This window comes from Curtobacterium sp. MCSS17_008, assembly GCF_003234185.1.
Lineage (GTDB): Bacteria > Actinomycetota > Actinomycetes > Actinomycetales > Microbacteriaceae > Curtobacterium.
On record NZ_QKSM01000019.1, the window covers coordinates 1 to 41,340 of the forward strand.

General features: G+C 72.4%; 39 protein-coding genes and 1 tRNA gene. 11 read left to right on the forward strand and 29 right to left on the reverse strand.

Annotated elements, in window-relative coordinates; all coding sequences use genetic code 11:
• Nucleotides 1-514 precede the first annotated feature (514 nt).
• The 15 genes from tyrS to infC all read right to left on the reverse strand — a co-directional run bounded on the left by tyrS (nt 515) and on the right by infC (nt 16,842).
• Nucleotides 515-1,828: a tyrosine--tRNA ligase gene (tyrS, locus tag DEJ23_RS14090; RefSeq protein ID WP_111240869.1), complete on the reverse strand. Its 1,314-nt coding sequence runs from the start codon at nt 1,826-1,828 to the stop codon at nt 515-517.
• Between the two features lie 41 nt (nt 1,829-1,869).
• Complete coding sequence (locus tag DEJ23_RS14095; protein WP_111240870.1) at nt 1,870-2,574, reverse strand: DNA-3-methyladenine glycosylase; 705 nt, start codon at nt 2,572-2,574, stop codon at nt 1,870-1,872.
• A complete protein-coding gene (argH, locus tag DEJ23_RS14100) occupies nt 2,571-4,019 on the reverse strand; it encodes an argininosuccinate lyase (RefSeq protein ID WP_111240871.1) in 1,449 nt (482 codons plus the stop codon). Before argH ends, DEJ23_RS14095 begins: the two co-directional genes overlap by 4 nt.
• Before the next feature lie 139 nt (nt 4,020-4,158).
• Nucleotides 4,159-5,256, reverse strand: coding sequence for an argininosuccinate synthase domain-containing protein (locus DEJ23_RS14105; protein WP_111240872.1), 1,098 nt, complete (start codon nt 5,254-5,256; stop codon nt 4,159-4,161).
• A gap of 20 nt (nt 5,257-5,276) precedes the next feature.
• Entirely contained in the window at nt 5,277-6,239 is a 963-nt protein-coding gene (argF, locus tag DEJ23_RS14110; protein WP_111240873.1) for an ornithine carbamoyltransferase, read from the reverse strand.
• Nucleotides 6,236-7,522: an acetylornithine transaminase gene (locus tag DEJ23_RS14115; protein WP_258375576.1), complete on the reverse strand. Its 1,287-nt coding sequence runs from the start codon at nt 7,520-7,522 to the stop codon at nt 6,236-6,238. Before DEJ23_RS14115 ends, argF begins: the two co-directional genes overlap by 4 nt.
• Nucleotides 7,519-8,577: an acetylglutamate kinase gene (gene argB / locus DEJ23_RS14120; RefSeq protein WP_258375577.1), complete on the reverse strand. Its 1,059-nt coding sequence runs from the start codon at nt 8,575-8,577 to the stop codon at nt 7,519-7,521. Before argB ends, DEJ23_RS14115 begins: the two co-directional genes overlap by 4 nt.
• Nucleotides 8,577-9,785: a bifunctional glutamate N-acetyltransferase/amino-acid acetyltransferase ArgJ gene (gene argJ, locus DEJ23_RS14125; protein ID WP_258375578.1), complete on the reverse strand. Its 1,209-nt coding sequence runs from the start codon at nt 9,783-9,785 to the stop codon at nt 8,577-8,579. Before argJ ends, argB begins: the two co-directional genes overlap by 1 nt.
• A gap of 5 nt (nt 9,786-9,790) precedes the next feature.
• Nucleotides 9,791-10,888 carry an N-acetyl-gamma-glutamyl-phosphate reductase gene (locus tag DEJ23_RS14130; RefSeq protein ID WP_111240874.1) on the reverse strand — a complete coding sequence of 366 codons (1,098 nt, stop codon included), beginning with the start codon at nt 10,886-10,888 and terminating at the stop codon, nt 9,791-9,793.
• Nucleotides 10,889-10,962: 74 nt separating this feature from the next.
• Nucleotides 10,963-13,455 (reverse strand): phenylalanine--tRNA ligase subunit beta, encoded by a 2,493-nt coding sequence (gene pheT / locus DEJ23_RS14135; RefSeq protein ID WP_111240875.1) that lies wholly within the window; start codon nt 13,453-13,455, stop codon nt 10,963-10,965.
• A complete protein-coding gene (gene pheS / locus DEJ23_RS14140) occupies nt 13,455-14,495 on the reverse strand; it encodes a phenylalanine--tRNA ligase subunit alpha (RefSeq protein ID WP_111240902.1) in 1,041 nt (346 codons plus the stop codon). Before pheS ends, pheT begins: the two co-directional genes overlap by 1 nt.
• Nucleotides 14,496-14,583: 88 nt before the next feature.
• Nucleotides 14,584-15,432 (reverse strand): RNA methyltransferase, encoded by an 849-nt coding sequence (locus DEJ23_RS14145; protein WP_111240876.1) that lies wholly within the window; start codon nt 15,430-15,432, stop codon nt 14,584-14,586.
• 67 nt (nt 15,433-15,499) lie between these two features.
• The gene (rplT, locus tag DEJ23_RS14150; protein ID WP_111240877.1) at nt 15,500-15,883 is read right to left on the reverse strand and encodes a 50S ribosomal protein L20; all 384 of its coding nucleotides are present in this window, start codon (nt 15,881-15,883) and stop codon (nt 15,500-15,502) included.
• Nucleotides 15,884-15,910: 27 nt separating this feature from the next.
• Nucleotides 15,911-16,105: a 50S ribosomal protein L35 gene (gene rpmI / locus DEJ23_RS14155; protein ID WP_022903519.1), complete on the reverse strand. Its 195-nt coding sequence runs from the start codon at nt 16,103-16,105 to the stop codon at nt 15,911-15,913.
• A 77-nt stretch (nt 16,106-16,182) separates the two neighbouring features.
• Nucleotides 16,183-16,842 (reverse strand): translation initiation factor IF-3, encoded by a 660-nt coding sequence (gene infC, locus DEJ23_RS14160; RefSeq protein ID WP_111240878.1) that lies wholly within the window; start codon nt 16,840-16,842, stop codon nt 16,183-16,185.
• 310 nt (nt 16,843-17,152) lie between these two features.
• Here infC and DEJ23_RS14165 point away from each other — a divergent pair, with 310 nt between their 5' ends.
• Complete coding sequence (locus DEJ23_RS14165; RefSeq protein WP_111240879.1) at nt 17,153-17,500, forward strand: DUF1844 domain-containing protein; 348 nt, start codon at nt 17,153-17,155, stop codon at nt 17,498-17,500.
• Nucleotides 17,501-17,569: 69 nt separating this feature from the next.
• Here the strand turns inward: DEJ23_RS14165 and DEJ23_RS14170 are convergent, their stop codons facing one another.
• On the reverse strand, nt 17,570-18,841 hold the full coding sequence (locus tag DEJ23_RS14170; protein ID WP_111240880.1) for a hypothetical protein: 1,272 nt from the start codon (nt 18,839-18,841) through the stop codon (nt 17,570-17,572).
• Nucleotides 18,842-18,944: 103 nt separating this feature from the next.
• On the opposite strand from DEJ23_RS14170, the gene DEJ23_RS14175 reads away from it, so the two are divergent.
• A complete protein-coding gene (locus DEJ23_RS14175) occupies nt 18,945-20,798 on the forward strand; it encodes a glycoside hydrolase family 2 protein (protein ID WP_111240881.1) in 1,854 nt (617 codons plus the stop codon).
• Between the two features lie 165 nt (nt 20,799-20,963).
• Nucleotides 20,964-22,199: a mannosyltransferase family protein gene (locus tag DEJ23_RS14180; protein WP_111240882.1), complete on the forward strand. Its 1,236-nt coding sequence runs from the start codon at nt 20,964-20,966 to the stop codon at nt 22,197-22,199.
• Nucleotides 22,200-22,215: 16 nt separating this feature from the next.
• Here the strand turns inward: DEJ23_RS14180 and DEJ23_RS14185 are convergent, their stop codons facing one another.
• Nucleotides 22,216-23,262, reverse strand: coding sequence for an amidase domain-containing protein (locus tag DEJ23_RS14185; RefSeq protein WP_181429280.1), 1,047 nt, complete (start codon nt 23,260-23,262; stop codon nt 22,216-22,218).
• A gap of 77 nt (nt 23,263-23,339) precedes the next feature.
• On the opposite strand from DEJ23_RS14185, the gene DEJ23_RS14190 reads away from it, so the two are divergent.
• Entirely contained in the window at nt 23,340-23,723 is a 384-nt protein-coding gene (locus DEJ23_RS14190; protein WP_111240883.1) for a hypothetical protein, read from the forward strand.
• Nucleotides 23,724-23,814: 91 nt separating this feature from the next.
• Here DEJ23_RS14190 and DEJ23_RS14195 read toward each other — a convergent pair whose 3' ends face one another.
• From DEJ23_RS14195 to galU, 5 genes are all read right to left on the reverse strand, one after another.
• The gene (locus tag DEJ23_RS14195; protein WP_111240884.1) at nt 23,815-24,528 is read right to left on the reverse strand and encodes a hypothetical protein; all 714 of its coding nucleotides are present in this window, start codon (nt 24,526-24,528) and stop codon (nt 23,815-23,817) included.
• A gap of 293 nt (nt 24,529-24,821) precedes the next feature.
• Nucleotides 24,822-24,897 (reverse strand) — tRNA-Ala (locus DEJ23_RS14200).
• Between the two features lie 89 nt (nt 24,898-24,986).
• The gene (locus DEJ23_RS14205; protein ID WP_111240885.1) at nt 24,987-26,123 is read right to left on the reverse strand and encodes a hypothetical protein; all 1,137 of its coding nucleotides are present in this window, start codon (nt 26,121-26,123) and stop codon (nt 24,987-24,989) included.
• Nucleotides 26,124-26,246: 123 nt separating this feature from the next.
• Complete coding sequence (locus DEJ23_RS14210; RefSeq protein WP_111240886.1) at nt 26,247-26,906, reverse strand: GNAT family N-acetyltransferase; 660 nt, start codon at nt 26,904-26,906, stop codon at nt 26,247-26,249.
• An 89-nt stretch (nt 26,907-26,995) separates the two neighbouring features.
• Nucleotides 26,996-27,886 (reverse strand): UTP--glucose-1-phosphate uridylyltransferase GalU, encoded by an 891-nt coding sequence (galU, locus tag DEJ23_RS14215; RefSeq protein ID WP_111240887.1) that lies wholly within the window; start codon nt 27,884-27,886, stop codon nt 26,996-26,998.
• A 114-nt stretch (nt 27,887-28,000) separates the two neighbouring features.
• Between galU and DEJ23_RS14220 the strand changes: the two genes are divergently transcribed.
• The 3 genes from DEJ23_RS14220 to mscL are packed head-to-tail and all read left to right on the forward strand — an operon-like array spanning nt 28,001 to nt 29,427.
• Entirely contained in the window at nt 28,001-28,585 is a 585-nt protein-coding gene (locus tag DEJ23_RS14220) for a 5-formyltetrahydrofolate cyclo-ligase (RefSeq protein ID WP_111240888.1), read from the forward strand.
• A gap of 1 nt (nt 28,586) precedes the next feature.
• Nucleotides 28,587-28,871 (forward strand): FmdB family zinc ribbon protein, encoded by a 285-nt coding sequence (locus DEJ23_RS14225; RefSeq protein ID WP_111240889.1) that lies wholly within the window; start codon nt 28,587-28,589, stop codon nt 28,869-28,871.
• A 55-nt stretch (nt 28,872-28,926) separates the two neighbouring features.
• On the forward strand, nt 28,927-29,427 hold the full coding sequence (gene mscL, locus DEJ23_RS14230) for a large conductance mechanosensitive channel protein MscL (protein WP_111240890.1): 501 nt from the start codon (nt 28,927-28,929) through the stop codon (nt 29,425-29,427).
• Between the two features lie 69 nt (nt 29,428-29,496).
• Here the strand turns inward: mscL and DEJ23_RS14235 are convergent, their stop codons facing one another.
• Entirely contained in the window at nt 29,497-30,069 is a 573-nt protein-coding gene (locus DEJ23_RS14235; protein WP_111240891.1) for a CDP-alcohol phosphatidyltransferase family protein, read from the reverse strand.
• A gap of 304 nt (nt 30,070-30,373) precedes the next feature.
• Nucleotides 30,374-34,198: an AAA family ATPase gene (locus DEJ23_RS14245; protein WP_375342282.1), complete on the reverse strand. Its 3,825-nt coding sequence runs from the start codon at nt 34,196-34,198 to the stop codon at nt 30,374-30,376.
• Nucleotides 34,199-34,311: 113 nt separating this feature from the next.
• Here DEJ23_RS14245 and DEJ23_RS14250 point away from each other — a divergent pair, with 113 nt between their 5' ends.
• The 3 genes from DEJ23_RS14250 to DEJ23_RS14260 all read left to right on the forward strand — a co-directional run bounded on the left by DEJ23_RS14250 (nt 34,312) and on the right by DEJ23_RS14260 (nt 36,669).
• Nucleotides 34,312-35,199 (forward strand): CoA ester lyase, encoded by an 888-nt coding sequence (locus DEJ23_RS14250; RefSeq protein WP_220034239.1) that lies wholly within the window; start codon nt 34,312-34,314, stop codon nt 35,197-35,199.
• A gap of 9 nt (nt 35,200-35,208) precedes the next feature.
• Nucleotides 35,209-35,679 (forward strand): DUF6264 family protein, encoded by a 471-nt coding sequence (locus DEJ23_RS14255; protein WP_111240894.1) that lies wholly within the window; start codon nt 35,209-35,211, stop codon nt 35,677-35,679.
• Between the two features lie 114 nt (nt 35,680-35,793).
• Nucleotides 35,794-36,669, forward strand: coding sequence for an aldo/keto reductase (locus DEJ23_RS14260; RefSeq protein WP_111240895.1), 876 nt, complete (start codon nt 35,794-35,796; stop codon nt 36,667-36,669).
• A gap of 73 nt (nt 36,670-36,742) precedes the next feature.
• On the opposite strand, the gene DEJ23_RS14265 is transcribed toward DEJ23_RS14260, so the two are convergent.
• Nucleotides 36,743-37,180 (reverse strand): hypothetical protein, encoded by a 438-nt coding sequence (locus DEJ23_RS14265; protein ID WP_111240896.1) that lies wholly within the window; start codon nt 37,178-37,180, stop codon nt 36,743-36,745.
• Between the two features lie 107 nt (nt 37,181-37,287).
• Here DEJ23_RS14265 and DEJ23_RS14270 point away from each other — a divergent pair, with 107 nt between their 5' ends.
• Nucleotides 37,288-38,253 (forward strand): NAD(P)H-quinone oxidoreductase, encoded by a 966-nt coding sequence (locus tag DEJ23_RS14270; RefSeq protein ID WP_111240897.1) that lies wholly within the window; start codon nt 37,288-37,290, stop codon nt 38,251-38,253.
• Nucleotides 38,254-38,274: 21 nt separating this feature from the next.
• Here the strand turns inward: DEJ23_RS14270 and DEJ23_RS14275 are convergent, their stop codons facing one another.
• The 4 genes from DEJ23_RS14275 to DEJ23_RS14290 all read right to left on the reverse strand — a co-directional run bounded on the left by DEJ23_RS14275 (nt 38,275) and on the right by DEJ23_RS14290 (nt 41,319).
• The gene (locus DEJ23_RS14275) at nt 38,275-39,030 is read right to left on the reverse strand and encodes an amino acid ABC transporter ATP-binding protein (RefSeq protein WP_111240898.1); all 756 of its coding nucleotides are present in this window, start codon (nt 39,028-39,030) and stop codon (nt 38,275-38,277) included.
• Nucleotides 39,027-39,905 (reverse strand): amino acid ABC transporter permease, encoded by an 879-nt coding sequence (locus DEJ23_RS14280; protein WP_111240899.1) that lies wholly within the window; start codon nt 39,903-39,905, stop codon nt 39,027-39,029. The genes DEJ23_RS14275 and DEJ23_RS14280 overlap by 4 nt, the downstream gene beginning before the upstream one ends.
• 4 nt (nt 39,906-39,909) lie before the next feature.
• Complete coding sequence (locus DEJ23_RS14285) at nt 39,910-40,731, reverse strand: ABC transporter substrate-binding protein (RefSeq protein WP_111240900.1); 822 nt, start codon at nt 40,729-40,731, stop codon at nt 39,910-39,912.
• A gap of 93 nt (nt 40,732-40,824) precedes the next feature.
• Complete coding sequence (locus DEJ23_RS14290) at nt 40,825-41,319, reverse strand: cupin domain-containing protein (RefSeq protein WP_258375581.1); 495 nt, start codon at nt 41,317-41,319, stop codon at nt 40,825-40,827.
• Nucleotides 41,320-41,340 lie beyond the last annotated feature (21 nt).

Here is a 41,340-nt window from a genome sequence, read left to right on the forward strand (position 1 = left end):
GAATTGCCTCCGACCCAACCCGCCGAAGCAGGCCAGGCACGGGGTCAAAATAATTGGCATTGACAATGTGCACGCTGTTGAGTTCTCAAGGACCAGACGCACCCCCCACTCGACCCGGTGAACCAGGTTCCGCCAGAGGGGCATTGTGTTCTTGGTTGCCACCGGCAACTCGTCGGACCGAGGTCCCGTGGCTCATCCCGAAGGAGAGGGCCGGTGGAGTAGTCATCCTAAGCGTCGAAGCAATCGAGCGCAAGACCCGATCTGAACTTCGGTGGAGGATGGTCCCGCTTGAGGCCGGCAGGCTCTGGGCTCTCGCTCCAGCCGCTCCGCCGCACCTTTGGGGTGACGAGTAAGAACTCTACGCAGCAGCGGCGTGGAGCGCCAACCGCCTCACCACCCGGGCGTGTCGCGTTCTGCAACTCCCCCCCGTCCGACGGCACGGCCGGGCCCGGACGCGACGGTGCCCGGCCTCCGACAGGAGGCCGGGCACCGGTCCGCGACTGCGTGTCACCCGTCAGACGAGCGTCACGCCGGCGAGGGTCTTCTTGCCGCGACGGAGGACGAGCGCTCCCCCGGGCAGTGCGAGGCCGGACAGCTGCGCGGCGGCGTCCTCGGCACGGGCGTTGTTCACGTACACGCCCCCCTGGTCGATCGCGCGACGGGCCTCACCGAGGGACTTCACCAGCCCCGTGTCGACCAGGGCCCGTGCCACGTCGGTGTCGCCCGGGAGCGAGACCGTCCCGGGGAGCTCCGCGATCGCCGCGCGCAGGGTCGCCGCGTCGAGCGCCGCCAGGTCCCCGTTGCCGAACAGCGCCGCGGAGGCATCGATCGCAGCCTGCGTGGCAGCCGTGCCGTGGACCAGCGACGTCACCTCGAACGCCAGCACCCGCTGCGCCTCGCGCCGGAAGGGCTCGCCCGCCACGGCCTGCTCGAGGCGCTCGATCTCCGCTCGGTCCAGGAACGTGAACTCCCGCAGTCGCGCCACCACGTCGGCGTCCGCCGTGTTGAGCCAGAACTGGTAGAAGGCGTACGGCGAGGTCATCTCGGCGTCGAGCCAGATCGCGTTGCCCTCGCTCTTGCCGAACTTCGTGCCGTCCGAGTTCGTGATCAGTGGCGTGCCCATCGCGTGCACGGAGACACCCTCGGTGCGACGGATCAGCTCCGTCCCCGAGGTCAGGTTCCCCCACTGGTCGGACCCGCCGGTCTGCAGGGTGCATCCGTACTGCCGGTGGAGCTCGCGGTAGTCCAACCCCTGCAGGATCTGGTAGCTGAACTCGGTGTAGCTGATCCCGGCGTCCGAGTTCAGCCGCGCGGCCACGGCGTCCTTCTTGAGCATCGTGTTGACGCGGAAGTACTTGCCGATGTCGCGCAGGAAGTCGATGGCGGACAGCGGCGCCGTCCAGTCGAGGTTGTTGACGAGCCGGACGCCGTTCTCGCCGTCCGGGCTGAGGAAGCGCGACACCTGCGCCTGCAGCCGGCTCACCCACTCGGCGACCGTCTCCGGGGTGTTCAGGGTCCGCTCCGCCGTCGGCCGCGGGTCACCGATGAGACCGGTGGACCCGCCGACGAGCGCCAGCGGCTTGTGCCCGGCGAGCTGCAGCCGACGCATGGTGAGCAGCTGCAGCAGGTTGCCACAGTGCAGCGAGGGCGCCGTCGGGTCGAAGCCGCAGTAGTACGTGACCGGATCGCCGTCGAGCGCCTCCTGGAGTGCCGTCTCGTCGGTGGAGACGTGCACCAGACCGCGCCAGCGCAGTTCGTCCCACACCGAGGCGAAGGTGGGGTCGTTCTGCTGGCGTGTCAGGACATCGGGGTCGGTTGCGCTGGACACCCGACCATCGTAGTCACCAGGCCACGGCCGGGAGGCGCGGTTCAGCTCGGTCCGTCGACCGCGCGCTGGTGCCGTCGGTACGTCGAGACCGTCGGGTCGCCGGTGAGCCAGAACCGCCACGGGAAGGACGCCCCGCCCGCGACACCGGCGACGCCGGTTCGCGGTCCTCGCGAGATCCGTGGGACCGGCGCCGACGCGGCGGGGCCGGGCACGGTCTCGCGGAGGAGCGACTCGACCACGTCGGCCGGGTCGGCGGACACGAGTCGCGCCTCCAGACCGGGTGCCAGCGTGAGGGTGAACGGGCCGGACCCGTCGAGGAGCGATGTGCCGTCGTCCTCGCCGAGGACCGCGCCGAGCGCGCTCCCGAGGTTCCCGGGACCGCGCGCCAACGCGACGTCCGCGACGGACGGCCCGCGGCGTTCGCGTGCCACATCGAGCCCGTCGACCACCTCGGCACCGCGGAGGAGCGATCCGGACGACGTGCCGTCCGGTGCGCTCACGACGTTGACGCAGGTGTGGATGCCGTACGAGCGGTACGCGTAGAGGGTGCCGGGCGGTCCGAACAGGTGGCGGTTCCGAGGGGTCTGTCCGCGGTGCCCGTGCGAGCCGGGGTCGGTCGGTCCCCAGTACGCCTCGACCTCGGTGATCCGCAGCGAGACGCCGCGGCCGGTGATCGTCGCACCGAGCAGCGCCGGAGCACAGGCCGGCGCCGGCTCCGACAGCAGCGCGAGTGTCGCGGTCGTCATCGGGTGAAGGGTGCGCCCTCGGCCAGGTCGTGGACCCGTCGGGTCAGCGAGGCGAGCTGTCCGGTGACCCGCTCCGGAGCGGTCCCACCCGCACCGGCACGGGAGGCGACGCTCCCCTCGATCGTGAGGACCTCGCGCACCGCGGGGGTGAGGTGCTCGGACACCGCGCGGTACTCGTCGTCGGTCGGCTCGTCGAGCTCGATGCCGCGTTCCTCGCAGTGGCGGACCAGCGCGCCGGAGATCTCGTGCGCGTCGCGGAAGGGCACGCCCTGACGGACGAGCCACTCGGCGACGTCGGTCGCGAGCGAGAAGCCCTGCGGTGCGAGCTCGGCCATCCGGTCGGTGTCGAAGGTGAGCGTCGCGATCATGCCCGTGAAGGCCGGCAACAGGACCTCGAGCTGGGCGACCGAGTCGAAGACGGGCTCCTTGTCCTCCTGCAGGTCGCGGTTGTACGCGAGCGGGAGCCCCTTCAGCGTCGTGAGGAGCCCCGTGAGGTTCCCGACCAGTCGCCCGGACTTGCCGCGCGCGAGCTCGGCGATGTCCGGGTTCTTCTTCTGCGGCATGATGCTCGACCCGGTCGAGAAGGCGTCGTGGAGGCGGACGAAGCCGAACTCCTTCGTGTTCCAGAGGATGACCTCCTCGGCCAGGCGCGACACGTCGATGCCGATCTGCGCCAGCACGAAGGCGAACTCGGCCACCACGTCCCGGGCGGCGGTGGCGTCGATCGAGTTGTCGGCCGGGCGGGCGAACCCGAGCTCACGCGCGATCGCCGCCGGGTCGAGCCCGAGCGAGCTGCCGGCGAGGGCCCCGGCGCCGTACGGGCTCACGCTCGCGCGGTCGGCCCAGTCGCGGAGCCGCTCGAGGTCGCGGACGAGCGGCCACGCGTGCGCGAGGAGGTGGTGTGCGAGCAGGACCGGCTGTGCGTGCTGCAGGTGCGTGCGGCCCGGCATGATCGCCCCCGGGTGCTCGCTCGCCTGCTGGGAGATCGCGTCCACCAGGTCGATCACGAGCCGTCCGATCCGCCGGCCGTGGTCGATCATGTGCATGCGGCCGAGGGTGGCGATCTGGTCGTTGCGGCTCCGGCCGGCGCGGAGCTTGCCGCCGAGCTCGGGACCGAGGTCCGCGATGAGGAGTCGCTCGAGGGCACCGTGGACGTCCTCGTCGCCGTCGTCCGGCTGGAGGGAGCCGTCGGCGTGCGCGGCTTCGAGGCGGTCGAGACCCGCGAGCATCCGCTCGAGCTCGTCCGCGGTGAGGTACCCCGCCGTGTGCAGGGCTCGGGCGTGGGCACGCGAGCCGGCGACGTCGTAGGGCGCGAGCTGCCAGTCGAACTGTGTCGAGCGGGACAGCGCGGCGAGCTCGGCGCTCGGGCCGTCGGCGAAACGGCCGCCCCAGAGGGCGCCGGTGTTCGTGGCGTCGGTCTTGGCGGGCTGGGTCGCGTCGGTCATGTCGTCCTGCCTGGGTGGTCGTCGGTGCTGGTCGAGGTGCTGGTGGTGCTGCTCGTGCGGTGCTGGTGCTGGTCGTGCGCTACTGGCGCTGCTCGTGCGGTGCTGGCGCGTGTGCCGTGCGGGGTGTTGTCCGGTCCGGTCAGTTCGCCCGGTCGCGGCGGGCGGCCGTGCGGGCGGGGCGTGCCCAGGCCGTGGCGAGCGTGACCGGCTCGTCCGTGCCGGTCACGGCGAGCTCGAAGTCGTAGAGGCTCTGCCCCGACCGGCGTCCGGTCACGGTCGCGGCGCCGCCGTGGAGCAGGAGTCGGACGTCGCCGGAGACGTGCCGCTGGGTCTCCTCGACGAACGCGTCCAGCGCGCGGCGGAGCCCGCTCGCCCAGCGCCCGCCGTGGACGAGGTCGGCCCACTCGCGGTCGACGTCCTGCTTGGCGCGGAGGACGTCCCGTTCGAGCGTGAGCCGTTCGAGGTCCTGGTGGGCGGCGACGAGCACCGTGGCACCGGGGGTCTCGACGACGCGGCGGACCTTGCGGCCGTCGAGCAGGTCCTCGACGAGGTCGTGTCGACCGATGCCGTGTCGACCCGCGAGGGCATCGAGTTCCTGCAGCAGCCGGAGCACCGTGAAGCGCTGACCGTCCAGGGCGACCGGCACCCCGTGCTCGAAGGTGATCGTCACCTCGTCCGGGTCGGGGGCGTCGACCGGGTCCTGCGTCCGTGCCCAGCTCGCCGGGTCGGCCGCCGCCCACGGGTCGTCGAGGCCCGGATCGGTGACCAGTCGGCCCCACACGTCGTGCTCGGTGCCCGCCTCGGGGACGACGGCCGGGGGCACCGGGCGGACCTCGACCTCCGGGTCGACCCCGGCCACGGCCGCCGCGAGCGCGACCTCGTCCGGTGCGACGGTCACGTGTGCGACCGCCACCGCGCCGAGGTGCCGGGCCGTGCGCACGAGGTGGTCGGCCACGAGCGGACGGCGGAGCGCCGGGACGAGCGGGCGTCCCGGCCCACCGGCGTTCGCGCGGACGGCCGCGACGACGTACTGGTCGGCGTACTCGGTCTTCGTGTCGACCACGATCGCGTCCACCGCCCCCGTCGCACGAGCACGGTCGCGGACGGCGTCGACCTCGCGGGAGCGGCCACCGACGTCGACGACGAGCGCCAGGACCTCGTGGTCGACCCCGAAGTGCTCGACCGCCGCCGCCGGGTCGACCCCGGCGGAGCAGGCCACGACGATGCGGTCGGTCACTCGGTCTCCTGTCGTCGGGGTCAGGCGGACGTCGGTGCCGGGGTCGCCGGGGCACCCGTGGCGTTGGCGGCGAGCAGCCAGGCGAGCAGGGCCTTCTGCGCGTGCAGCCGGTTCTCCGCCTCGTCCCAGATGATGCTGCGCGGCCCGTCGATGACCTCCGCCGTCACCTCGAAGCCGCGGTCGGCGGGCAGGCAGTGCATGAACACGGCGTCGTCCGCGGCGTGCGCCATGAGCTCGTCGTCGACGCGGTGGCCGGCGAAGGTGTCGAGGCGCGCCTGCTTCTCGTCCTCCTTGCCCATCGACACCCAGGTGTCGGTGACGACGACGTCGGCGCCGGCGACCGCGGCCACGGGGTCGGTGACGACGAGCACGGAGCCGCCGGTCTCGGCCGCGCGGTGCTCCGCGTCGGTGACGACCTGCGCGTCCGGGCTGAACGCCTCGGGCGCTGCGACGCGGACGTGCATGCCCGCGGTGGCTCCGGCCAGCAGGTAGGACTGCGCCATGTTGCTCGCTCCGTCCCCGACGAAGGCGACGGTCTGCCCGGCCAGGGTGCCGCGGTGCTCGCGGATCGTCAGGAGGTCGGCGAGGAGCTGGCACGGGTGGAAGTCGTCCGACAGGGCGTTCACCACGGGCACGCGGGTGTCCTGGGCCATCTCCTCGAGCCCGGACTGCGCGTAGGTGCGCCACACGATGGCGGAGACCATGCGCTCGAGCACGCGAGCGGTGTCGGACGGCGTCTCCTTGCCACCGAGCTGGCTGTTCGCCGTCGTGATGACGAGGGGGCTGCCCCCGAGGTCCGAGATGCCCACGTGGAAGGACACACGGGTGCGCGTGGACGACTTGTCGAAGATGACCGCGACGGTCTGCGGACCGGCGAGGGGCTTCTCACCCCAGCGGTCGCCCTTCATCTGCGCCGCGAGGTCGAGGATCGCGGACTGCTCGGCCTGGGTCAGGTCGTCGTCCCGGAGGAAGTGGCGGGTCATGCGGAGGTCTCCTGGGTGGCGGTGCCCTGGGCGGTGCCGGCGTGGTGGGTGGCGGCGCCCTGGGCGGTGTCGGCGTGCTCGGCGGCGACGGCGGCGAGGCTCTCGCCGAGGATCGACACGAACTCGTCGATCTCGGCGTCGGACACGACGAGCGGCGGCGCGATGCGCAGGCTCGACTCGTTCGGGGCGTTGATGATGAGGCCGCGCTCGAGGGCGGCGGCGTTGACGGCCGGGCCGACGGGGGCTGCCAGCCCGACGCCGACGAGCAGTCCCGTCCCGCGGACCTCCTGCACCAGCGGGGAGCCCAGGCCGGCGATGCCGGCGCGGATGCGCTCGCCCTTCGTCACCGCTCCGGCGACGAGGTCGGCGCGCTCGATCTCGGCGAGGACGGCGTTGGCGACACGGGTGCCGAGCGGGTTGCCGCCGAACGTCGAACCGTGCTGACCGGCCGAGAACAGCTCGGACGCCCACCCGAAGGTCACGAGCGCGCCGATCGGGAACCCGCCCGCGATGCCCTTGGCGATCGTGACCGCGTCCGGGGTGAAGCCGTGGCCCTGGAAGGTGAACCAGTTGCCCGTCCGGCCGACACCCGTCTGGATCTCGTCGAGGATGAAGAGCGCGCCGTGCTCCTCGGTCAGCCGTCGGGCGGTCTGCAGGAAGCCCTCGGGCAGGTCGACGACGCCGGCCTCGCCCTTGATCGGCTCGAGGATGAGCGCGGCGACCGTGTCGTCGATCGCGGCCTCGAGCGCCGCGACCGTCGAGTCGATGTGCTCGACGCCGGGCACCATCGGCAGGAAGTCCTCCTGCAGCGCGGGCTTGCCGGTGAGTGCGAGCGCGCCCATCGTGCGGCCGTGGAAGCCCTGCCGCAGCGCGAGGATGCGGGTCTTGCGGCCGTCGGTGCCCTTGTTCAGTCGCGCGAGCTTGAAGGCCGCCTCGTTCGCCTCGGCGCCGGAGTTGCCGAAGTACACGCGGCCCGCGTCGCCGGCGCCGGTGATGCGCTTGAGACGCTCGGCGAGCTCGAGCTGCGGCGGGGTCGCGAAGTAGTTCGAGACGTGCACGAGCTTCGCTGCCTGGTCGGCCACGGCCTCGACCAGCGCCGGGTGCGCGTGCCCGAGGGAGTTCACGGCGATGCCCGCGAGGAAGTCGAGGTACTCGTTGCCGTCGACGTCCCACACCCGGCAGCCCTGGCCGCGCTCGAGCATGATCTTCGGCGGGGTCAGGGATCGCATGAGCGACGCCCCGAACCGGTCGTTCCAGGTCTGGGTCTGCGTCTCGGTGCTCACTGCTCGTTCCCCTTCTGCGTCGTGCTCGTGGTGTGGACCGATTCGTGACGGCCCGGGTCCGCTTCGTGCCGGCCCGGGTCCGCTGCGGACTCGGGCACGCGTCGGCCCACCTCGGCGTGGGTGTTCTGGTTCTCGGTGCGTCGGCTCGGGTCCGGGATCACCTCGGTGCCCGCGCCACGCAGGGTGAACACCTCGAGGAGGATGGAGTGCGGGATGCGGCCGTCGATGATGGTCGCGCCGCCGACCCCGCCGACCACGGCGTCCAGGCACGCGGTCATCTTCGGGATCATCCCCGACTCGAGCGTCGGGAGGAGCTCCCGCAGCTCGTCGACCGCGATGAGGTCGATGATCGAGTCGCGGTCCGGCCAGTTGCGGTACAGGCCGGGCACGTCCGTCAGCATCATGAGCTTCGCGGCCCCGAGCGCGATCGCCAGGGCACCGGCCGCGGCGTCGGCGTTGACGTTGAGCGCCTGCTCCGGGTGGGCGTCGTCGATCGCGATGCTCGACACCACCGGGATCCGGCCTGCCTCGATCGCGGCGAGGACACCGGACGGGTCGACGTGCGTGATGTCGCCGACGTGGCCGAGGTCGAAGTGCTCGCCGTCCACGACGACGCCCTTCTTCTCGCCGGTGAACAGCGAACCGCCGTCACCGAAGACCCCGACCGCCAAACCGTCACCGTGCTCGTTGACCAGGTCGACGATCTCGCGGTTGACCTCGCCCGCCAGGACGTCCCGTACCACCGTGATGGCCTCGGTCGTCGTCACGCGGTACCCGCCGCGGAACTCGGACTCGATGCCCTGTTCCTTGAGCGCGGCGGAGATCTGCGGTCCGCCGCCGTGCACCACGACCGGGTGCAGCCCGGCGTAGCGCAGGTAGACCATGTCCTCGGCGAACGCGCGCTTGAGGTCGTCGTTCACCATCGCGTTGCCGCCGAACTTCACGACGACGGTCTTGCCCGAGAACCGCTTCAGCCACGGCAGGGACTCGATGAGCGTCGCGGCCTTGACGGCGGCGAGCTCGTGCTCTTCTTCCTTGGTCAGGTCGTTCGTCATCAGCTGGAGTACGCGCTGTTCTCGTGGACGTAGTCGTGCGTCAGGTCGTTCGTCAGGATGGTGGCCGCGTGTGCACCGACCCCGAGCTCGATCAGCACGTGGGTGTCGCGCGGGGTCAGGTCGACCTCGTCGCTCGGCCGGTCCGGGGCGCCGGCGTGGCAGACCCGGACGCCGTTCATGCTCACGTCGACCGCGTACGGGTCGAACTCGGCGTCGGTCGTGCCGATCGCCGCGAGCACCCGGCCCCAGTTCGGGTCGTTGCCGAACACGGCGGCCTTGAACAGGTTGTTCCGGGCGACGCTGCGCCCGACCGTGACGGCCTCGTCCTCGGACACCGCGCCGGTGACCTCGATGGTGATGTCGTGGCTGGCACCCTCGGCGTCCTGCTGGAGCTGGCGCGCGAGGTCGGCGCAGACCGCGGTCAGGGCCTCCTGGAAGTCGCCGGCCTCGGGCGTCACGCCGCTCGCGCCGGACGACAGCAGCACCACGGTGTCGTTCGTCGACATGCAGCCGTCGGAGTCGACGCGGTCGAAGGTGACGCGGGTGGCTGCACGGAGTGCCCGGTCGAGCTGCTCCGAGGTCTGCACGGCGTCGGTGGTGATGACGACGAGCATGGTCGCGAGGCCCGGGGCCAGCATGCCGGCACCCTTCGCCATGCCACCGACCGTCCAACCGTCCTGTGTCACGACGGACTGCTTCGGCTTCGTGTCCGTCGTCATGATGGCGGTCGCCGCGTCCGGGCCGCCGTCGGCGTCGAGCGCCGCAGCGGCCAGGTCGACGCCGCGGAGCACGCCGTCGCGGAAGGTCTGGTCGCCGACGCCGATGAGCCCGGTGGAGCAGACGATGACGTCGCCGGCCCCGATGCCGAGGGCGTCGCCGACCGCCTCGGCCGTCATGTGCGTGGTCTGGAACCCGAACGGGCCGGTGAAGCAGTTCGCACCACCGGAGTTCAGCACCACGGCCCGCGCCACGCCGTCCCCGATGACCTGGCGCGACCAGGTCACCGGATGCGCCTGCGCACGGTTGCTGGTGAAGACCGCCGTCGCGGCGACGTCCGGGCCGTCGTTCACGACGAGGGCGACGTCGGGCTTCCCGCTCGCCTTGAGGCCGGCGGTGACGCCCGCGGCGCGGAAGCCCGCCGCCGCGGTGACGCCCTGCCCGGTCGCCACGGTCTGGAGGCCCGGCCCGGATCCGTCGTTCTTGCTCACGTCGGTCACGGTGCGACTCCGTCCACGCTCAGCCCGAGGGTCTCCGGGAAGCCCAGGGCGATGTTGGCCGACTGCACGGCCGCGCCCGCGGTGCCCTTGGCCAGGTTGTCGAGGGCGCTCACCGCGACGACGCGGCCGGCTGCCTCGTCGACGGCGATGCCGACCAGCGCGGTGTTCGCGCCTACGGTGTCCGCGGTCCGGGGGAACTCGCCCTCGGGCAGCAGGTGCACGAAGGGCTCGTCCGCGTAGGCCTGCTCCCAGGCGAGCCGCACGTCGCGGGCGCTCACGCCGGGCGAGAGCTTCGCGGTGGTCGTCGCGAGGATGCCGCGCGACATCGGGACGAGCACGGGGGTGAACGAGATCCGCACGTCGCCGGCGCCCGCGGCGACCAGGTTCTGCTGGATCTCGGGGATGTGCCGGTGCGTACCGCCCACGGCGTACGCGCTCGCGGAGCCCATGATCTCGGAGGCCAGGTAGGTGGTGGCGAGCTTCTTGCCCGCACCGCTCGGGCCGACGCTCAGCACGGCGACGATGTCGTCCGTCTCGACGAGGCCGGCCTGCACACCGGGCTGGATGCCGAGCGTCACGGCTGTGACGTTGCACCCTGGGACCGCGATCCGCTTCGTCGACGCGAGTTCGGTCCGCTGCCGGCCGAGCCCCGCGATGTCGTCGACGTCCCGCCACTCGTCCGCGGTGCCCGGTGCCGGTGCGGCGTGCAGCAGTTCCGGGAGCCCGTAGGTCCACGCGCCGTGGTACTCGCCGCCGTAGAAGGCGTCCCACGCCTCCGGGTCCGTCAGCCGGTGGTCCGCGCCGCAGTCGACGACGAGGGTGTCGTCGTCGAGCTCGGCCGTGATCGCTCCGGACTGCCCGTGCGGCAGCGCGAGGAACACCACGTCGTGCCCGCGGAGCTGCTCCGCCGTCGTCTCGACGAGGGTCAGGTGCGCCAGCGACCGCAGGTGCGGCTGCGTGGCGATGAGCGGCTGTCCGGCGTTCGAGAACGCCGTCACCGTCCTGACGTCGAACTCGGGGTGGGCGGAGAGCACGCGCAGGAGCTCACCGCCCGCGTAGCCGGAGGCTCCCGCCACGGCGACGGATACGGACATGGGTTCCACCTTTGGTCGGACTGGTCGTCGAGAGAGTCGGAGGCGGCGGCCCCGGGCGGTGCTGATCCGGCGGATCAGTCGCGCAGGGTCGCCCCGAATCGCTCGCCGGCACGTCGGACGGCGCCGTCACGGGCCTCGGAGGCCTCGGCAGCGGTCAGCGTGCGGTCCGTGGCGCGGAAGCGCAGCGCGAACGTCAGGGACTTCTGTCCCTCGTCCACGCCCGTGCCCCGGTAGTCGTCCACGAGGCGAGCATACTCCAGCAGCTCGCCGGCGCCGAGGCGCACCGTCTCGAGGACGTCGCCCGCCGGGACGTCGAGGCCGACCACGAGGGAGAGGTCCTGCGTCGCCGCCGGGTAGGACACGATCGGTGCCACCGACACGAGTTCGGGTGCCGCGGCGACGAGCGCGTCGAGGTCGAGCTCGACGACGGCGACCACGCGGGGCAGCACGGCGGCCTCCGTCAGCACGGGCAGCAGTTCGCCCGCGACGCCGACCACGGTGTCCCCGACGAGCAGCGAGGCCGCGCGACCCGGGTGCAGCGACGGGTGCGTCGTCTGCGCGACGCGGAGCTCGACGCCCACGGCCCAGGCGACGGCACGGGCGACGTCGAGTGCGTCCGCGATGCCGTAGGGCTCCGGCTGCACACCCGGCTGCTTCACCACGCGGTTCCCGGTGAGGAGCGCGGAGACGTGGAACGGCTGGGGCGGGAGCGAGGCGTCGAGGGCGGCCAGGGTCTCGGGGTCCGGCAGTGCGGCGCCGACGGGGACCGTGTCCGTGCCGAGCCGCACGCCCGACGTCGGCAGGAAGACCCGCGAGGTCTCGTAGAGCGCCACGTCGACCAGTCCGCGCGACACGTTGCGCCGTGCGGCCTCCACGAGCGCGGGCAGACCGCTGCGCCGGAGCAGCGACTGCTCGCTGTCGAGGGCGTTCGCGAGCACGACGCTCGGGCCGCCGTCGCCGTCGATGCCCGGGTAGGCGTCCTGCGTCGCCTGCGAGACGAACGGCGCGGTGACGACCTCGACGAGGCCGTCCGCGGCGAGGGCTGCGGCCACGCGGCGACGCGCCTGCTGGTGGCGGGTCAGTCCGCGGCCGGGCGGGGCCACCGGCAGCACGCTCGGGATGCGGGCGTACCCGACGATGCGGGCGACCTCCTCGACCAGCGTGGTGTCGTCGGTGAGGTCCGGACGCCAGCTCGGCGGCGTCACGACGAGCAGTTCGCCGTCGACGTCGACCGTCGCGCCGATCGCACGGAGGGTGTCGATCACCTCGGCGTCGGTGTACTCGACGCCCACGAGCTCGGCGGGGCGGGAGGCGCGCATCGTGATGGTCGGGCGGGGAGCGGCGTCGACGAGCGTCGACCCGAGGGCGTCCGCCGTCCCGCCGGCGAGCTCGACGAGGAGCTCGACGGCGCGGTTCGCCGCTGCCTCGGCCACGAGCGGGTCGACACCACGCTCGAAGCGTCGCGAGGCCTCGCTCGGCAGCTTGTGCCGGCGGGCGGTCCGGGCGATGGAGACCTGGTCGAAGCCGGCGGCCTCGATGAGGACGTCGGTCGTGGTCCCGGAGATCTCCGTACGGGCGCCGCCCATCACACCGGCGAGGCCGACCGGACCGTCGTCGTCGGTGATGACGAGGTCCTCGGGGTCGAGGGTGCGGGTGACGTCGTCGAGGGTGGTCAGGGTCTCCCCCGCGGCCGCACGCCGGACCCCGAGCCCGCCGACGACCTTCCCGAGGTCGTAGCCGTGCAGGGGCTGTCCGAGCTCGAACATGACGTAGTTCGTGACGTCGACCGGCAGGGAGATCGAGCGGACGCCCGCCAGCGCCAAGCGGGAGACCATCCACGCCGGGGTCGTCGCCGTCGGGTCGATGCCGCGCACGACCCGGGTGACGAAGGTGTGCGCGCCGACCCGGCCGCGGATCGGGGCCCGGTCGTCGATGACGACGCGGAAGCCCTCGCCCGTGCGGGGCGTCACGCGCTCCGCCGGGTCGTGGAAGCTGGCGCCCGTGGCGTGGGCGTACTCGCGGGCGACACCGCGCATGCTCATCACGTAGCCGCGGTCCGGCGTGACGTTGATCTCCACCGCGGCGTCGTCGAGCCCGAGCAGCGCGATGGCGTCGGCACCGACCTCGGGCTCCATGCCGAGGTCCGCGAACCGGAGGATGCCGTCGTGCTCGTCGCCGAGGCCGAGCTCGCGCGCCGAGGCGATCATGCCGTCGGACACGTGCCCGTACGTCTTGCGCGCCGCGATCGGGAACGGCCCGGGCAGCACGGCGCCGGGCAGCGTCACGATGACGAGGTCGTCGACGTCGAAGTTGTGCGCACCGCAGACGATGCCGCGGGGCTCGGGCTCGCCGACGTCGACCTGGCACCAATTGATCGTCTTGCCGTTCTTCTGCGGCTCCGGCTCCCGCGACAGCACCCGGCCGACCACGATCGGTCCGGTGAGGTCGTAGGTGTGGACGTCCTCTTCCTCGAAGCCGACCGACACGAGTGCCGCGTGGACGTGCTCGAGGCTGACGTCGTCGGGCAGGTCGACGGACTCGCCGAGCCAACGGAGTGGGACGCGCATCAGACCACCGTTCCGAACTGCTGCGAGAAGCGGATGTCGCCCTCGAGGAAGTCACGCATGTCGTTGAGCCCGTTGCGGAACTGCAGCGTCCGCTCGATGCCCATGCCGAACGCGAAGCCCTGGTACTCGTCCGGGTCGATCCCGGCCGAGCGCAGGACGTTGGGGTTCACCATGCCGCAGCCGCCCCACTCGACCCACCGGGCGCCGCCCTTGGCGTTCGGCTGCCAGACGTCCATCTCGGCGCTGGGCTCGGTGAAGGGGAAGTAGTTCGGGCGGAGGCGGATCTGGGCCTCGGCGCCGAACATCTGGCGGGCGAAGTGCTCGAGCGTGCCGCGCAGGTGCGCCATCGTCAGGCCCCTGTCGATCGCGATGCCCTCGACCTGGGTGAAGACCGGCAGGTGCGTCGCGTCGAGCTCGTCGGCTCGGTACACGCGCCCCGGGGCGATCACGTAGAGCGGGAGGTCGCGCGACAGGAGCGAGCGGACCTGCACCGGGGAGGTGTGCGTCCGCATCACGAGGTGCCGGTCGACCGGCTCGACGAAGATCGTGTCCGCCATCGCTCGGGCGGGGTGGTCCGGGTCGAAGTTCAGGGCGTCGAAGTTGAACCACTCGTGCTCGAGCTCCGGGCCTTCGGCAACCTCCCACCCCATGCCGACGAAGATGTCGGCGACGGTCTCGTTGAGGACCGAGAGCGGGTGCCGGGAACCGGGCGTCCGACGGGCCGGCAGCGCCGTGACGTCGACGCGCTCGGCATCGAGCCGGGCGCGCTCCTCGGCCTCGGCCAGGACGGTCTCCTGCGCGGCGATCGCCTGGTAGACCTGCCCGCGGGCCTGGCCGACGAGCTTGCCGGCCGCGGCCTTCTGCTCCTTCGGCACGCTGCGCATCGCGGCGTTCATCCGCGCGAGCGGGGACTGCTCGCCGGTGTGCTCGGCCCTGGCCTGCTTCAGCTCGGCCACGGTCGTCGCGGCAAGGACGGCGGCGAGTGCCTCGTCCACGGCGGCGGCGACGGCCGTTTCGCTGATCTCGAGGTGTTCTGACACGAGGCCCAAGCCTACCGGCCGCCGGGATACCGCCGCCCTGCACCGGACGGACGGCGTACATCCGGCTCGGCGGGACCCCGGTGGAGGACTAGCGGGTCCGTTGCGCGAACGCCGACTCGTACAGGCACACCGAGGCCGCCGTGGCGAGGTTCATCGACTCGGCCTGCCCGTAGATCGGGACCTTGACCGCCCGGTCGACCAGCGCGAGGTCCTCGCTCGTGAGACCGCGGGCCTCGTTGCCGAACACCCACGCGGTCGGGCCGTCGAGCATCCCGTCGGCGCGGACCTCCGGCAGGTCGTCGCCGGACACGTCGGCGGCCAGGACCGTGTACCCGAGGGCCTTCGCCCGCCCGACGGCGTCGGCGAGCGTCACGCCGACGGACACCGGCACGTGGAAGAGCGAGCCCGTGGTGGAGCGGACCACCTTGGGGTTGTACGGGTCCACCGAGCGCCCGGTCAGGACCACGGCGTCGGCGCCCGCGGCGTCGGCGGCGCGGATGATCGTGCCGGCGTTGCCGGGGTCCCGCACCTGCTCGAGGATGGCGACCAACCCGGGCAGCGAGCCCTCGGTGGCGGACGCGTCACGGGCCTCCAGACCGTCCGCACCGGGGTCGGGGAAGACGTCGCGGACCGACGTCGGGAACTGCTGGCAGACCGCGACGACACCCTGCGGCGTGACGGTGTCCGCCATCGTCTCGAGCACCTGCTCCGTCACGAACCACGTGTCGACCGGGGCGTCGTCGAGGCCGTAGCGGGCCGCGGCCGTCGGCGTCACGTACAGCTCGCGGAGGAGCTCCGGACGGTACTCGATCGCCTCGCGCACCGCCTGCGGGCCCTCGAGCAGGAACAGGCCGGTGTCGGCGCGGACGTCCTTCTTCGCGAGGGCCGCGACCGCCCTGACGCGGCCGGACTTCGGGTTCTCGAGGAGATCGCTCACGCCACCAGTCTAGGAACGACGAGACCCCCGTCGGGAACGACGGGGGTCTCGTGCGCAGGAGTCCTGACTACGCGGCCTTCGGGGCCGAGGTGTCGGCCGGCAGCGCGTTCTTCGCGGTGGCGACGAGCGCCGCGAACGTCTCGGGGTTGTTCACCGCGAGGTCCGCGAGGATGCGACGGTCGACCTCGACGCCGGCCAGGTTCAGGCCCTGGATGAGGCGGTTGTAGGTCAGGCCGTTCGCACGCGACGCGGCGTTGATGCGCTGGATCCACAGGCGACGGAACTCGCCCTTCTTCGCGTGGCGGTCACGGTACGCGTAGACGAGGGAGTGGGTGACCTGCTCCTTCGCCTTGCGGTACAGGCGCGAACGCTGGCCGCGGTAGCCCTCGGCGCGCTCGAGGATGACGCGACGCTTCTTGGCGGCGTTGACCGCTCTCTTGACACGTGCCATTGATCTGTTCCTTTACGTTCCGCCGGCTCAGTGGCCGAGAAGCTTCTTGACGTTCTTCGCGTCGGCCTTCGCGAGGACCTGGTCCTCGTTGAGGCGGGCCTTGCGCTTGGCGCTCTTGACCTCGAGGTTGTGACGCATACCGGCCTGCTGCTTCATGATCTTGCCGCTACCGGTGACCTTGAAGCGCTTCTTCGACCCGGAGTGGGTCTTCTGCTTGGGCATGGTGGTGCCTTTCCGTGGGGTGGATGGGGAGCCGCGCCATCGCGGTTGGGAGAACTGCGCGGGGTGGTCCGGGGGACCTATTCGGCCGGGGTCTCCGACTGCGCGGTCTCGGAGGCCGTGTCGGTCTCCTTGCCCTTCGCAGCGTGCTCCGACGCACGACGCTCGGCCTTCTGCGCAGCACGCTTGGCGTTCTGCTCGCCCTTGACGTCGGACTTGTTCTTGAGGGGGGCGATGATCATCGTCATGTTGCGGCCGTCCTGGGTCGGACGCGACTCGACGACACCGAACTCGGCGATCTCCTCGGCGAACTTCTGGAGGAGACGGACGCCCTGCTCCGGACGCGACTGCTCGCGGCCGCGGAAGAGGATCATCGCCTTCACCTTGTCGCCACCGAGGAGGAAGCCCTCGGCACGCTTGCGCTTGGTCTCGTAGTCGTGCGTGTCGATCTTCAGGCGGAACCGGACCTCCTTGAGGTCGGTGTTCACCTGGTTGCGACGCGCTTCCTTGGCCTTCTGCGCTGCCTCGTACTTGAACTTGCCGTAGTCCATGATCTTGGCCACGGGCGGCTTCGAGTTCGGGGCGACCTCGACCAGATCCAGTTCGGCTTCCTGCGCGAGGCGCAGTGCCATGGCGATCGGGACAACGCCGACCTGCTCACCCTGGGGTCCGACGAGTCGGACTTCGGGAACGCGGATTCGGTCGTTGGTGCGGGGATCGGTGATGCGGAGCTCCTTCAATCAAGTGGTGGCCGTCCGGCGCATCTGCGCTGGACGACGGCACGAGAGAGGAGATCTGACGCTCGGATCGGAACCCGTTCGGCAGCCGCCCGACGCCGACCCCTGCGGGCTGGCCTGCCGGTGGCGCCGCGATCTGCTGATCGCGCCGTTCCCGGCGGAGCGGTTGGGACCCGGTAGCCTGTGGTGCACGGCCGCGGGTGGGAGAGACTCCTCTTTCACGACGCCGTCCGGCGCTCGGGACCGACTCCGTCGGAGTCGATCTGGGCGTGCGGACAGCATCTGCCGCCGACGAGTCTAGCAGAGGAGCACCGTGACCGACACCCCGCAGAACGACGCCAGCGGAGAAGCACGCGACATCGCCGAGGTCCCCGCGGTCGAGCTCATCAACACCGTGGCGGTCCACCTGCTCAGCGCGGCGGCCGTGAAGGTCGGCCTCGCGGACGACCCGCAGGAGCAGACGGACCTCGACGAGGCCAGGAAGCTCATCACCGCCCTGGCCGGGCTCGTCACCGCCGCGGCCACCGAGATCGGTGACCACCACGCCCGCCCGCTGCGTGACGGGCTCCGCTCGGTGCAGCTCGCGTTCCGCGAGGCGTCGAGCATCCCGGACGCGCCGGGCAAGGGTCCCGGTGAGAAGTACACGGGACCCGTCAACTGACGGACGCCGCCACGTGACGGACGGGAGGCGCGGGACCGGCTGGTCCCGCGCCTCCCGTCGGTCAGGGCGTCAGTCGGCGCCGCCCGCTGCGAGCCGCGCCACGGCGGCCAGCGGGATGCCGGCCCAGTCGGGCCGGTTCCGCGTCTCGTAGACGACCTCGTAGAGTGCCTTGTCGAGCTCGAACGCGTCGAGCAGCGCGCGGTGCTCGGCCAGGTCGCCCCCGGTGCCGCTCCGGTAGCCGTCGAGGAACGCCTCGCGCGCCGCCTGCGCCCACGCACCCGCGTCGACGAACTCCGCGTCGTGCGCGAGCGCACCGGCGACGTAGTCGAAGGACCGCAGCATGCCCGCGACGTCGCGCAGCGTGACGTCGGGGAGCGTGCGCTCGGCGAGGGGCCGGAGCGGCTCGCCCTCGAAGTCGAGGAAGACCCACCCGCGGGGCTCGGGGGCGGCGAGGACCTGTCCGAGGTGCAGGTCGCCGTGGATCCGCTGCAGGTCCGGCCAGTGCGACGCCGCGGCACGCTCGTACACGGCACGGACGGCGTCGACGTGCGGCTCGACGGTCGGGGCCTCCCGCACGGCCGCGTCGAGCCGGGCGTGCATGGTGGCGACCGCGGCGTCGCGACGGTCCTGGTCGGCGGGCCGTGTCGGCAGCGCGGTGGCGAGGGTGCGGTGCACCTCGGCGAGCGCTCCGCCCAGCGCCCCCGCCTGCGCGTCCCACGAGGTACCCGCTCGGGCGTCGCGCAGGGCCACCCGCCAGGCGTCCTCGAGCCCGGGGAGGAACTCCTGCGCGAACGCGAGGTGGCCGGACGCGGTGCCGTCCGCTCGACCGGTGTCGGGCCAGGTGGCACGGAGGGCTCCGTAGACGGACGGCACCCGGTCGCTGCCGGCGGCGGAGAGTGCGAGCTGCGTCGTGACGTCGGGGTTGTCGCCGTGGTGGAGCACGCGGAACACCTTGACGATGACCTGCTCCCCGCTCGCGGTGTCGCAGATCACGGACGTGTTCGACTGCTCTCCGGAGAGCACGCGCGACGCGGTGACGGCACCGATCGGGCGGAGGCTGGACGGATCGGCGTCGATCCGTGTCGCGAGACCCCGGACCCAGTCGGTGTCCGTGGTCCCGTCCACCGGTTCCGCCGCGGGGTCGTCCCCGGCGTGGGCGGCGACGGGCACCTGGTAGAGCACGGGCCCCGTCGCGGCGTCGTCGAGGACGAGGCGCGTGCCGTCGACCTCGGCGATCGTGCGGAGCGCTGGCGTCCCGCCCTTCGCTGCGTACCAGCGCTGACGGGCGATCCAGCCCTCCAGCGTGCGGTCGCTGACCTGGTCGGGTGCCTCGGCGCTCATGCAGCGAACGGTACGCGTCGGCACCGGGGTGCGTCCCGATGATGCGGACAGCGGCCCGCCGAACGGCCTTTACAACGATGTACGGACCCGACAGCATGGACGCATGAGCTCGCTCGACGGCACCGTCGCCGCCACAACGTCCGCCGCACTCCCCCTGGCGTCCGCACAGGACGGCTCGTACCCGCGACCGCAGATGCTGCGGCGCGACTGGGCCGACCTCGACGGGACGTGGTCGTTCCGGAACATCGGGGACGACCCGGCCTGGCGCACCGGCTTCCCCGACGCGCGGGACATCACCGTGCCGTTCCCGCCGGAGTCACCTGCGTCCGGCATCGACGAGCCGGGCTTCCACCCCGTCGTCTGGTACGCGCGCACCCTCACCCGCTCCGACCTCGACGCCGCCGGGTGGGGCGACGCGGCACCGCGCCTCGTGCTGCACTTCGGCGCGGTCGACCACCGCGCCCGCGTCTGGCTCGACGGACGGTTCGTCGGCGAGCACGAGGGCGGCCACACGCCGTTCTCCTTCGACGTGACCGAGGCACTCGGCAGCGACCCGGACGCCGACCACACCCTGGTCGTCCGCGCCGAGGACGACCCCCACGACGTGACCCAGCCGCGCGGCAAGCAGGACTGGCACGAGGAACCGCACACCATCTGGTACCGCCGGACGACCGGGATCTGGCAGACGGTCTGGCTCGAGGCCGTGCCGACGTCGTCGATCGGGTCCCTGCGCTGGACGAACGTCGACCACGCCACGGTGCGCCTGACGGTCCGGCTCTCCGGCGAGCGCCCCGCCGGCGCACGGCTCCGGGTCGCCGCGAGGTGGCACGAGGGCGACGAGGACCTGGCGACCGTCGAGACCACCGTCCCGGACCACGCGCACGAGGTCGAGGTCGTCGTGCCGCTCGCCCGGCAGCAGAACGGCCAGGCCGAGGACGAGCTCACGTGGAGCCCGGAGACCCCGCGCCTGGTGGACGCCGTCGTCGCACTGCTCCCGGCGGAGGGCGCCGCTCCCCTCGACGCCGTCTCGACGTACTTCGGCGTGCGGACCGTGGGTGTCGACGGCGGGGCGTTCCTGCTGAACGGTCGCGCGTACGACGTGCGCAGTGTGCTCAACCAGGGGTACTGGCCCGAGTCGCACCTGGCGGCGCCGTCGCGGGCAGCACTCCGGCGCGAGGTCGAGCTCATCAAGGAGCTCGGGTTCACCGCGGCGCGGAACCACCAGAAGATCGAGGACCCGCGCTTCCTGTACTGGGCGGACCGGCTCGGCCTGCTCGTCTGGGGCGAGGCACCCGGCGCCTACGCGTTCTCCCCCACGGCCGTGCAGCGGCTCGTGCGCGAGTGGATGGACGCCGTCGAGCGCGACGCCTCGCACCCGTCCATCGTCACCTGGGTGCCCGCGAACGAGAGCTGGGGCGTGCAGCACATCGCGAGCGACCCGGCGCAGCAGGCCTACGCCCGTGCGCTCGCCGACGTCACCCGGGCGCTCGACCCGACCCGGCCGGTGGTCTCGAACGACGGGTGGGAGCACACGAACTCGGACATCGTCACCGTGCACGACTACGAGGGCGACGGGGAACGGCTCGCGGCGACCTACGCGGACGACGCTGCACGCACGGCGCTGCTCGGCGGTCGGGGTCCGGCCGATCGACGCATCCTGGTCGGTGGCGCGGTGGACGAGGGCCAGCCGGTCATGCTCACGGAGTTCGGCGGCGTCGACTTCCAACCGGGGGCGAAGCGGGACGACGGCTGGGGCTACACCTCCGCGACGGACGGCGATGACTGGGTGGCGCGCATCACGGCGCTGTACGACGGGATGCGGGCGAGTGCGTTCCTGGCGGGCTCCTGCTGGACGCAGCTCACCGACACCATGCAGGAGACGAACGGCCTGCTCAACGCCGACCGCACGCCGAAGGTGCCGATCGAGCGGATCCGCGCCGCCGTCACCGGACGCTGAGCTCGCCGGTCCGCCGCGGTCGCTGCGGCCGCAGGTCGCCCTCGATGGAGCAGAAGACGTCGGGTACCCGGTCGGCACTCGACGTCTCCTGCTCCACGGACGGCGCGCGGACGGGTGCGGCGACCGGACAGCCGCGCGGGGTCGTGGAGGTGGGAGGATCGGTCGGTGACCGACGTGGCGGAGCCGAGCCGTGCCTCCCGGCCGGGCCTGCCGTCCCGCGTCCGTCACCTGCTGACGGACGGACGGGCGGCGCGCCACACCGGGTGGACCGCTCCCCTGGCCGTGTGGCTGGCCTCCCGCGCGGTGAGCACGGTCCTGCTGCTCACGGTCTGGCTGCTGGCCCGGGCGAACGGCTGGCCGTTCGCGTCGTACCGGCGGGAGGGGACGTTCTGGTCGTTCCTCGGCTCCTGGGACGCGTCGTTCTACCGGACCATCGCCGAGCACGGGTACCCGACGGCCCTGCCGCTCGACGCCGACGGGCACGTGCTGCCGAACGTGTGGGCGTTCCTGCCCGTGTTCCCGGCGCTCGCCCGGGTCGTGCAACCGGTGGTGGGCGGGTCCTTCTGGGCGGCGGGTGTGCTCGTCGCCACGCTCGCCGGGGCCGGTGCGTGCGTCCTGCTCTGGCGGCTGGTGCGCGCGGTGTCCGACGACCGCCGGGCGACGCGGGCGACGGCGCTGTTCGCGTTCGCACCGACGGGGTTCCTGCTGCAGGTGGCCTACGCGGAGAGCACGTTCCTGCTGCTGCTGTTCGGCGCACTGCTGGCCCTGGTGCGCCGCCGGTACTGGCTCGTCCTGCCGCTCGGGCTCGTCGCGGCGTTCACGAAGCCGGGGGTGCTCGCGCTCGCCGTGGCGTTGGCGGTGCACCTGGTGGTGCGGATCGTGCAGGAGCGGCGGGCGCTGCCGACGCGGGACGCGGTGGCGATCGTCGTCGCCGGACTGGCGATCGCGGCGGCGGGTCTCGCGTGGCCGGTCGTCGCATCGGCGGTCACCGGGCGTCCGGACGCGTACCTCGAGACCGAGTTGTCGTGGTGGGTGGGGTTCGTCGGGCGGCAGGACTTCGCGCCGCTGACCCCGTGGTTCACAATGGCGTCCACGTGGCTCGGAGCGCTCGGCGTCGTGCTGGTGGTCGTCGTGCTCGCCGGCGCGGTGTGGCTCTGGACACGGCGCGGCGTCCTGGCGCTGGGGGCGGACGTCGTGGCGTTCACGGCCGCGTACGCGCTGTACCTGGTGGCGGTGTTCCTGCCGCAGCAGAGCCTGCCGCGGTTGCTCATGCCGACGGCACCGCTGCTCGGGGCCGACGTCTTCACGGGGACACGGCGGCGGACGATGGTGTGGCTGGCGGTCGGGGTGTGCCTGCAGCCGGTGGCGATCGTGCTGCTCTGGTTCCTCGGCTACCCCTGAGCCGCGCTGGCCCGCGCTACGCGTCGAACGTGTGGAACCAGGCCGTTCCCCCGGGGTGCTGCACGGTGATCATCTCGTCCAGGTCGCGGTAGGGCCCGTCCTGGTTGTGGCTGGCGGACTTGATGCGGACGGTGCCGTCGGCCTCGGTGAAGACCTCGGAGACGATCGTCACGTGGTCGGGTGACTGGTTGTCGTTCCAGTCGTAGAACACGATGTCGCCGACCTTCACCTCGTCCCGCTCCTCGAGCGAGCGGCGCGTCAGCCCGAAGGAGGCCGCGTTCGACGTCATCCACGGGTCCATCGCCGGGCAGTACGTCCACGTGGCGCTGTGCTCTGCGCCACCGGCCCGGTTGTACCAGTCGTCGCGCTGCTCCCAGCCGCGGGCGATCAGCGTCTGGCTGACGTAGTTCGCGCAGTCGCCGCCGATCGGGTTCATCGTGCCGTACTCGGAAAGGTTGTAGTCCTTCCAGTACCGCATCGCGTACTCGAGCTGCCGGTCGACGTCGGTGAGCGCGGCGTACGCCACCGAGGTCGTCGCCACCGCTGTCGCCGCGTCCGGGGTCGGCGCCGCGGTCGGCGTGGGTGCTGCGGTCGCCTGGTCCTGCGTGGCCCCGGCCTGGCCGTCGTTCGCGGCGCTGCCGTTGCCGTCCGACGACTGGTTCGCGGACGGGCTCGGCTCGATCGCCGTCGTGAAGAGCGCGACGTCCGCCGACCCGGCCGTGTACATCGCCTGGTGCGGGGCCGTGAAGGTCACGGTCGTCGCCGAGGCCTGCACGTCACGCGCGGCGACCCCGCCGACGGTGACGCCCCGCACCGCGGCCAGTCCGGTCCCGGTGACCGTGACGGTGACCCCGCCGGCGAGCGGCAGCTGCGCGGGCTCGACCGACGAGGCCGCGGGGCGCGCGCTCGGTGACGACGTGCCCGGGCCAGCGGTGCCGGGGGCCGCGCTGCCCGAGGCCCCCGGTGCGGGATCATTACCGCGCGAGCAGGCCGCGACGGCGAGCCCGACGCCGGCGACGCCGGCGAGCGAGAGCAGGGAACGACGGGTGAACGAGGCAGTCATGACCCGTCCAGGGTAGGCGACGGTAGGGCAGGATCACTGGCAGCACACCACCGCCGACCGGAAGGACCAGATCGCACATGCCCGAGAGCCACGACTTCTTCGTCGCCGCCGACCCAGAGTCCACCCGCGCCCGTGTCCGGGACGCCCTCGTCCGCGAGGGCTACAGCGTCGAGGACGGCGACCAGGGCGCCCTGCTCGCGACCCGCGGCAGCCTGGGGCTCACGCTCCTCATCGGCGCCCTCGCGAACGACCGCACCTTCCACACCCGCCTCGACGTGCAGGTGATGGTCACGCCGGACGGTCGCACCGTCGCCCGCCTGTTGCGCGGCTCCGGCAAGTCGGCACTCAAGGGGGGCGCGATCGGCATCGCCCGCGGCAACCGCGCCTTCGAGCAGGCCGCGAACGCGATCCACGCCGAACTCGCGGGCGCCGGGGTCCTGACGGACAGCGTCCCGGGCTGACGCCGGCCCGACCGGCGCCGGATGACGGACGGGAGGCGCGGTGCGGGCCTGCACCGCGCCTCCTGTCCGTCTCCTGCCGTCCGTCACCGCCTCAGCTGCAGGAGACGTTCCGGTCGATGGTCGCGGAGCCGTACGGCACCTCGACCTGGACCATGGCGATCTTCCCGCCAGGCAGCGGGGTGCCGGAGCAGGCCTTCCGCGCCTTGGTGACCGTGCTCTTCCCGAGCGCGATCCAGTTCGAGCGCCCGTACAGCGGGCTGTTCGACTTGACCGTGCCGGCGATGGTGCGGAACTGCGACACCGTCGAGTAGATGCCGATGGTCCGGACACCGCCGGCCTTGAGCCCGGTGATCATGCCCTGCATCGCCGCCCGGTTCTGCGCGGTGTCGGTCTGGTACGACAGACCGGTCTCGACGTCCAGCCACCACCGGTAGGCAGCCGGCCGTCCCGCTCCGCGGATGGTCACGTCGTCGTAGGCGCGGGCGTAGCCGTACATGTACGAGCAGGCCAGCGTCAGCTGCTTCTTCCCGCTCTTCGTGCTGCACTTCCCGAACGGGTTCGTCGGCGTCGTGCCCTGGTAGGTGTTCGAGGTCGGCCAGACGGATGCCTGCAGCCCGGGGTTCGCGAACAGCACGTACAGCTGCGTCTTCGGCTGTGCGGAACCGCCGACGGACGAGGCTGCCCAGGCGAGCTGCTCGTCGAGGCACGGGTTGGTGGTGTTGCCGAGTGATCCGTTCACGCCGACGATCGCGAACGCCTGGCCGGTGGGGACCTGTCGACCGCACTGCGGCCAGGAGATGTCCACACCGGTGGGGGTGACAGCAGCCGATGCGGGTGCGGGCGGGCCGGCGAACGCGAAGGCGGCGACAGCGACGGCGACCGCCGCGACGGACGTGATGAGACGACTGGTACGGATGGTGACTCCCCCTGGTGAGACCCGACGCGGGACCCGCGTCCGGTACGGACGGTCGGCAGTCTAGGTCTCGTGGTCGGCCAGCGACACCCCCCGCGACCCGCCTGTGGACCGCGGGACACACGCAGGACACGGCGGAGGGGGAACGAGAGAAGGCCACCCGGATCGGGTGGCCTTCGCGCTCTTGGTGGAGCTAAGGGGATTCGAACCCCTGACCTTCTCATTGCGAACGAGACGCGCTACCAACTGCGCCATAGCCCCAAGTGCTCGACAACACTAGCACCACCGGGAGCCCGATCCGAAATCGGGGCGCGGCGTCCGGGCGTGCCGCGTGCGGTCGGGCGGAGCGCTCAGACCGCGCGACGCCGACGCATGACCGCATCGAGGTCGGTCTGCTGGTAGGCGTCGTCGCCGATCACACCCATGCCCGCCCACCGGCTCGGGGTCGCGGGCTGCTCGGGCGCGTGCGGCTCGGACGCGGCCTCCGGCTCCGGCGCGGCGGGAGCCGGAGCGGCGGCCCGCGGAGGAACGACGGGCGTCGCCGCGGGCGCTCGGAGTCCGAGGCGCTCGGCGAGGCGCCCCTGGTCGTGGGCGGAGAGCGACGCCGCCGCCTCCTCGACGTCGGACCGCATCCGCGACACCCGCGCGAGCGACGGGTCGGTCTCCCCCGCACGGATCGCGGCGGCCTCGGCCTCTGCCTCGGCCTTCGCCTCGGCGACCCGCTCACGGAGCCGTGCGGCCAGCTCGGCCGAGGACTCCGGGGACGGCGCGGGAGCAGCGGGCCGCTCCACGTACAGCGGTCTCGGCACGCGTCCAGGCGTCCAACTGCGGTCACGCGCCGGCCCGGCGGGCTGCTCGATGGACAGCGGCGGCGCCGGGTCCGTCCACGTGGTCGCCGGCCGGGAGGCACGGGGCACGTCCGCAGCGGCCGCCGCGGCGCGCGCCTTCCGCGCCTGTGCGACCTGGTGCAGCTGGGCGAGCACCGCCGCGGAGCCGCCGGCGGCGACGAGCCCGGCGACGCCGACGAGCCAGGCGCCGGGTGCCGCGACGAAGACGACGGCCGCCACGACGATGCCGACCGTGCCGAACAGGGTCGCGCCGAGGCGGGAGCGACGCATGCGCATGGCGGTGAGGGCGGGGACGGACGAGACCCGCTCGAGCGTGGGTTGCTGCTCCGCGAGGCGGCGGGTGATCTCCCGCTGCCGGGCGGCTTCGTGCGCGCGGACGATGGCGGCCCGCTTGGCCTCCTCGGACCGGGCGACGCGCTGCGCCTCGGCGAGGGACCTCGCGTTCATCTCGACCCGGACCTCGTCGGGGAGCTCGGCGGTCTGGGCGAGGATGCGCAGGGTCTGCTGCAGCCGGATCGCGTTCCGTTCGGTGGCGAGGTACTGCCGCCTGGCCGCCCAGGACGGCATGAGGTAGACGACCCAGAGCACGGCCGCGATGAGCAGGACGATGCCGCCGCCCCAGGAGCCGATACCTGCCATGGGGCAACGGTAGGGGTGCTGGTTCTCCCGCCCGGTGATTGCCGGACGCGTGTTGCGCGAGTCGCGACGGAATCCGTCGCCGGGTGGGAGGCGCCTCCCGTCCGTCCGCCCGCTCGCAGACCGTCAGATGCGGGGTCGTGTGTCGAGCGGGGCCGCCGCCTCGTCACGGGCGGAGGCCGGGACACTCCCCGCGCCGGGCGGGACGCGACCGGCCGCCCAGCGGTCGAGGACGCCCTCGCGGACCTCCTCGGCGACGAGGGCGAAGCAGAAGTGGTCGCGCCAGTCGCCGTTGATGTGGATGTAGCGGCGGCGGAGACCCTCGTAGCGGAAGCCGAGCTTCTCGACGACCCGGAGGCTCGGGGCGTTCTCCGGTCGGATGCAGATCTCGATCCGGTGGATGCCGACGACCCGGAAGCAGTGGTCCACGGCCAGCGCGACCGCGATCGGGGTGACGTTGTGCCCGGCGGCGTCCTCGACCACCCAGTAGCCGATGGACGCGCTCGCCAGGGAGCCGTACGTGATGCCGGACACGTTGAGCTGTCCGACGAACCTGCCGTCGAGCTCCATCGCGAACGGCAGGCCGAGCCCGGCGCGGGCGTTCGCCTGCAGCGCGCGGATGCTCCCGCGGACGTCGGTCGAGACGTGTCCCGAGGGGTTCGTTGCCTCCCAGGTGCGCAGCCACGAGCGGTTCGTGGCGAGGGCGACGTCGAGGTCACGGGTGTCGCGGAGCCGGAGGGGCCGGATGGTGACCCGCCCGTGGGACAGGGTCGGGATCGTCGTCATCGCTGTGGTTCCTCCGGTGCCCGGTGGTCGACCGGGCGGACGCACGAACGGGCCCGGGGACGTCCCCGGACCCGTTCGCGACGGGGTGGCTACTCTCCCGCGTTGAAGTCCTTCAGCCACGCCTTGAGGTCGGGGCCGAGGTCATCGCGGTCCGAGGCGAGCTGCACGATCGCCTTGATGTAGTCGAGTTTGTCACCGGTGTCGTACCGGCGTCCACGGAACACGACGCCGTACACGCCACCGGTCCACTCCTCGGCGCCCGCCATCTTCATGAGCGCGTCGGTGAGCTGGATCTCGCCACCCTTGCCCGGCTCCTGCTTCTCGAGGACGTCGAAGACCTCGGGGCGGATGACGTAGCGACCGATGATCGCGAGGTTCGAGGGGGCTTCGCCCTGCGGGGGCTTCTCGACGAGGCCCGTGATCTTCACGACGTCGTCGGTGTCGGTCTCCTCGACCGTGGCGATGCCGTACATGTGGGTCTGCGACTCGGGGACCTCGAGCAGGGCGACGATGGTCGCGTTCTTCTCGCCCTGGACCTCGATCATGCGCTTGAGCAGCGGGTCACGGGCGTCGATGATGTCGTCACCGAGCAGGACGGCGAACGGCTCGCGACCGACGTGCATCTTCGCCCGGAGCACCGCGTGGCCGAGGCCCAGCGGGTCGCCCTGGCGCACGTAGTGCATGTCGGCGAGGTCGGTCGACTGGTTGACCTTCTGGAGCTTCTCGTGGTCGCCCTTCTTCTTGAGGGTCTCCTCGAGCTCGGCGACGTGGTCGAAGTGGTTCTCGAGCGCGTTCTTGTTGCGGCCCGTGATCATCAGCACGTCGGTCAGCCCGGCGTTCACGGCCTCTTCGACCACGTACTGGATCGCCGGCTTGTCGACGACCGGGAGCATCTCCTTCGGCATCGCCTTGGTCGCGGGGAGGAAGCGCGTGCCCAGCCCTGCAGCCGGGATCACCGCCTTGGAAATCTGGAAGCCCATGCCGTCGAACGTACCGGACGAGCACTGAGCCGGGACATGGGCCTTTCGGAGGACACGGCATCACGCGCGCAGCCGACGGGAAGCCGCAGACCCGGTCTCGGTAGACTCCCCGCCATGACCGCCGATCTCGGGAACGAGAAGCGCGCCCTGCGAGCCGAGCTCCGGCAGCGGCGGCGCACCCGGACCACGACGGAGCGCGACACCGACACCGCGGCCCTGACCGCCACGCTGCAGCGCTTCGTGGAGGAGCGACAGGTCCGCTCGCTCGCGCTCTACCTGTCCGCGCCCGACGAACCCGACGTCCGACCCTTCCTGCAGTGGGCGCACGAGCGGGGCGTCCGGGTCCTGCTGCCGATCACCCGCGAGGACGGACTGCTCGACTGGGCCGTCGGTGACGGGTCCACCGAGCAGCAGGGCCTGCACGGGATGCCCGAGGTCGTCGGTGAGGTGCTCTCCCCGCTCGCGCTCGGCGACGTCGACGCGATCCTCACCCCGGCCGCCGCGGTCGGACACGACGGCTGCCGGATGGGCTGGGGCCGCGGGTACTACGACAAGACGCTCGGGTCCATGGCGAACCGACCGCCCGTCTATGCTGTGATCTTCGACGCGGAGTACCTCGACGAGGTCCCGCGCGAAGCCCACGACGAACCCGTCGACGGCATCATCACGCCGTCGCGCATCATCACCTTCCGGAGCTAGGGTGCCCACCTACTCGTACCGCTGCACCGCCTGCGACAACGCCTTCGACATCAAGCAGTCGTTCTCCGACGCCACCCTGACCGAGTGCCCCGCGTGCGGCGGCGCCCTGCGCAAGGTGTTCTCGCCGGTGGGCGTCACGTTCAACGGCGGCGGCTTCTACCGGACGGACTCGCGCTCGACGCCGAAGGCCGAGGGGTCGTCGGCGTCCTCGTCGTCGTCGAGCCCGCCGGCGAAGGCGGAGCCGAAGAAGACCGAGTCGAAGCCGGCCGCACCCAGCGCCTCCTGACGAGGGCTCGTCCCCGTCGGTACGGTGGGTCTCCTCGACACGGAAGGAGGCCCGCGTGAAGGGCTTCAAGGAGTTCCTGCTCCGCGGCAACGTCATCGACCTGGCCGTCGCGGTGGTGATCGGCGCCGCGTTCACCGCGATCGTGAACGCCATCGTCAACGCGGTGATCAACCCGGCGATCGGCGCGGTCTTCAACGCCTCGAGCCTCGACGAAGCGCTGCCGGTGCGGATCCCGACCGTCTCGGGCGGGCACGCGACGCTGTACTTCGGCGCGGTGATCGGCGCGGTCATCAACTTCCTGATCGTCGCCGCCGTGGTCTACTTCGCGCTCGTGCTGCCGGTGAACCGGCTCAGGAAGCTCGCGTTCGAGCGGGTGCAGGAGAACCAGGAGCAGACGCCGCAGGACGTCCCCCCGACCGACGTCGAGGTGCTGCTCGAGATCCGCGACCTGCTCCGCACGCAGAACGGTGTCGCGGCTGGCTCGGGTGGTGGCGCGCACGTCGCCCCGTCCACCGCGCCCGAGGGCCCGGGCATCGGCGGCGCCGCGAAGCTCTGACGCCGGCCGGCGCCCCGCGCCCCGCCCCCGCGCCCCGCGGGGCACGCAGGGCCCGCGGGCGGGGCGGGCTCAGGCGGCGCGGTGCTTCGCGGCGAGGGCCACGGCGTACTGCGCGCCGGCGACGACGTGCCCGACGGTGCCGAGCCAGACGAAGACGAGCGCCAGCACCCGGATCCAGTCGTGCTGGGACGCCCACGACGTCGACGAGAAGAGCAGGAGCGGCAGGCCGACGAAGAGCAGCGCCGAGCGGACCTTGCCCGTCCAGGTGACGTCGAGGTCCGGGTTGCCGCGGAACCACAGCCACGAGAGCACGACGAGCACCAGGTCGACCAGGACGATGATCGCGACGCTCGGCCACGGCAGCAGCCCGACGAGCACGAGCGACAGCACGATCGCGATGATCGCGAGCCGGTCGGCCACGGGGTCGAGGGCCTTGCCGAGCTCGGAGCCCTGGTCGAACCGGCGGGCGATGAAGCCGTCCGCCCAGTCGCTCAGGCCGAGGACGACCAGCGTGACGAGCGCCCAGCCGGGGTGCCCCGACACGACGAACCCGATGAAGACCGGGATGAGCAGGAAGCGCACCAGCGTGATCAGGTTCGGCCACGTCTGCCAGTCGGGTCGCTGCCGCGCGGTGTCAGTCATCGCACTCAGGCTACCCGTCACCAGTGTGGGGGCACGTCGCGCAGGAGCTGGGCGTCGTTCTCCCCGTCGCGGTGGCGGGCCGGTTCCGGCGCCGGGGACGGGTCGCTGCCCGGCACCGGCCGGGTGGTGACCCGCCTGCTGCGGCGCGGTCGGCCTGCCGGCTGCTCGTCCGCCTCCGCACCCGCGGCGGGACCGGACCGGACGGGAGGCACGGCCGACGACGCGTCGTCGGCCCGCGTCCACGTGCCCACCAGCTGGTCCGTCGCGGGCGTCACCGGACCGGCCGCCCGGTGCGCCCGACGGCTCATCGACGCGCGGGGATCGGCGGGATGCTGATCTCCTGCGTGGCACCGCGGTCGACACCGAGCACCGACGCGACGGTGTCCGCCACCCGGTCCGGGTCGGAGAACAGTTGGAAGGCGTGCACGCGCACGTAGTGCCAGCCGAGACGGCGGAGCACCTCGGGACGGAGCCGGAGGGTCTCGCGCAGCGAACCCCGCACGAGCGACGCGTCGGTCTCGATCGTCACGCAGACGCCCCCGTGCGCTGCCACCAGGCCGAGCTTGCCGCGGTGTCCGAGCGCCACCGGGATGCCGCGCATCTCGAGACGACGGGCGAGGTCGACGAGCAGCGGGTCGGAGTCGTCCGGCACGTACTCGGCGGTGGTGCGGGCACGGACCTCGGCGAGGATCTCCGCCAGGGCGACCGTGCCGTGCCCCATGCGTTCGGCCTCGATGTCCGAGGGCTGGAAGCAGGTGACGATGATCATCGAGCGACGCGCACGGGTCATCGCGACGGCGAGCAGACGCTCCCCACCGGGCTTGCCGAGCGGACCGAAGTCGCGCAGCACCCGACCGTGCGGCGTCCGGCCGTAGCCGATCGAGAACACCACGCGGTCGCGGCTCTGCGCCACCGACTGCTCGAGCGTCGCGACGATGAACGGCTCGGCGCGGTCGCCGATGACGAACTCCGTCAGGTCCTTGTGCCCCTGCGCCGCGGTGAGCACGGCCTGCTCGACGCGCACCGCGTGCTTCGCCGAGGCCGTGATGACCATGAGGGACTCGGTCGGGCGGGTGCGGGCGTGCTCCATCACGAGCCGGACGACGCGGTCCACCTCGGCGTCGACGCTCTCGACGGCACCGGACTCGGGATCCGGCACGGCCTTGCCGTCGCTGACGTAGTCGATCGCGATCGAACCGTGGCCGAGGAACGACCCGGCCCACGGCAGCGACTCGATGCGGCCGCCGTAGAAGCGACGGTTGACGAGTTCCGCGAGGTCCTCGCCGCCGGCGCGGTACGAGCGCGTCAACGACAGGGTCGGCAGGAGCGTGGACAGCTTCGCCAGGGCCGAGTCGGCGTGCAGGGCGTCGAGCGTCGCCTCGTCCACCTGCAGCGTGCGGTGGTCGGGATCGACGGCGATCCGGAACGGCGACGGTGTCTGCGTGACGGGGTCGCCGAACACGACGGTCTGACGGGCGCGACGGACGGCGCCGACGGTCTCGGCGATGGTGACGGCACCGGCGTCGACGAGGATCACGGTGTCGAAGGGCATCGTGTCGGCGATCTCGGGGACCTCGTACGGCGAGGCCAGCCAGACCGGCGCGATCGAGCGCGACAGGTGCGGCGCGGAGTCCTGCAGCAGGCGCGAGGTGATCGCGCCCTCCTTCAGCTGCGTCTTCAGCGCGGTGGCCTCGTCCGGCCAGTCGACGAGCCCGACCTTCCAGTTCTCGGCGAGCTGCCACGCGAGGCCCTGGGAGACCCCGGCCGCGTGGGCGTCGTCGACGAGCCGGAAGTCGGCCTCGACCCGGTCGAGCATGTCGGTGTTGCCGCCGAGCAGCGCACGGTCGGACTCGAGCATCGTCTCGAGGGCCGACTGCCACCACGCGAGCTCGAGCTCGGCCGGCACCTGGGTGTCCGGCACGTGGCGGTTCGCGAGGTCGGTGATGAGCGGCTCGAGCTGCAGGTCGCGGAGGGTCTGCATGAGCTCGGTGCGCTCCTGCAGGTTGTGCAGCACGTCGGACTCCGCGGCGAGCTCGGCGATCGTCGGCACGAGCTCGTCGATCGGCAGGTTCGCGAGCTGGCGGTCCCGCTCGGTCCGGCCGAGGGGCTCGTCGAGCCGGGCGAGGTCCTGCACCACGTTCGAGAAGAGGACCTGCACGTCGCCGATGCCCGTGGGCACCTCGGGGTTCACGCCGGCGGCGACGTACCGCTGCCAGAGCACGCGCTGCTGTTGCACGCGGGTGAGCGCCTCGTGCAGGTCGGAGACGTGCACGCCGGGGCGGACGTACTCGCGGGCGAGCTTCTTCAGGCGGCGACGGTTCGTGCTCGACATCGGGGCACCCTCGCCACGCGGCGCGGTGGCGGCGACGAGCTCGGAGACCGAGCGGTCGAACACGACCGGCAGGAAGCGGTCGAGGGTGTCCCGGATCTCGGTGAGCAGGCGCAGGTAGATGCCGAGCTCGTTGATGGTCGTGAACTGCCGCATGTGCGTCGTCGCGATGAGGTCGTGCGCACGGCGGAGCAGCGTGGGCAGGCCGTCGGCGTCGAGGTCCTTCGCCGTCTTGTGCGCCCGCTGCGCGCCGTCGCTCGAGCCGAACTTCGCGCCGTACCAGGGCGAGTCGTCGGGGCCGTAGCGGAACTCGCCGAGGTTCGCCGCACTGACCATCGTCTCGGCGACGCGCGAGCGCCCCTCGACCATGCTCGTCACCGACCGCTTCGACAGGCGCGCGGTCGTCGACGGCGGCACCGGCAGGAGCGACAGCCGCGACAGCTCGACCAGGCAGTCGAGCACCGAGACGCCGAAGTCCGGGTCGACGCGGGTGAGCGAGCCGCGGTAGTCGGTGAGGACCTTGCGGAGGCGGACGAGGGCGTCGTCGACCTCGCGCAGGTTCGGCCGCGCCGCCTTCTCGTTCCGGGCGATCGCACGGACGACGTCGCGGCGCAGCGTCGCCGGGGTCACGGCGACCCCGGGCAGCTGGACCTCGGTGAAGCGTGCCGCGATGCCCCGCAGCGTCGCGCGGCGGGGGCTCACCACGAGGACGCGCTTGTTCGCGGCGACCAGGCCGCCGAGCGCGTTGACGATGGTCTGTGTGCCACCGGTGCCCGGCAGGGTCTTCACGACGATCGAGTTGCCCGCCGTGATCTGCGCGATCACGTTCTCCTGCTCGTCGTCGGCGTCGAGCAGCAGCGTGTCGGTCTCCGGGCTGCGCTCGTCGGACGGCGTCTGCTCGACCGGGTGGTAGGACTGCTCGACCTGCCACTTCGCGCTCGGGTTGCCGGCGAGGGCGTCGAGCACCGGGTGCGACAGGTCGCCGGTGTCCTCGACCATGCCGCTGGCGACCTCGGCGAAGGTCGAGACGACCAGGCGTGCGTGCACCGAGAAGCCGGGGATGTGCGCCGTCAGGCCCCGCAGGCGGTCGATGACCGGGTTGGGGGTGAAGGAGCCGTCCTGCTGCGCCAGCGCCACGAAGGACTGCGCGTCGAGGATGACGCCGTACTGCTCGTGCAGGGCGTCGGCCAGGCCCGGGTTGAGCACGGGCTCCCCGAGCAGGCGGACCTCGAAGTCACGACCGTGCCGACGGATCGCGAGCGGGCGGAGCAGCACCGGACCGCGGAAGTGCTCGTCGCCGTGCTGCCAGTCGGCCATGCCGATGCCGAGCTTCACCGCGTCGATGCCGCGGACCGTCGCGAGCTCGGTGCCCTTCGCCTCGACCTGCGCGGCGGCGACACGTGCGGCGCGCAGGGCGACCTCGTCGCGGATCAGGCTGGAGAGCAGGGTGGTCTTGCCGGTGATGAACTGCGCGAGTCCGCCGGGGTGTGTGGTCGACAGCTCGATCCGTGCGCGCGGGTGGTCGCTGAAGTGGGTGAGCGGGCTCGTGCCGCCGACACCGGTCAGCTGGGTCCGCCAGGCGTCCCACGTCGGCTCGGCGGCGTTGCCGGCCTGGAGGCGCGGGTCGCCCAGGCTGATCGCCTGCGGGCTCGTGAGCTGCAGCTCGGGACGCAGGGTGCGGTCCGGTTCGTCGGTCACGGCGTCCTGCTGCTCCCGTCCGTCCGTGGGCGCAGCGGCGCCCTCGACGGGGACGTCGTCGTTTCCGTCGTCCGCGCCGTCGGTCACCCTGTCTCGCCACACATCCGACACTGTAGGCGGAAGCGGGCGGCCTCTCTGGCAATGACCCGAGGTTTCGGGGTTTCCGTGCGGGCCCGGCACCCTGCCCGAGCGGGCGATGTGGTAGCAACGTGGGCATGGCCATCGACGACCGCACCGTCCCGTCCGCCCCTGCTCCCTCGTCGGCCCGGCCGGACCGGCGGCGATCGGTCCCCGCCGAGATCTCCCGCTCGTGGCTCCTCGTGCCCGGCACCGCGGCGGACCGCTTCGAGCGGGCGCAGCGGTCCCGCGCCGACCAGATCATCCTCGACGTCGAGGACGCGGTCGACCCCGCCGCGAAGCCCGGCGCGCGCGCCACGGTCGCCTCGTGGCTGGCCGGCGGCGGCGAGGCCTGGGTGCGGATCAACGACGTCACGACGGACTTCTGGGCGGACGACGTCGAGGAGCTCCGGGGACTCCCCGGGCTGCAGGGCGTGATGCTCGCGAAGACGGAGTCGCCCGCGCAGGTCACCGACACGTGGCACCGGCTCGGCGGCCACACCCCGGTGATCGCCCTGGTCGAGTCGGCGCTCGGCATCGAGGAGGCCACGTCGATCGCGAAGGCCCAGGGCGCGTTCCGCCTGGCCTTCGGTTCCGGTGACTACCGCCGCGACACCGGCACGTCCGCCGACACGCTCGCGATGGCCTACCCCCGCTCCCGGCTCGTCGTCGCCTCGCGCGTCGGCGACCTGCCCGGCCCGATCGACGGCCCCACGGTCGGCTCGGCGCACGCGATCCTCCGCGAGCAGTCCCAGGTCGCGGTGTCCCTCGGACTCACCGGGAAGCTCTGCCTCGACACCGAGCAGCTCCCCGTCATCAACGAGGTCATCTCGCCGACCCCGACCGACGTCGCCTGGGCGCAGGACTTCCTCGACGACTTCGAGGCACGCGGGCAGGTCATCCGCGACGGTTCGGACCTGCCCCGGCTCGGACGTGCGCAGAAGATCCAGCGCCTCGCCCAGGCGTTCGGCGTCGAGGCGCGGTAGACCGGACGCATGACCTGGTCGCACCCGTCCTCACCGTCCGGCCCGCAGTCCGGACCGGGCAGCACCGAGCGCGCCGAGTGGGTGCACGGCGGGACCACGCTGTTCCCGGCCGGGCGGATCGCGGACCGGGTGTCGACGGTGCTGTTGCTCGCGGCCGGTGCCCTGCTGACGATCCTCGCCGTGGTCATCGGGATCATCGCCGTGGCCTCGGCCACCGCGGGCTGCGACGCCGCGACGGGGTGCTCGCCCGGCCGGTTCCTCGGTGGCGCGGCCATCGCGGCGGGCGGCTCGTTCGTGATCGGGGTCGCCACCGTCGTGCTCGCGGTCGGGGCCTGGGTGCGTCGTCGCTCGTCGTGGTGGATCGCGGCGCTCGGCTTCGTCCTCGCGATCGTGGCCGTGACGTGGGGCGGGGTCGTGTTCGCGGAGGCGACCGACTCGGCGGACGGCAACGGCCAGGTGACCGCACTGCAGCTCCCCTAGCTGCGCGCCCGTCGGCCGGGAGGCACGTGGCGGCGCCGTCACGCGCCTCCCGTCCGGCCTGTCCCGACGGCGCACGCTGGGCGTCGCGCCGACCCGTCGGCGCATGCTGGGCCCATGAAGCAACGAGTCATCGGAGACGTGTCGGTCAGCGCGATCGGGCTGGGCGGCATGCCCATGTCCATCGAGGGGCGGCCCGACGAGCGGCAGGCGATCGCGACCATCCACGCGGCACTCGAGGCGGGCGTGACGCTCATCGACACCGCCGACGCGTACCACCAGGCGGCGAAGGACGAGGTCGGACACAACGAGGAGCTCATCGCGAAGGCGGTCCGGGAGTTCCACGGTGACACGGACACCGTGCTCGTCGCGACGAAGGGCGGGCACCTGCGACCGGAGCCGGGCCCCTGGGCGCAGGACGGCCGGCCGGAGTACCTCAAGGAGGCCGCCAAGGCGTCAGCGCGTCGCCTCGGCGTCGACGCCGTCGGGCTGTACCAGTTCCACCGACCGGACCCCGCGGTCCCCTACGCCGACTCCATCGGTGCCCTCGCGGAGCTCCTCGACGAGGGCGTCATCCGGATGGCGGGCATCTCCAACGCCGACCCCGACCAGATCCGCACCGCGAACGAGGTCCTCGGCGGTCGCCTCGCCTCGGTGCAGAACCAGTTCTCGCCCGCGTTCCGGTCGAGCGAACCGGAGCTCGAGCTCTGCGACGAGCTCGGCATCGCCTTCCTGCCGTGGAGCCCGCTCGGTGGCATCGCCAAGGCGGCCGACCTGGGGACCGCGTACGAGGACTTCGCCGTGATCGCCCGCGAGCGCGACGTCTCGCCACAGGTCGTGGCACTGGCGTGGGAGCTGCAGAAGAGCGACGTCGTCATCCCGATCCCGGGGGCGTCGCGCCCGCAGTCGATCCTCGACTCGGTCGTCGCCGCGACGGTGAAGCTCCGACCGGAGGACGTCGAGCGGCTCGACCGCGCGCAGCCCGCGGCCTGAGCCACGCACGGACGAGGGCCCCGCACCCGTCCGGGTGCGGGGCCCTCGTCCGCGTTGGCGCGGTCGCTCGGCGTCAGTCGCAGACGGCGGACACCTGTTCGACGGTGCGCTGGAACTGCGCCAGCGACTCCGGTGAGGCGCTGCCCTCGGACTCGACACGGTCGGCGAGGGTGTCCGCGCCGTCGCGGAAGGTGCTCAGCGCGTCGTGGACCTCCTCGTTCGTGACGTCCGGGAGCACGGCGTCGATCTCGTCGGTGAACGAGCGGACGAGAGCGACGCGCTCGGCGTCCGTCGTCGGCGTGGTCGCCCCCGAGCGGAAGGACTGCGTCCGGTCCTCGACGAGGGCGCACGCCTCGGCCTCGGTCTGCTCCGGTGCGGCCGCAGCGGTGGTGCGCGGCGCCTGCGGTGCGCCCGACGACACGTCGGCCGGGCCGGCCTGCGTGGACGAGCACCCGGCGAGCAGCGCGACGGCGACGGCCGCGGTGGCGAGTGCGATGGTCTTCCTGGGCATGGTGGGACTCCCCCTGGTCGGTCCGTGCCCCCCTCGGGAACGGATCGGGCCAGACGTTACACGGCGCGCGTCCAGGGTGGGGCGCGCAGAGGCGTACCGTCGAGGGCATGCAGGCGATCACGGCGCACGACGGCGGACTCCGACTCGACGAGCACCCGGACCCGGTCGCGGGCCCCGGCGAGGTCCTGGTCGAGGTCGTCGCCGCGGGCGTGAACAACGCGGACCTGCAGCAGGTCGCCGGCAACTACCCGCCGCCGCCCGGCGCCTCCGAGGTGCTCGGGCTCGAGGTCTCGGGGACCGTCCGCGCGCTCGGCGAGGGCGTGGACGGGTTCACCGTGGGTGACCGGGTGTGCGCGCTGCTCTCGGGCGGCGGCTACGCCACGCTCGTGGCGGTGCCCGCGACGCAGGTGCTGCCGGTGCCCGACGGGGTGGACCTGGTCGAGGCCGCCGGGCTGCCGGAGGCCGCGTGCACCGTGTACTCGAACCTCGGGATGATCGCGGGGCTCCGACCCGGGCAGACCCTCCTGGTGCACGGCGGCACCGGTGGCATGGGATCGCACGCGGTCGTGTGGGCGAAGGCCCTCGGAGCCCGGGTGATCGCGACGAGCGGCGGCGAGCGGAAGGTCCGGGCGTCCCGCGAGCTCGGCGCGGACCTCGTGGTGGACCACCGCACCGAGGACTTCGTGGAACGTGCACTGGCGTTCACGGACGGCCGCGGGGTCGACGTGGTCCTCGACGTCGTCGGCGCGGACTACCTGGCGAAGCACCTCGAGGTGCTCGCACCGAACGGGCACGTCGCGGTGATCGCCGCGGGGAGCGGCACGAAGGGCGAGCTCGACTTCGGCGCGATGATGCGCAAGCGCGCGACCATCAGCGCCACCACCCTGCGTGCCCGTCCCCTCGACGAGAAGGCCGCGATCGTCGCCGCCGTCCGCGAGCACGTCTGGCCGTTCGTCGCCGACGGCAGCGTGCGCCCGGTCGTCGACTCGGTCCTGCCGCTGGTCGAGGCGGCCGAGGCGCACCGCCGCGTCCGGGACGGCGAGGTCATCGGCAAGGTGCTGCTCACCCCGTAGTCCGGCGGGGCGGGACCGACGTCAGGCGTGCACGCGGGACAGGAACTCGACGAGCGCGGGGTGCTGCGGGCGGTCGAGCACGTCGGCCGGGGCACCCTGCTCGACGACCTCGCCGCGGTGCAGGAACACGATCCGGTCGGCGACGTTCCGGGCGAACGACATCTCGTGCGTGGTCATGAGGATCGTCGCGCCCTGCTCCTTGAGCTCGCGCACCAGGTCGAGCACCTCGCCGACGAGCTGCGGGTCGAGCGCGCTCGTCACCTCGTCGAGCAGCAGCAGCTCCGGCGCGGTCGCGATCGCCCGGACGATGGCGACGCGCTGCTGCTGGCCGCCGGAGAGCCGGTCCGGGTAGGCGCCCGCGAAGTCGGCGAGCCCGATGCGGTCGAGCAGCCGGCGTGCGGTGGCCTCCGCCTCGGCCCTGCCGACCCCGTGCACCTGCCGCGACGCGAGCGTCACGTTGTCGAGGACGGTCATGTGGGGGAACAGGTTGAACTGCTGGAAGACGACGCCGATCCGCGCCCGGGTGGCGTCGACGTCGGTCCGCGGGTCGGCGATGTCCGTGCCCTGGAGCAGGATCTCGCCGTCGTCGATGCCCTCGAGCAGGTTCACGGTCTTGAGGAGCGTGGACTTGCCGGACCCGGACGCCCCGATGACGCAGATGACCTCGTGCCGGTGCACGGTCAGGTCGATCCCGCGGAGCACCTCGTGCTCACCGAACGTCTTGCGCAGGCCGCGCAGCTCGAGCACGTCCACCGTCGGCTCCGGTGTCCCGGTCACACGGTCCCCCCGATCTGTTCCCGGCGCTGCTGCCGTCGTGCGACCGCGTCCGTCACGCGGATGAGCGGGAGGCTGATGAGGACGAACAACAGGCCCGCGACGAAGTACGGCGTGAAGTTGTAGGTCTCGGCCTGCGCGATCTGGGCGCTCCGCACCGCGTCGACCGCGCCGAGGATCGACACCAGGCCGACGTCCTTCTGCATGGACACGAAGTCGTTCATGAGCGCCGGCGTCACCTTGCGGACCGCCTGCGGCAGCACGACCAGCCGGAGGGTCTTCGCGTGGGACAGGCCGAGCGACCGGGCGGCCAGTCGCTGGGACGGGTGGACCGCCTCCATCCCGGCGCGGAGCACCTCGGCGACGTAGGACGAGTACGTCAGCACGATCGCGATCGTGCCCCAGACCTCCGGGGGCTGCCGCGGGAAGATCCCGAGACCCGGGAGCCCGAAGCCCACCAGGTAGAGCACGATGATCAACGGCAGGCCGCGGAACAGGTCGGTGTAGGCCGTCGCGAGCATCCGCAGCGGGAAGAACACCGGGTTCCGCAGCCCGCGCACGACGGCGAGCAGGGTGCCGAGCACGGCGACGCCGATGGCGCGGAAGAACAGGATCCGGAGGTTCAGCCACAGGCCGAGGAGCACGTCCGGGAACGTGTCGATCGCGGTCTGCGGGTCGAAGAACGACTGCTGGACCGCGGCCCAACCGGGGGTGTTCACGACGCCCAGCCAGACGACCGCGACGACGACGAGCGTCGAGACGACCGACACGAGGACCGAGCGGCGGCCGCGACGGCGCCGGTACAGCCGACGCTCGGCCTCGACCTGGCTCGGCGCGGGGACGGCGACCGGGGTGCCGGCGCCTGCTGGTGCGGTCATGCGGCTACTGCAGGACCGGGGTGTTCGTCTCCGAGGAGAGCCACTTCGTCTGCAGGTCGGCGAGCGTGCCGTCCTCCCGCAGGGTCTTCAGCGCCTCGTCGACCTCGCCCGTCAGCGCGGAGTCCTTCGGCAGGACGAAGCCGAACCGGTCGCCCGAGCCGTCCTGGGGGAACTGCGCCGAGACGGTGCCGTCGTCGAGCTGCGCGGCGGACATGAAGAACGCGGTCGGCAGGTCGGTCACGACGGCGTCGATCTGGCCCGACTTCAGGGCGAGCACGGCGTCGTCGTTCGAGTTGAAGACCTGCGGCGTGACACCGAGGACGTCCTTGACCGAGCTGATGCTGGTGGAGCCGGAGGCGACGCCGATCGTGTCCTGCTTCAGTGCTGCGACCGTCGTGTCGCCGGCGGCCTTCGACCCCTTCGTCGTCACGACCGCCTGCGTGGTCGTGTAGTACGGCGTGGACATGTCGACGGCCTGCTTGCGCTTCGCGTCGATCGAGAACTGCTGGACGTTGAGGTCCCAGTCCTTCGGGCCGGGAGCGATCGCGCTGTCGAAGGTGCTGCGCTTCCAGACCACGTCCGCCTCGTCGTAGCCCATCTCCTCCGCCACGGCGTACGCCACCGCTGCCTCGAAGCCCTTGCCGGACTGCGGCTCGTCGTCCTCCACCCACGGGGAGTACGCGGGCTGACCGGTCGCGATCGTGAGCTTGCCGTCGGTGACGGTGCCGTCGGCGGAGCCGCTGCCACCGGCTGAGCACGCGGTGAGCGCGAGGGCGGCGACCGCGGCGGTCGCGACGGCGAGTGAGAGACGGCGGGTGCGGGTCACGGGAGGGCCTTCGTCAGGGGAGCGGGGGCAGGACGCGGTGTACCGGTGGCTGGGATACCAGCGCGAAGCGGATGACCGCCGGCGACGCGGTCGCTACGCCATCGTGAAGTCGTCGAACGAGAAGCCCGGCGAGACCATGCAGCTGAGGAGCACCTCGCCGTCACCGGGCAGGGTCCGCTGCCAGACGCCACCACGCACGAACGCCTGCGCGTCGTGCAGCCGGTGTCGCCCGGCGTCCGGCCCGAGCGTGATCCGGTCCCCGGGCTCCGGCTCGTCGCCGGACCCGCCGAGCTCGAGCACGACGGTGTCCGGTCCGTGCCACATCCAGATCTCGTCGCTCGTCACCCGGTGCCACGCCGAGGCTTCGCCCGGGGGCAGCAGGAAGTGGATGAGCGTGGCGGCGGGCCGCTCGCCCGCCGGGGTCTCGACGGTCGCCGGCGAGGTCCACGTGCGGACGTACCACCCGCCCTCCGGGTGCGGCTCCATGCCGAGGGCTGCGGCACGCTGCGGGACGTCGAGCCACTCGATCAGCTCGCCGTCGACGGTGCGGCGGGCGACCATGCCGGGGCGGGGTGCGGTGTCGGTCATCGTTCCTCCTGGGGACGGGCG

Excerpts from the sequence above, each read along its gene's own strand:
- DEJ23_RS14130 (WP_111240874.1), bottom strand. The coding sequence starts at position 10,888 with ATGTCCGTATCCGTCGCCGTGGCGGGAGCCTCCGGCTACGCGGGCGGT.
- DEJ23_RS14205 (WP_111240885.1), bottom strand. The coding sequence starts at position 26,123 with ATGGCAGGTATCGGCTCCTGGGGCGGCGGCATCGTCCTGCTCATCGCG.
- DEJ23_RS14280 (WP_111240899.1), bottom strand. The coding sequence starts at position 39,905 with ATGACCGCACCAGCAGGCGCCGGCACCCCGGTCGCCGTCCCCGCGCCG.
- pheT (WP_111240875.1), bottom strand. The coding sequence starts at position 13,455 with ATGCGCGTCCCACTCCGTTGGCTCGGCGAGTCCGTCGACCTGCCCGAC.
- DEJ23_RS14290 (WP_258375581.1), bottom strand. The coding sequence starts at position 41,319 with ATGACCGACACCGCACCCCGCCCCGGCATGGTCGCCCGCCGCACCGTC.
- rplT (WP_111240877.1), bottom strand. The coding sequence starts at position 15,883 with ATGGCACGTGTCAAGAGAGCGGTCAACGCCGCCAAGAAGCGTCGCGTC.
- DEJ23_RS14190 (WP_111240883.1), top strand. The coding sequence starts at position 23,340 with ATGCCCGAGAGCCACGACTTCTTCGTCGCCGCCGACCCAGAGTCCACC.
- DEJ23_RS14260 (WP_111240895.1), top strand. The coding sequence starts at position 35,794 with ATGAAGCAACGAGTCATCGGAGACGTGTCGGTCAGCGCGATCGGGCTG.
- DEJ23_RS14265 (WP_111240896.1), bottom strand. The coding sequence starts at position 37,180 with ATGCCCAGGAAGACCATCGCACTCGCCACCGCGGCCGTCGCCGTCGCG.
- DEJ23_RS14250 (WP_220034239.1), top strand. The coding sequence starts at position 34,312 with ATGGCCATCGACGACCGCACCGTCCCGTCCGCCCCTGCTCCCTCGTCG.
- DEJ23_RS14255 (WP_111240894.1), top strand. The coding sequence starts at position 35,209 with ATGACCTGGTCGCACCCGTCCTCACCGTCCGGCCCGCAGTCCGGACCG.
- argH (WP_111240871.1), bottom strand. The coding sequence starts at position 4,019 with ATGACCGACGCGACCCAGCCCGCCAAGACCGACGCCACGAACACCGGC.
- DEJ23_RS14175 (WP_111240881.1), top strand. The coding sequence starts at position 18,945 with ATGAGCTCGCTCGACGGCACCGTCGCCGCCACAACGTCCGCCGCACTC.
- DEJ23_RS14235 (WP_111240891.1), bottom strand. The coding sequence starts at position 30,069 with ATGACTGACACCGCGCGGCAGCGACCCGACTGGCAGACGTGGCCGAAC.
- argB (WP_258375577.1), bottom strand. The coding sequence starts at position 8,577 with ATGACGAACGACCTGACCAAGGAAGAAGAGCACGAGCTCGCCGCCGTC.
- rpmI (WP_022903519.1), bottom strand. The coding sequence starts at position 16,105 with ATGCCCAAGCAGAAGACCCACTCCGGGTCGAAGAAGCGCTTCAAGGTC.
- DEJ23_RS14220 (WP_111240888.1), top strand. The coding sequence starts at position 28,001 with ATGACCGCCGATCTCGGGAACGAGAAGCGCGCCCTGCGAGCCGAGCTC.
- argF (WP_111240873.1), bottom strand. The coding sequence starts at position 6,239 with ATGACCCGCCACTTCCTCCGGGACGACGACCTGACCCAGGCCGAGCAG.
- DEJ23_RS14170 (WP_111240880.1), bottom strand. The coding sequence starts at position 18,841 with ATGAGCGCCGAGGCACCCGACCAGGTCAGCGACCGCACGCTGGAGGGC.
- galU (WP_111240887.1), bottom strand. The coding sequence starts at position 27,886 with ATGGGCTTCCAGATTTCCAAGGCGGTGATCCCGGCTGCAGGGCTGGGC.
- DEJ23_RS14095 (WP_111240870.1), bottom strand. The coding sequence starts at position 2,574 with ATGACGACCGCGACACTCGCGCTGCTGTCGGAGCCGGCGCCGGCCTGT.
- DEJ23_RS14270 (WP_111240897.1), top strand. The coding sequence starts at position 37,288 with ATGCAGGCGATCACGGCGCACGACGGCGGACTCCGACTCGACGAGCAC.
- DEJ23_RS14185 (WP_181429280.1), bottom strand. The coding sequence starts at position 23,262 with ATGACTGCCTCGTTCACCCGTCGTTCCCTGCTCTCGCTCGCCGGCGTC.
- DEJ23_RS14210 (WP_111240886.1), bottom strand. The coding sequence starts at position 26,906 with ATGACGACGATCCCGACCCTGTCCCACGGGCGGGTCACCATCCGGCCC.